This window comes from Dickeya dadantii NCPPB 898 (assembly GCF_000406145.1).
Classification (GTDB): domain Bacteria; phylum Pseudomonadota; class Gammaproteobacteria; order Enterobacterales; family Enterobacteriaceae; genus Dickeya; species Dickeya dadantii.
Genome location: NZ_CM001976.1, coordinates 3,967,472 through 4,025,142, shown reverse-complemented (window position 1 = coordinate 4,025,142; position 57,671 = coordinate 3,967,472). Strand labels below are relative to the sequence as shown.

The following is a 57,671-nucleotide window of genomic DNA, read 5'->3' as shown; positions in this document are numbered from 1 at the left end:
GAGGGCGGTGAAGAGGACGTGCTGGAGGGGTATCGCGAGATGAACCAGATACTGGCGGCAGGTAAGTTCACGGTGAAAATGGTGGCGATGACTGCGCGCCATTCATGGCAGGTTGGACTGGACGACGATATCCGCCTCGATCTGGGGCGCGATGACCGAAGTCGGCGTCTGGCGCGTTTTCTGGAGATCTATCCGTTGCTGCAGCGGCAGGCCCAGAATGAAAACAAGCGGGTTAACTACGTGGATTTGCGCTATGACACCGGCGCGGCGGTAGGTTGGAGCCCGGCATTTATTGATCAGCAAAAAGACATTGATCAGCAAAAGAACGGTAATCAGCAACAAAATCAGGCACAGGCTAAACAGCAATGATCAAGTCGACGGACAGAAAACTGGTAGTTGGGCTGGAAATCGGTACAGCAAAAGTGGCTGCGCTGGTAGGTGAAGTTCTGCCAGACGGCATGATCAATATCATCGGTGTGGGAAGCTGCCCGTCACGGGGCATGGATAAAGGCGGCGTTAACGATCTGGAATCGGTGGTCAAGTGCGTACAGCGCGCCATCGATCAGGCCGAGCTGATGGCTGATTGCCAGATTTCATCCGTGTATCTGGCGTTGTCCGGTAAGCACATCAGTTGCCAGAACGAGATCGGCATGGTGCCTATCTCTGAAGAAGAAGTGACGCAGGATGATGTGGAAAGCGTGGTGCATACGGCCAAGTCTGTCCGGGTCCGTGACGAGCACCGTATTTTGCATGTGATCCCGCAGGAATACGCCATTGATTATCAGGAAGGGATTAAAAACCCGGTTGGGCTGTCTGGCGTACGGATGCAGGCCAAGGTGCACCTGATCACCTGTCATAACGACATGGCGAAGAACATTGTTAAAGCGGTGGAGCGGTGCGGTCTGAAGGTGGATCAACTGATTTTCGCCGGGTTGGCATCCAGTTATGCGGTGCTGACCGAAGACGAGCGCGAACTGGGCGTGTGCGTAGTGGATATCGGCGGCGGCACCATGGATATGGCGGTGTATACCGGCGGCGCGCTGCGTCACACAAAAGTGATTCCTTATGCTGGTAACGTAGTCACCAGCGATATAGCCTATGCGTTTGGCACGCCGCCCACGGATGCGGAAGCGATCAAGGTGCGTTACGGTTGCGCGCTCGGTTCCATCGTCAGCAAAGATGAAACCGTGGAAGTACCGAGCGTCGGCGGTCGTCCGCCGCGTAGTCTGCAGCGTCAGACATTGGCGGAGGTGATTGAGCCTCGCTATACCGAGTTATTGAATCTGGTGAATGACGAGCTGTTGCAGTTGCAGGAACAACTGCGCCAGCAGGGCGTGAAGCATCATCTGGCGGCCGGCATCGTGCTGACCGGCGGTGCGGCGCAGATTGACGGTCTGGCTGCCTGCGCGCAGCGCGTGTTCCACACGCAGGTGCGCATCGGCCAGCCGTTGAATATCACCGGGTTAACGGATTATGCGCAGGAGCCCTATTACTCGACAGCGGTGGGGCTGCTGCATTACGGCAAAGAGTCTCATCTGAGTGGCGAACACGAGGTTGAGAAACGCGCCTCGGTCAGCAACTGGTTTAAACGCCTGAACAGCTGGCTGAGAAAAGAATTTTGACGGTTATCAAAAGAGATCATTTAGCACGACTTTTTTGATCTTGAAGTACCACAGGCACAAGACGGAGAGAAACTATGTTTGAACCAATGGAGTTAACCAACGACGCGGTGATTAAAGTCATCGGCGTCGGTGGTGGCGGCGGCAACGCCGTCGAACACATGGTGCGTGAACGCATCGAAGGTGTTGAATTCTTTGCGGTTAACACCGATGCTCAGGCACTGCGCAAAACGGCGGTCGGCCAGACCATCCAGATCGGTAGCGGTATTACCAAAGGTTTGGGCGCGGGCGCTAACCCGGAAGTGGGCCGCAATTCCGCCGAGGAAGACCGTGAAGCGCTGCGTTCTGCGCTGGAAGGTGCGGACATGGTGTTCATCGCAGCTGGCATGGGCGGCGGCACCGGTACCGGCGCTGCGCCGGTGGTGGCGGAAGTCGCCAAGGATCTGGGCATCCTCACCGTTGCGGTGGTGACCAAGCCGTTCAATTTTGAAGGCAAAAAACGCATGGCGTTTGCCGAACAGGGTATCGCGGAGCTGTCCAAGCACGTCGATTCGCTGATTACTATCCCCAACGACAAACTGTTGAAAGTGCTGGGGCGCGGCATCTCTCTGCTGGACGCGTTCGGCGCGGCTAACGACGTGTTGAAAGGCGCGGTACAGGGTATTGCCGAGCTGATTACCCGCCCGGGCCTTATGAACGTAGACTTTGCCGACGTGCGCACCGTGATGTCCGAAATGGGGTACGCCATGATGGGCTCCGGCGTGGCTCGCGGTGAAGACCGTGCGGAAGAAGCGGCGGAAATGGCTATCTCCAGTCCGCTGCTGGAAGATATCGACCTTTCCGGCGCGCGCGGCGTGCTGGTTAACATTACGGCCGGTTTCGATCTGCGTCTGGATGAATTTGAGACTGTTGGTAATACCATTCGCGCGTTTGCATCCGATAATGCGACGGTAGTGATTGGTACGTCGCTGGATCCGGATATGAACGACGAACTGCGGGTGACCGTGGTCGCCACCGGCATCGGCATGGACAAACGTCCGGAAATTACGCTGGTTACCAACAAGCAAAGCAGCCAGCCGGTTATGGACCACCGCTATCAGCAACATGGCATGGCGCCGCTGACGCAGGAAAAACCTGCGGCCAAAGTGGTGAACGACCAGAGCGTACAGACCAATAAAGAGCCGGACTATCTCGATATTCCTGCTTTCCTGCGTAAGCAGGCTGACTAAGGTCAGGTTGGAATCTCCGCTCTTTGTGCTAAACTGTGCCGCCGGCCTTAGTGTAAGCTAAGGTCGTAGGTTCAGATGAATGTGAGATAATACGATGATCAAACAACGTACATTAAAACGTATCGTACAGGCGACAGGGGTCGGTCTTCATACCGGCAAGAAAGTCACCCTGACTATGCGTCCTGCACCGGCAAATACCGGGGTCATCTATCGTCGTACTGACTTGAATCCACCGGTTGATTTTCCGGCTGATGCCAAATCCGTGCGTGATACCATGCTCTGTACTTGCCTGGTTAATGAGCATGACGTGCGCATTTCGACGGTGGAGCATCTGAATGCGGCTTTGGCGGGATTAGGCATCGACAACATTGTTGTTGAAGTAGATGCACCTGAAATTCCGATCATGGACGGTAGCGCCAGTCCGTTTGTCTACCTGCTGCTGGATGCTGGTATCGAAGAACTGAACTGTGCCAAGAAGTTTGTTCGTATCAAACAGCCTGTACGCGTAGAAGACGGTGACAAATGGGCAGAATTGAAGCCGTTTAACGGTTTTAGCCTCGATTTCACCATCGACTTCAATCACCCGGTGATTGATGCCGGTTCACAGCGCTTCAAGCTGGATTTCTCCGCTGATGCGTTTGTTCGCCAGATCAGCCGCGCGCGTACCTTTGGTTTTATGCGCGATATCGAGTATCTGCAGTCCCGTGGTTTGTGCCTGGGCGGCAGTCTCGATAGTGCGATCGTGGTGGATGATTACCGTGTGCTGAACGAAGATGGTCTGCGCTTTGACGATGAGTTCGTGCGCCACAAAATGCTGGACGCGATTGGCGACCTGTTCATGTGCGGTCACAACATCATCGGTGCGTTCACGGCGTTCAAATCCGGCCATGCGTTGAACAACAAACTGCTGCAGGCTGTGCTGGCTAAACAGGAAGCGTGGGAATTCGTGACCTTTGAAGATGAAGCGGAAATGCCGCTGGCTTTCAAGGCACCGTCTACCGTTCTGGCCTGAGCCGCCATACATGACATCATGACGACTGGTTTTCGCTGGTATTCTCTCCGGCCAGCGAAGCCAGTCGTTTTAATATTTTCTGCAGTCGTTCCGGACTTTGCTCCGCCAGCCCCTTCAATATTTCCGCACTCTGCGCACTGAGAATTCGTGTGGTTGCCACCGCGGTTTCGTCTGTCGGCACAATGGTATGGGTTTTCTCGTTTTCATGCATTTTTGCGGCCAGCGCTGGATTAATCCTGATGTCGATTGCCGCCAATGATGGTAGTATTTGTGCGCGCAGAGCGGAAAGCAGGGCTGGTTGTTCATAACGTAGCCGCATCAGCCAGTTGGCGCTGGCGGTTTCCAGCACCAGCAGACCATGACGATAGTTGGCCACTCGGCAATACGAACGCAGCGCTGTTGGCAACAGAGCGTGCACCGCACGATTGAGTTTCAGCAGTGCGAGCGCACGTTGTTGAATATCATGCAGCGGGCCTGACCCGGTTTGCGATGCGCCATCGAAAAATGACTCCAGTGATTGTGGACGGTTATCACGCATAACGCAGGCTCCGACGGAAAGAAACTTGTGATTGGTATTTTAAATCGTTGGCGACAATTTGGCAGACGTTATTTCTGGCCTCACCTGCTGCTGGGCATGGTCGCGGCGACGCTCGGCCTGCCCGCCAACTTCACCGAATCACGCGATGCGTCTACCGCACCCAATTCCGCATCGGCGATCAGTCGTCCGAACGTATCTTATTTCAATCTCACCGATCTGGCGGCTTTAAAAGATTCCCGTCGCCGTTCGCTATTCAGTAATGATTTCTGGCATCAGCATGCCATCCGCACGGTGATTCGTCACCTGTCGTTTGCTTTTACTCCACCCGTTACCGTGGTTGAGGCGGCAGAGGCTTCCCGGTTACATCATCAGGTATTGCTGGAAACGCTGAATGCGCTGCTGACGCGCGAGGCGACACCGCACGCTGCTGCCAGCGCCGTTCTGGCGCCGACTCGTTTTTCACCTTCCCATCATGCCGGCCTGTGGCTGGCGCAGGTTCAGGGCATTCGCGCCGGGCCGCGCGCCTGACTTCGATAGTGTGCTGCACTATGGCAAGTAGCCGTAGATTCCTTTTCTGATGTCGTGCCAGCATCGATGGACTGGCATTGTTGAGATTAAAATTACTATGTTAATCAAGTTATTGACCAAAGTTTTCGGTAGCCGTAATGACCGTGCGTTGCGCCGTATGCGCAAAATTGTGGATGTGATCAATCGCCTCGAACCGGACATGGAGACGCTCTCTGATGATGAGCTGAAGGCGAAAACTCAGGTATTTCGTGACCGTATCAAGAAGGGCGAAACCCTCGAATCGTTGCTGCCGGAAGCTTTCGCGGTGGTGCGCGAAGCCAGTAAGCGTGTTTTTGGCATGCGTCACTTCGACGTACAGCTGATCGGCGGTATGGTGCTGAACGAGCGCTGCATCGCGGAAATGCGTACCGGTGAAGGTAAAACCCTGACCGCAACCCTGCCGGCGTACCTCAATGCGCTGACCGGCCGTGGCGTACATGTGGTGACCGTCAACGACTATCTGGCCCAGCGTGACGCCGAAAATAACCGCCCGCTGTTTGAATTCCTGGGGCTGTCCGTCGGCATCAACCTGCCGGGGATGCCGGCGCCGGCCAAACGCGAGGCCTACGCTGCCGATATTACCTACGGTACTAACAACGAATACGGTTTCGACTACCTGCGCGACAACATGGCGTTCAGCCCGGAAGAGCGCGTGCAGCGTGAACTGTATTACGCGCTGGTGGACGAAGTGGACTCCATCCTGATCGATGAAGCGCGTACCCCGCTGATCATCTCTGGTCCGGCAGAAGACAGCTCCGAACTGTATATGCGGGTGAACAAAATCATCCCGCACCTGATCCGTCAGGAGAAAGAGGATTCCGACACTTTCCAAGGCGAAGGCCATTTCTCGGTGGATGAGAAAGCCCGTCAGGTCAACCTGACCGAACGCGGTCTGGTCAAAATCGAAGAGTTGCTGGTGAAAGGCGGCATCATGGAAGAAGGCGAGTCGCTGTATTCGCCGGCCAACATCATGCTGATGCACCACGTGACGGCGGCGCTGCGCGCTCATGTGCTGTTTACCCGCGACGTCGACTACATTGTGAAAGACGACGAAGTCATTATCGTTGACGAACATACCGGCCGTACCATGCAGGGGCGTCGCTGGTCCGATGGCCTGCATCAGGCGGTGGAAGCCAAGGAAAACGTCAAGATCAACAACGAGAACCAGACGCTGGCCTCGATCACTTTCCAGAACTACTTCCGTATTTATGAGAAGCTGGCCGGGATGACCGGTACGGCAGATACCGAAGCGTTCGAATTCAGCTCGATTTATAAGCTGGATACTATCGTCGTGCCGACCAACCGCCCAATGATTCGTAAAGATCTGCCGGATCTGGTGTACATGACCGAGCAGGAAAAAATCGGCGCCATCATTGAAGATATCAAAGAGCGTACCGCCAAGGGGCAGCCGGTGCTGGTGGGGACTATTTCCATCGAAAAATCCGAAGTGGTATCGCACGCGCTGACCAAAGCCGGCATCAAACACAACGTGCTGAATGCCAAATTCCATGCGATGGAAGCGGATATCGTGGCTCAAGCCGGGCGCTCGGGGGCAGTGACTATCGCCACCAACATGGCGGGCCGTGGTACCGATATCGTGCTGGGCGGTAGCTGGCAGGCGGAAGTGGCAGAACAGGAAAATCCGGACGAAGCCCAAATCGCCGCTATTAAAGCTGAATGGCAGCGGCGTCATGATGACGTGCTGGCGGCAGGCGGCCTGCACATCATCGGCACCGAACGTCATGAGTCCCGCCGTATCGACAACCAGTTGCGTGGCCGTTCCGGCCGTCAGGGTGACGCGGGTTCTTCCCGTTTCTACCTGTCGATGGAAGATGCGCTGATGCGTATTTTTGCGTCGGATCGCGTTTCCAACATGATGCGCAAACTGGGGATGAAAGAAGGCGAAGCGATTGAGCACCCGTGGGTGACTAAGGCGATCGCCAATGCGCAACGCAAGGTGGAAAACCGCAACTTCGATATTCGTAAGCAACTGCTTGAGTACGATGATGTGGCTAATGACCAGCGCCGCGCTATCTATACCCAGCGCAACGAACTGCTGGATGCATCTGATATCAGCGAAACCATCAACAGTATTCGTGAAGACGTATTCAAGGTCACCATTGATGCCCATATCCCGCCCCAGTCGCTGGAGGAAATGTGGGATGTTCCGGGGCTGGAGCAGCGCCTGAAAAATGACTTTGATCTCGAACTACCGATCGCCGAATGGCTGGACAAGGAGCCGGATCTGCACGAAGAAACGCTGCGGGAACGTATCTACGCGCAGGCGGTGGAACTGTATGGCCGTAAGGAAGAGGTGGTCGGCAGCGATGTTATGCGCAACTTCGAGAAAGGCGTGATGCTGCAAACGCTGGATTCGCTGTGGAAAGAACATCTGGCGGCGATGGACTATCTGCGTCAGGGGATTCATCTGCGCGGGTATGCTCAGAAAGATCCGAAGCAGGAATACAAGCGTGAGTCGTTCGCAATGTTTGCTGCTATGCTGGAAGGCCTCAAGTATGAAGTGATCAGCACCCTGAGTAAGGTTCAGGTGCGGATGCCGGAAGAGGTCGAAGCGCTGGAACAGCAGCGCCGTGAAGAAGCTGAGCGTCTGGCCCGTCAGCAGCAATTGAGCCATCAGGATGAAGCGGGTTCACCGTATGCCGATCGCAAGATCGGTCGTAACGATCCGTGTCCGTGCGGCTCTGGCAAAAAATACAAGCAGTGCCACGGTCGCCTGCAGAAATAAGGCCGATAACGTAAAGATATATCAAATAAAAGGCGGTCATTGACCGCCTTTTCACTGGTTGAAAGGATAATGATGCAAAAAACTTTATCTGTGGCGGTGGGGATTATCCGGAATCCGCAGCGAGAGTTCTTCATTGCCTGCCGCCCGGCCGGGGTGCATATGGCCGGTAAATGGGAGTTTCCCGGCGGCAAAGTCGAAGAAGGTGAAACGCCGGAACAGGCGCTGGTGCGGGAACTGCACGAAGAAGTGGGGATTGAGGTGATCAATCCAACGCCGTTGGACAGCAAAACGTTTTCGGCGGGCGAACGCCTGATTACGCTGCACTTCTTCCTGGTGGAGCAATGGCGCGGCGAGCCGTATGGCCGTGAAGGCCAACCTTCGCGCTGGCTAACCGCTGATGAACTGGATGAGCAGGAATTTCCGCCCGCCAACGCCGAGATGATTCGCCGCCTGAAAGTGGGCATCGCCTGAATCCCCGCCGAGGATTGCGGTATTGCCGGCGATTCATGCCCTGAAGCCGGCATGAATCGCGATAGCAAATGGCGATAAGCGAATACCGGATTAGTGCTGCGTTTCGCTCCAGGCGTCGCTGTCGGAGACATCTTCCTCGCTGGGAATGCGTTTTTCCTCGTCGGCCCATTCCCCTAAATCGATCAACTGACAACGTTTGCTGCAAAACGGCCGATAAGGGCTATTTTCGCTCCATTCCACCGGTTTGGCGCAGGTAGGGCAATTTACAACGGTCATTTCGTTATCCACGGTACGTTCATCTCCAGAAAACAGGTCTCACTTAGCAACAAGCCAGTTCAAATGCCAGCCGCGCGGGCGTTTGTCCATCACTATCCAGCGGCAGGAAACGGATGGCGTAGCGAGTCTTGTGACCAGATATTTGTGGATAGATCTGGTGTTCAAGGGCAATTCGCAAACGCAGCAGGTCGGTATCGGTTGCATTATCCTGATAGAAACCGTTGAGGCTGATTTGTTCCCTGAAGGCGCCCGCATGGCGGATCAGCTCCAGTATGCTGTCGAGAGACCGCTTCAGTGGCGATACGCTATCCAGCCAGATGCCGATTTGCCGCTGTTTTTGCTCCGGCAACTGGTGCAACCAGATATGCAGCGTGGGCAAGTCGAAACTGCAGCATCCACCCGGCAGGCTCAGACGCTGCCGCACCATGCCGATTAACTTGTCTTCGCGTAATCCTTGCCCCATACGTGGAGCGGTAATCAGTTCACCCGACAGGTTTCGTAGCTTCTGACGCAGTGTGGTTATGCGCTCAATGTCTGCTTCCGGCAATTCGCCCCATTGCGCCAGTTTCTGTTGCTGTCGTTCCAGCTCTTTCAGCAGGTCAGGGCGGGCGTCCCCGCGTTCGAGAATATCCAGCAATTCCGCCACCGCGCGGAAGAAGGTCAGGGCAACGCCAATATCCTTCAACGCATGATTGTCGTACATCTGTTGCAGCAAAAACTCCAGGCGTAGCCAGGTACGCATTTTTTCATTCAGCGGATATTCAAAAAGAACTGTTGAGGAAACGTCACTCATTATGGGTCGTCCTGTCGGTTGCGGATGCGGCCAGCGTCAGATAATGCTGATGCAGCGTGGCAATCCGCGGAGCGAGTACGCTCGGATTGCTATTATTATCGATAATATCATCGGCGCAGGCCAACCGCTGTTCACGGCTGGCCTGCGACGCCAGAATGTTTTGCGCCTGGGCGCGGGAAACGCCATCCCGTGCCATGGTGCGTTGCAATTGGGTCTCCAGAGGGACATCCACCACCAGAATGCGCTGCGCCTGCCCTTGCAGCCGATTCTCTACCAACAAGGGAACCACCCATAACGCATAAGGGGTGGTAACGGCCGCTAACTGACGCCGGGTCTCCTGTTGAATCAACGGATGCAGCAGCGCGTTGAGCCAACGCTTGTCCTCCGGGTTGGAAAAAATGCGTTCTCGCAGGGCGTTTCGGTTCAGCGTGCCGTCTGGCTGTAATATCTCCCGACCAAAATACTCAACAATCGCTGCCAGAGCGGGCTGCCCAGGAGCAACCACCTGACGGGCGATCACGTCCGCGTCGACGATGGTGGCGCCTAGCGCTGCAAAGCCCTGAGCAACCGTACTTTTTCCGCTGCCTATACCGCCTGTCAGCGCGACGATGTATGCCATGGTAATCAACTGGAAATGGCTGGGTAAATTTACCGGATTCTAGCCCAAATCGAGGGAAAATCGCAGTCTTGCCGCCGGATTATTCGGGCGTATGATCATTATGGTTCGACGTGCTATTACCGGTTCTTTCTCTGACTCATCATTCTCACTTCATCAGGTTGTTCACCATGCGTATTGAAGAAGATATCAAGCTGGGTTTTAAAGATGTACTCATCCGTCCCAAGCGTTCTACGTTGAAAAGCCGTGCAGACGTGGAACTGACGCGTGAGTTTACCTTTCTACACGCTGGCTGCGGCTGGTCTGGCGTACCCATTATTGCTGCCAACATGGACACGGTGGGCACGTTCCAGATGGCGCGGGTACTGGCGTCGTTTGAGTTGTTGACTGCGGTGCACAAGCACTATTCAGTGGCCGAGTGGCGACAGTTTGTCGACAGTACACCCGCTGCCGTATTGCGTCATGTGATGGTATCAAGCGGCACGTCTGATGGTGATTTCGAGAACATGCGGCAGATTCTGGCGTTATCGCCGGAGCTGAAGTTTATCTGTATTGATGTGGCTAACGGGTATTCGGAGCATTTCGTCAACTTTGTGCAGAAAGCGCGTGAAGCCTTTCCTGATAAGGTGATTTGTGCCGGCAACGTGGTGACCGGAGAAATGGTGGAAGAGCTGCTATTGTCGGGGGCGGATATTATTAAGGTGGGGATCGGACCCGGCTCGGTTTGCACGACGAGGGTGAAAACCGGCGTTGGTTATCCGCAACTGTCGGCGGTGATCGAATGCGCCGATGCGGCACACGGTCTGGGGGGGCAGATTGTCAGCGACGGCGGCTGTACCGTGCCGGGCGATGTGGCCAAAGCCTTTGGCGGCGGCGCCGATTTCGTGATGCTGGGTGGCTTGCTGGCGGCGCACGAAGAGTGCGGCGGCGATATCATTGAAGAGGACGGCCGGAAAATGATGCTGTTTTACGGCATGAGTTCCACCTCCGCGATGGAACGGCATGTCGGCGGCGTTGCTGAGTACCGTGCGGCGGAAGGCAAGACGGTACGTCTGCCATTGCGCGGTCCGGTAGAACATACCGTGCGCGATATTCTCGGCGGGTTGCGCTCTGCCTGTACTTACGTGGGTGCGTCACGCCTGAAGGAGCTGACCAAGCGCACGACCTTCATTCGGGTCGTCGAGCAGGAAAATCGGGTGTTTAACGGCTGACCCCCCTGCTGATATATCCCACCTATTCGCGTTGCAGGACAGCCAACGCGCCGGCAACGTGAAGTGTATGACGTGAACTTGAGGTGTGACGTGGATATGTACTGGCGAGCTCAGGCGCCTGCCAGTACATTCCCTAACTGGAAAATCGGCAGATACATGGCGATGACCAGTGTTCCCACCAGCCCGCCGACAATAACCAGTAACAGCGGTTCCAGCGTTTGCGTCAGTGTGTCCGCAAATTGCCGGGTATGATTCTCATACCAGCCTGCCAGCCGGGCAAACAACTGATCCAGCGCGCCGGTTTCTTCCCCGACACTCACGAGTTGATGGCAAGGGGCAGGATAGAGCAACGGATCATCATGGATAGCTTGTCCGAGCGGAATGCCCTGTTCAAGCCGGCTTTTGATCTCAGCGAGCGATTGCCGATAAACCGGGTTATTCAGCGTTGCGGCGGCGCTCAGACCGGAAGGCAGCGTCAATCCCGCCTGCTGCGTCATCGCCAGAGTATGAAAGATTTGGCTCAGGCAATGGCCTCGTACCAGAGTAGATAGCAGCGGTAGCTTCAGCAGTAGCCGTTGCTCCCGTTTTTGCCATTCCACTTTTTGCCGGCGTATTTGCCGGTAGCCCAGTAATATCACCACGGGAAGGGTGACGAGCAGCACACCGTGACGACTCAGCGCATCCGATAATCTCAGCATCATACGGGTCAGCCAGGGGAGCGGCGCATCAAATGAGGCGTACAACCCGGCGAATTCCGGTAATACCAGCGTTAACATCAGCAGGGCGACCAGTAGCCCCACTGTAATTACAAAGGCCGGATAGCGCAGGGCCTTGATCACCTTCCCGGTCAACTGGCGCTGGTTTTCCTGATAGTTTGCCAGTCGGGCGCAGCAGTCATCCAGTTTCCCGGTCAGTTCGCCGACAGACACCAGCGAACTGCACATCATCGGAAAGGCGGCGGGATAATCGGCCAATACTTCCGATAACGCGCGCCCCTGTGCGACCTGCTGGCGGATTTCCTGCAACAGGCAGCGCCAGCCCGCTTTTTCGTGCTGGCGGCCAAGCAGGTCCAGCGCATCCAGTAACGGCAATCCGGCCTGCAGCAATGTCGCCAGTTGCCGGATGATGACCGAGAGCTGAGGGCCTCGCCAGTAACGCGGCGTCAGGTATTGCCCGGTTTTGAGGCGCAAAGGCTGGTAGCCGAGTTCCAGCAGATACTGGTAAATCTCATTCCGGCTAGTCCCGATGCGTTCACCGGCGCAGAATTCGCCATCGCTGCGAAGCGCTTGCCAGTAATAGAGTTTCTGTACGGCCATCATTTGCCCTTATTCAATGCTCTCACCCACCACCCGATAGACTTCCTCCAGCGAGGTGATGCCTTCGTGAACCAATGACAGCCCGGCGGATAGCAGCCCGGTTTCCCGTTGCAGGGATAGTGGCTGGTTGCTGTCGGACCATGATGCGGAGCCGGACAATACGGAACCAGATAATGCGGAACCAGACAGCGTCTGCTGAAGCGCTGGCGTGACTGGCAGCAGTTCATAAAGCGCCGACCGGCCGTAATATCCGGAAAAACAGTGTTCGCACCCTGTCGCCCGCCATTGCCGTAACGGGCCTTGCCACAGCTTGTCAGGCAAGGCTGTCGTCTCTTCGCTCAACTGGCGGCAATGCGGGCATAATCGTCTGACCAGCCGCTGGGCGATCACCAGCTTGAGGGCGGCGGCCAGCAGATAACCGGGAATTCCCAAATGCCCCAGACGGACCAGCGTGTCGGCAGCGGAGTTGGTATGCAGGGTAGAGAGCACCAGATGGCCAGTTTGCGCTGCTTTGACGGCAATCTCTGCCGTCTCGGCATCGCGGATTTCGCCAATCATAATCACGTCCGGATCCTGACGCAGCAGGGCGCGCAGTACCCGAGCGAAATCCAGCTGACTTTGGGTATGAATTGCGGTCTGATTGATGCCGGCCAGCGGAATCTCAACGGGGTCCTCCACACTGCAAATATTGCGGCTGACGTCATTTAGCCAGCGGATGGCGCTGTACAGTGTGAACGTCTTACCGCTGCCGGTGGGGCCGGTAACCAGAATCAACCCTTGAGGCAAACTCAGCGTCCGTTTGAATTGCTGCAACGCGTGGGCGGGCAGGCCCAGCGCATCCAGTTCCAGAGCCTGCTGTTGTGTCTGCAGGACTCTTAGCACCACTTTCTCGCCGCCCTGAACCGGCAACGTGGCGATGCGCAGCGAGTAAGCATGTTGATCCAGCCGCAGGCTGAACTGACCGTCCTGCGGCAAACGTCGCTCGGCGATATTGAGTTTTCCCATGATTTTGAGCCGGGCAATCAGTCGCCCGGCCAGTGAATCCGGTGCGGACGGGATTTCATGCAACACCCCGTCAATACGCAATCTGACACGGTAACCGGCAGGCAACGGCTCGAAATGGATGTCAGACGCGCGCCGCTGGATCGCCAGTTTCAGCGTCTGATTGATGAACTGGACCACCGGCGCGTCATCGGGTTCGTCTAATGTTGGTGCGGTAGTCTGATAAGGCACGATGGTTTCTTCGGCCTGCGGCGAGGTAAGCTGTTGTTCCAGCCGCGCGGCGGGCCATTGCTCGACCAGAACTCGTCGGTGGCTGGCGAAACGCAGCGCGGCAACCAGCTCTTCTGCTACCAGACCGGCCACGGCGATGGAAACCACCTGCTCATCCATATCCAGCAGCAGGGCGTGATAGCGTCGACAAAGTAATTGCAACTCATGTTGTAACGCGTTGTGAGTCATGATCATCACCCACCTGTAGCGTCAAAACGAAAGACGTCTTCACATGCCTGACGCAGGTTATCTGCGTTGGCGCCGGTCTGGCAGGCCCTCGTCCAGCGGGAAGCGCCGTTCTGAGTATCCAGCGAGGGCGTCATGACGACGCTCAGCCCTTGCAGTGTCGACTGGCCGGTCAGGGTAATGATGCCCTGATTGACCGTGATCGCACTGACATAACGCGATGTGGTTGGCGTTGGAATCCCCTGGCTGCCCGCGCTGCACCCGTCCAGCCCCGCGTTACTGAGGCTGCAGAGATCCACAGCGGTTTTATAGGCGCTCATGGTTTGCAGCATGTCGGTCATGGCGGCTTTTTGCAGATAGCCCTGATACGCCGGGATCCCCAGCGCGCTCAGGATGGCGATGATGACGATGACCACCATCAGTTCAATAAGTGAAAATCCTTGTTGTGTCATGTTATTGGTTCCCTGGTGTGGCTGGTGGCGGCAGGATAACGACAAGAGGCGTGGCTGGCGACGGCCAGGTTTTCAATCAGGAATCCGCTACGAAAACCAGGAGTGCAACGATTGGAGGTTGCAGAAAACAGGCGCGCTCGCTCGCAGAATGATGGGGTAAAGCGAAAAAGACGTTAGCGAAAAGGCAAGGAAGGCAGCAGGATAACCACCAACCCGGAGACGCCGGGCTGATGGAGTAGAACCGTGATGGAACGCGAAGAGCTAACTAAAACGCATCGACAGATCGAGCGCCTGCACATGTTTGGTCAGCGCGCCGACCGAGATATAGTCAACGCCGGTGGCGGCGTAATCCGGCAGCGTTTGCAGCGTCACGTTGCCGGAAACTTCCAGCAGCGCACGGCCATTCGTCAGTGTTACCGCTTCGCGGATGCCTTCCAGCGTGAAGTTATCCAGCATGATGATATCCGCGCCGGCGCTCAGCGCTTGTTGCAGTTCATCCAGCGTCTCCACCTCGACTTCCACCGGCACATCACCGCGCAGCTGGAAGGCTTGCTCGACAGCCTGTTTGATGGAACCGGCGGCGATAATGTGGTTTTCCTTGATCAGAAACGCATCCGACAGGCCGAGACGGTGGTTGCTGCCGCCGCCGCACAGTACCGCGTATTTAAGTGCGGTGCGCAGACCGGGCAACGTTTTGCGTGTGTCCAGCAATCGGGTGTGAGTACCCGCCAGCTGCGCCACATAGCGGCTGACTTCAGTTGCCACGCCGGACAGCGTTTGCAGGAAATTCAGTGCGGTGCGTTCACCGGTGAGCAGTACGCGGGACGGGCCGCGCAGCCGGCACAGCGGCTGATTTTCCGTCAGAACATCACCGTCGCGGACCAGCCAGTCGATGGCGATGTGACCGCCCAACTGACGAAACACTTCGTCCAGCCAGCGCTGCCCGCAGAAAACGCCGGCTTCGCGGGTAATGATCACCGCGTTGGCCTGCGTTTCCGCCGGCAACAGTTGCGCGGTGATATCGCGCTCCGCGCTGACATCGCCACCGAGGTCTTCACGTAATGCCAGGCTTACGCCGACGGGGATATCCTGCTCAATGCGGCTGAAAAGTTCAGCCTGACGCTGTTCCTGACTATAACGACGTGTTGTCATCATTTTGCTCCGACTTGCTCCGACGGAAATCCTGAATTCGTGCCGCCCCGGTTAGTAGGCGGCGGTTACATTAAATATTTATATCATTCAACGTATTGTTTGAGTTTATTTGGTATCCCGGCTATGACCGGGATACGCAATGGTGGAGGATTAGAAGTTGTAACCGGCCACCAGGTAATAGCCCCATCCAGTGGAGCGGACATTGAACGGGCCACGGCCGAAATCCAGCTCGGTGCCATCGGCCCACTGACCGCCATTATGGAAGTAACGGGCGACGACCGAGTAGTGCCAGTGATCATAATTCAACGCCAGAATATGGCTGGAGGCAATCGCATTGCTGGTGCGGGACGGACCGGCGTTATTAGCCAGGTCGGAGCCGAAGTCGAAGTTGGTGAAGCCGATATAGGTCAGCTTGCCGCCCCACAATGAGGTAATCGGGTAAAAGTATTTGATTTTGAAACGGTAGCCATCCCACCGATCTTCATTCGGCGCGCCGTAGTTCTGCCCCTGATACTTGGCATAGATATTGGCGGACAGGGACAGGTCGGTTCCGGTATCGATATCGGTTCCCAGACCTACGTACCAGGTGCTCTGGCGCGAGTCGTTATTTTGGCCTTGATCGTAGATGATGTTGTTGGCGACGTACCACTCTTTGAATGGCCCGAAGCCCAGTTGGGTATTGGTCAGTTTATCAATGGAAAAACGCGGTTCGATCTCCATGAACAGCGGAGAGCCTTTGTCCCAGATGCCGCGATCTGGCGTGTTGCCGGCGCCAAAGACTTTCGGCACGTCGACATAGCCATAGAAGTCAAACCAGTCTTTATGGGCGAAAGCTTCATATTCCAGATACAAATCATTGTTTAACTGAGGTCCGAAACGAGTGTGATAGCTGCCCACCACATTGATGCTCTGGTGCCACCAGTCGGAGAGGTATTGCGGGGAATTCCCGTCGGCAAGGGTAGGTAAACTGTACGACAGTGTACTGATTGCACAGGCGGCAAGGATTTTTTTCATGGCGATTCTCTGTATTGCCAGAACCGTTGTCAGCCGCCTGGCGTGTACAGCCTGACCAGCGGATAGCGATTCGGAGCGTGATAACAAAACTGTAATAACAAACATAAGTGCTGAGAAACTTTCCGGCGATGCGCAGTGACGAAAACGTTTGCCTGCGGTGGCGCGCGCGTCGGGTGCCTGTCGGAAAGAAGGGGCGCAGCATACCAGAAGAAGAGAAGAACATCATGGTTTGTGTGCGTATCCAGGCGTGGTCCTGGCGGATAAGTCGGAATGCTTTTTTTAACACGTCAGGAACATGATGGATGCGGTAAGATGGTCGGCATGATGAGTGCGATCAGTCGGTTAGACGGTGTAACGCCTTGCCCGGATTGAGCATGATATAAACAGGTCGGGTGGGCGACGATCGTTTGCTGAATGGCATGTCAGAGAAAAGGAGCGTTGATGAAAGTGGAGCATGGCTGGCTGACAGACGTCAGACACGTTCTGTCGCCGCATCAGGATGACCGCCCGGGAGGCGAGTTGCCTTCTCTGCTGGTGATTCACAACATCAGCCTGCCTCCGGGCGAATTCGGCGGGCCTTATATCGATCAACTGTTTACCGGTACGCTGGATGGGGGAGCGCATCCCTATTTTGCCTCAATATGCCACCTGCGGGTGTCGGCGCACTGCCTGATTCGCCGCGACGGCGAAATCGTAGAGTATGTGGCGTTCGATCAGCGGGCCTGGCATGCCGGAGTGTCACAGTTTGACGGGCGAGAGCGCTGTAACGATTTCGCCATCGGCATTGAACTGGAAGGCACCGATACGCTGCCGTTTACCACAGAGCAGTATGCGCGGCTGGCGGAAGTGACCCGGCTGCTGAGCGCGACCTATGGCATTACGCCAGCTCGTATTACCGGGCATAGCGATATCGCGCCGGGACGCAAGACCGACCCCGGTCCCATGTTCGACTGGGCGCGGTATCAACGGTTATGGCAGACACAGCCGGAACAAGGGGAGTAACCACTGATGACGTTGTTTAGCCTATTGCTGGTTCTGGGGTGGGAGCGGTTGTTTAAACGTGGCGATCATTGGCAACTGGATCACCATCTGGAACGGGTGTTCCGTCATCTTTCCGCACCATCGCTGGTACAGACTTTGCTGCTGGCTATCGCCGGAATGGTGACGGTGCTGGCGGCGCAGTGGCTGCTTAGCGGATGGCTATTCGGCTTGCCGCTGTTGTTATTATGGATTGTGGTTGGGCTGCTGTGCATCGGCGCCGGGGAAACGCGGCAGCACTATCATCGCTATATTCAGGCCGCCCAGCGTGGCGAGGCGGATGCCTGCCGGGAAATGGCCGAGGAGCTGGCGCTGATTCACGGCCTGCCGTTGGATGCCAGCGAACGTGAACGGCTAAAAGAATTGCAGAACGCGTTGCTGTGGCTGAATTTCCGTTTTTATCTGGCGCCATTGTTCTGGTTTGTGGCTGCCGGCCCTTACGGCCCGGTGGCGCTGGTCGGTTACTCGGTGCTGCGCGCACGGCAATGCTGCCTGGCCCGTCATCACACGCCGCTGGAGCGGGCGAATTCCGGCGTCGATACTTTACTGCACTGGCTGGACTGGATCCCGGTGCGGCTGGCTGGCGCGGCCTATGCGCTGCTGGGGCATGGCGAGAAGGCGCTGCCGGCCTGGTTTGCCGCCATGATGGACGTGCGTTCTTCCCAATACTGGGTATTGACGCAACTGGCGCAATTTTCACTGGAGCGAGAGACGCATAGCGATCCGATTTCCACCCCGAGGGCGGCGGTGTCGCTGGCGAAGAAGGTAACGCTGGTGCTGGTTGTCGTCGTGGCGCTGCTGACTATTTACGGTACGCTGGTATAACGCAGGGGTGGAATAACGCAGGCGCGGGGTGAAAACATCATGGCCGCCGACGCGGCCATGATAGAAGTGTTAAGGTTTAGCGACGCTTTTTGAAGCGATAACCGATGCCCAGCACCGCCAGCCAGACCGGGATCAGTAAGACAGAGATCTGAATTCCCGGCGTCAGATACATGATCACCAGAATACCGGCCATAAATGCCAGACACAGATAGTTGCCGAACGGGAACCACAGCGCTTTAAACCGGGTCTGAACCCCTTCGCGCTCTTTACTGGCGCGGAATTTCAGGTGCGCCAGACTGATCATCGCCCAGTTGATGACCAGTGCGGACACCACCAGCGCCATCAGCAGCTCAAACGCTTTGCCGGGCAATACATAGTTGATCAGCACGCACAGCGCGGTTGCCAGCGCAGAAACGCCAATCGCCACTACCGGCACGCCGCGACGGTCTACTTTCAGCAGCGATTGCGGGCCGTTCCCCTGCTTGGCCAGGCCGTACAGCATGCGGCTGTTGCAGTAGACACAGCTGTTGTATACCGACAGCGCCGCCGTCAGTACCACGATATTCAGGATATTGGCGACCAGCTCACTGTTCAGCGCGTGGAAAATCATCACGAACGGGCTACCGCCTTCGACCACTTTACCCCACGGATAGAGCGACAGCAGAACGGTCAGCGAACCGATATAGAAAATCAGGATGCGATAAATCACCTGATTGGTGGCGCGGGGAATGCTTTCTTCCGGTTTGTCTGCTTCTGCGGCGGTAATCCCCACCAGCTCCAGCCCGCCAAAAGAGAACATGATCACCGCCATCGCCATAACCAAACCGACGACGCCGTTGGGGAAGAAGCCGCCTTGCGCCCAGAGGTTGGTGACGGTGGCTTCCGGTCCGCCGTGACCGCTCAGCAGCAGCCAGCCGCCGAACGCGATCATGCCGACAATCGCCACGACCTTGATAATCGCGAACCAGAATTCCAGTTCGCCGTACATTTTTACGTTGGCAAGATTAATGGCGTTAATCAGCACGAAGAACACCGCGGCGGAAACCCAGGTGGGAATGTCCGGCCACCAGTACTGAACGTAGATGCCGACGGCGCTCAGCTCCGCCATCGCCACCAACACGTAGAGCACCCAGTAGTTCCAGCCGGAGGCGAAACCAGCAAAGTTGCCCCAGTATTTATAGGCGAAGTGGCTAAACGAACCGGCCACCGGTTCTTCCACTACCATTTCGCCCAACTGGCGCATGATGAAAAACGCGATCAGACCGCCGATCGCATAACCCAGCAGGACGGACGGCCCGGCCATTTTGATTGTTTGCGCGATCCCAAGAAACAGCCCGGTACCAACCGCACCCCCCAGAGCAATCAACTGTATATGACGGTTTTTCAGGCCGCGCTGCAGCGTACCGTCTTGTTGATCTTGCATACTTTTACCCTCTGCCGATGAAAAGACAAACCGTTCACCGACGGTGTGGCGCGGGCTGGCGTTTGTCTTTTTACGTATGTGTAATTTTATATTTACGACGCTGACAAACCTAAATCGCCGCCAACGCTATCGCGCGTCAGAGAATAGTGATAAGCGCAGATAATTGCACTGATTTCTTGCGAGGCACGACATAAAAGTGTGATGTCATGATCACCGTCATCTGTACGGTATGGGGGCGCTATTTTATCGTGGCGTGGACAGGAAGCGGTGTGGTTGCCTTATCCATGTCATACAGCTGCGATATGTTAGAAATATTGCTGAATAAGACGATGGCGAGTTACATTCATTTTGAATTCTTATGCTTTTATTTTGAATTTAAATGCTAATTGTTGCGGGTTGAACGGTTCAGCTTTGCCTGATTAGGGTTTCAAAAAAGTTAAAACGCCCGGGCTTCAAGAATGGTCATACCACTGACCGATTCGTGCTTTTGCCACAAGATTGTGGGCATTTGTTAAAAAGTGAGGTGATTGGTGATTTCGCACAACGTCCGTATGGACAGAAGGTGAATACTTTGTTACTTTGTGCGTCACGTTTTTAAAATTGGTATTACCAATTGACTCCGCGCTTTTTCGCCGGGAAGAATCCACATGGCCTACAGCAAGATCCGTCAGCCCAAACTGTCAGATGTGATTGAACAGCAACTGGAGTTTCTGATCCTTGAGGGAACCTTGCGCCCCGGAGAGAAACTGCCGCCGGAACGCGAACTGGCAAAACAGTTTGATGTTTCCCGTCCCTCGCTGCGCGAGGCGATTCAACGGCTGGAAGCCAAAGGTTTGCTGTTGCGCCGTCAGGGCGGCGGCACCTTTGTGCAGAATAACCTCTGGCAGAGCGTTAGCGATCCGCTGGCGGAACTGTTGAGTAATCACCCCGAAGCTCAGTTCGACCTCCTCGAAACCCGTCATGCCCTTGAAGGCATCGCCGCTTATTACGCCGCCTTACGCGGCACTGAAGAAGATCTGCAGCGCATCCGCGATTGCCATGCCCAGATTGAAACCGCGCGCGAAGCCAGTGACCTGGAAGGGGAGTCCGAGGCCGTCATGCACTATCAAGTGGCGGTGACCGAGGCCGCGCATAACGTAGTGCTGTTGCACCTGTTACGCTGTATGGGACCGATGCTCGAACAGAACGTCAGACAGAATTTTGAGTTGCTTTATCTGAGTCGTGAAGTTCTGACGCAGGTGAGTAGCCATCGTGCCAGGATTTTTGAGGCGATTGTCGCCCGTGAGCCGGAAAAGGCGCGCGAAGCATCACATCGTCACCTGGCATTTATCGAGGAAGTATTGCTGGAACTTAACCGGGAACATAGTCGGCGGGAACGTTCGTTGCGCCGGCTCCAGCAACGCAAGGATTAGGCCGCCATCTGGCGGCCGTGTGCGGCAACAAGACGAAGGGCCTGTCTTCCTGCGCTTTCTCCGGCAGGAACAGAACGCAGGAAGACAGGCTCCAGACAAATCCACTGATTAGAAACAGATAAGGAATACACCATGTCAGAACGTTTGAACAATGACGTGGATCCGATCGAAACGCGTGACTGGCTGCAGGCGATCGAATCGGTTATCCGTGAAGAGGGTGTTGAGCGCGCTCAGTTCCTGATTGATCAGGTACTGTCCGAAGCACGCAAAGGTGGTGTGAAAGTGGCTGCGGGCAGCGCTGGCAGCAACTATGTTAACACCATCGCGGTTGAAGATGAGCCCGCATATCCGGGTAACCTTGATCTGGAAAGCCGTATTCGTTCCACCATCCGTTGGAACGCGATCATGACAGTACTGCGTGCGTCTAAAAAGGATCTGGAGCTGGGCGGTCACATGGCTTCCTTCCAGTCGGCCGCGACCTTCTACGAAGTGTGCTTTAACCACTTCTTCCGTGCCCGTAACGCACAGGATGGCGGCGATCTGGTGTATTTCCAGGGCCATATTTCCCCAGGGGTTTATGCGCGTGCATTCGTGGAAGGTCGTCTGACCGAAGAGCAGATGAACAACTTCCGTCAGGAAGTGGATGGTAAGGGCCTGTCTTCCTACCCGCATCCGAAACTGATGCCGACTTTCTGGCAGTTCCCGACCGTTTCCATGGGTCTGGGCCCGATTGGCGCCATCTACCAGGCTAAATTCCTGAAATATCTGGAAAACCGTGGCCTGAAAGACACCTCTAAGCAAACCGTTTACGCTTTCCTGGGCGACGGCGAGATGGACGAGCCGGAATCTAAAGGCGCCATCACCATCGCGACCCGCGAAAAACTGGACAACCTGGTGTTCGTCATTAACTGTAACCTGCAGCGTCTGGACGGCCCGGTCACCGGTAACGGCAAGATCATCAACGAGCTGGAAGGCATCTTCGGTGGCGCTGGCTGGGAAGTGATCAAGGTGATGTGGGGTAATCGTTGGGATGAACTGCTGCGTAAAGACACCAGCGGCAAACTGATCCAACTGATGAACGAAACCGTTGACGGCGACTACCAGACCTTCAAATCCAAAAACGGCGCCTACGTGCGCGAGCACTTCTTCGGTAAATACCCGGAAACCGCCGCACTGGTTGCAGACTGGACCGACGATCAAATTTGGTCGCTTAACCGTGGCGGCCACGATCCGAAGAAAGTCTACGCTGCACTGAAAAAAGCGCAGGACACCAAAGGCAAACCGATCGTTATTCTGGCGCACACCATCAAAGGTTACGGGATGGGCGACGCGGCGGAAGGCAAGAACATTGCTCACCAGGTTAAGAAAGTTAACATGGACGGCGTGCGCTACTTCCGCGATCGTTTCAATGTGCCGGTGTCTGACGCCGACATCGAGAAACTGCCGTTCATCACCTTCGATAAAGATTCCGAAGAGTATAAATACCTGCACGAACGTCGTCAGGCGCTGGGCGGCTACCTGCCGAGCCGTCAGCCGACGTTTGATGAGAAGCTGGAACTGCCGACGCTGGAAGATTTCGCTCCTCTGCTGGAAGAGCAGACCAAAGAAATCTCCACCACTATCGCGTTTGTGCGTGCTCTGAACGTGATGCTGAAGAACCCGTCGATCAAAGACCGCTTGGTTCCGATCATCGCCGATGAAGCGCGTACCTTCGGTATGGAAGGCTTGTTCCGCCAGATCGGTATCTACAGCCCGAACGGCCAGCAGTACACCCCGCAGGACCGCGAACTGGTTGCCTACTACAAGGAAGACCTGAAAGGTCAGATCCTGCAGGAAGGCATCAACGAACTGGGCGCAGGCGCTTCCTGGCTGGCGGCGGCAACGTCTTACAGCACCAACAACCTGCCGATGATCCCGTTCTACATTTACTACTCCATGTTCGGGTTCCAGCGTATCGGCGACCTGTGCTGGGCAGCGGGCGACCAGCAAGCGCGCGGCTTCCTGATCGGCGGTACCTCCGGTCGTACCACGCTGAACGGTGAAGGTCTGCAGCATGAAGACGGTCACAGCCACATCCAGTCGCTGACTATCCCGAACTGTATTTCTTACGACCCGGCTTTCGCTTACGAAGTTGCGGTAATCATGCATGACGGTCTGGTCCGCATGTATGGCGACGCGCAGGAAAACGTTTACTACTACATCACCACGCTGAACGAAAACTACCACATGCCGGCTATGCCGCAGGGCGCCGAAGAAGGCATCCGCAAAGGTATCTACAAGCTGGAAACCGTGGCGGGCAGCAAAGGTAAAGTTCAGTTGCTGGGTTCCGGTTCTATCCTGCGTCACGTGCGCGAAGCTTCGCAGATTCTGGCGAAGGATTACGGTATCGGTTCCGACGTGTACAGCGTTACCTCCTTCACGGAACTGGCCCGCGATGGTCAGGACTGCGAGCGTTGGAACATGCTGCACCCGACCGAAGCGCCGCGCGTACCGTATATCGCTCAGGTGATGAACGATGCACCGGCAGTCGCGTCTACCGACTATATGAAACTGTTTGCCGAGCAGGTTCGTACCTACGTTCCGGCCAGCGATTATCGCGTACTGGGCACCGATGGCTTCGGTCGTTCCGACAGCCGTGAAAACCTGCGTCACCACTTTGAAGTGGACGCGTCCTACGTGGTCGTGGCTGCGCTGGGCGAACTGGCTAAACGCGGTGAAGTTGAAAAGTCCGTGGTGGCTGAAGCCATCAAGAAATTCAACATCGACCCTGAAAAAGTTAACCCGCGCGTAGCATAAGAGGGAAAGAGTAATGGCTATCGAAATCAACGTACCGGATATCGGTGCAGATGAAGTTGAAGTCACCGAAGTGCTGGTCAAAGTGGGTGACAAAGTGGAAGCCGAGCAGTCGCTGATTACCGTTGAAGGCGACAAGGCGTCCATGGAAGTGCCCTCACCGCAAGCCGGTGTGGTCAAAGAGATTAAAGTGGCGGTGGGCGACAAGGTCGCAACCGGCAAACTGATCATGGTCTTTGAAGCTGAAGGTGCGGCGGCTGCTGCGCCGGCGGCTGCTGCGCCGGCGCCTGCCGCGGCTCCGGCCGCCGCCAGCGCGGTCAAAGAAGTCGCAGTGCCGGACATCGGCGGCGACGAAGTCGAAGTCACCGAAGTCATGGTGAAAGTGGGCGACAGCGTGAGCGCTGAGCAGTCACTGATCACTGTGGAAGGCGACAAGGCTTCTATGGAAGTCCCGGCGCCGTTCGCAGGCGTGGTGAAAGAGATCAAGATCAACACCGGTGACAAAGTGAAAACCGGCTCGCTGATCATGGTGTTTGAAGTCGCTGGTGTCGCTGGCGCTGCGGCTCCGGCCCAGCAAGCGGCCCCGGCTGCGGCACCCGCCGCTGCGGCGTCTGGTCCGAAAGACGTTAACGTACCGGATATCGGTGGCGACGAAGTTGAAGTCACTGAAGTCATGGTCAAAGTGGGCGACAAAATTGCCGCTGAACAATCTCTGATCACCGTAGAAGGCGATAAAGCCTCTATGGAAGTTCCGGCACCGTTCGCGGGCACCGTGAAAGAGATCAAGATCAGCACCGGCGATAAAGTGAAAACCGGCTCGCTGATCATGGTCTTCGAAGTGGAAGGTGCCGCGCCGACAGCGGCTGCAGCTCCAGCCGCTGCGACAGCAGCTCCGGTCTCCAGCGCGCCTGCGGCAGCGCCGGCGCCGGCTGCGGCGAAAGCCGACAGCAAGGGCGAGTTCACCGAGAACGACGCTTACATTCACGCTACCCCGGTTATCCGTCGTTTGGCGCGTGAGTTTGGCGTCAACCTGGCGAAAGTCAAAGGCACAGGCCGTAAAGGTCGTATCCTGCGCGAAGACGTTCAGGCTTACGTGAAAGACGCGGTGAAACGCGCTGAGTCCGCGCCTGCCGCTGCTGCTGGCGGCGGTCTGCCGGGCATGCTGCCGTGGCCGAAAGTCGACTTCAGCAAGTTCGGCGAAGTCGAAGAAGTGGAACTGGGCCGCATCCAGAAGATCTCTGGCGCGAACCTGAGCCGTAACTGGGTGATGATCCCGCACGTTACGCACTTCGACAAAACCGACATCACCGATCTGGAAGCGTTCCGTAAACAGCAGAACGTGGAAGCAGAGAAGCGCAAACTGGACGTGAAGATCACCCCGGTTGTGTTCATCATGAAAGCCGTTGCCGCTGCGCTTGAGCAGATGCCGCGTTTCAACAGTTCGCTGTCTGAAGATGCCCAACGTCTGACGCTGAAGAAATACATCAACATCGGTGTAGCGGTTGATACCCCGAATGGTTTGGTGGTTCCGGTGTTCAAAGATGTTAACAAGAAAGGCATCATCGAGCTGTCTCGTGAACTGATGACTATCTCTAAGAAAGCCCGTGACGGTAAGTTGACCGCCGGCGAAATGCAGGGCGGATGCTTCACTATCTCCAGCATCGGCGGCCTCGGTACCACTCACTTCGCGCCGATTGTCAACGCGCCGGAAGTGGCTATCCTGGGTGTGTCTAAGTCCGCTATGGAACCGGTCTGGAATGGTAAAGAGTTTACTCCGCGTCTGATGATGCCGATCTCTCTGTCCTTCGACCACCGTGTCATTGACGGTGCTGATGGTGCGCGCTTCATTACCATCATCAACAACACGTTGTCTGACATTCGCCGTCTGGTGATGTAATCGAAAAGCCGGCCTGACGGCCGGCTTTTTTCTGATAAGCTGTTCTTTGTTGCAGCTATCAGTGATTAAGGACAAATCGTTAGTCGCTTGTTGTTTCAAAATTGTTAACGATTTTGTAAACTACCGCGGCAAAGACACGTCCCGGTGGAAGAGGGCGTTAAGACTCAACAACAATGACGTCACAGACCCGCCGGAAATTAATTAAGAGGTCATGATGAGTACTGAAATTAAAGCTCAGGTGGTGGTACTTGGCGCGGGCCCCGCAGGTTACTCCGCGGCGTTCCGTTGTGCAGACTTGGGTCTGGACACCGTGCTGGTCGAGCGCTATTCCACGCTGGGCGGCGTATGTCTGAACGTAGGCTGTATCCCCTCCAAAGCACTGCTGCACGTGGCGAAAGTTATCGAAGAAGCCAAAGCGCTGGCTGAGCACGGCATCGTGTTTGGCGAACCGCAGACCGATATCGATAAGATTCGTACCTGGAAAGAAAAAGTTATCAATCAGCTGACCGGCGGTCTGGCTGGTATGGCTAAAGGCCGTAAAGTTAAAGTGGTCAATGGCTTCGGTAAATTTACCGGCCCGAACACCCTGGTGGTGGAAGGCGAAAACGGCAGCACCACGGTGAACTTCGACAACGCTATCATCGCGGCCGGTTCTCGTCCGATTCAGCTGCCGTTCATTCCGCATGAAGACCCGCGCGTATGGGATTCCACCGATGCGCTGGAACTGAAGAGCGTCCCTGGACGCCTGCTGGTAATGGGCGGCGGTATCATCGGTCTGGAAATGGGCACCGTGTACCATGCGCTGGGTTCGCAGATCGACGTGGTTGAAATGTTCGATCAGGTCATCCCGGCTGCCGACAAAGACATCGTTAAAGTCTTCACCAAGCGCATCAGCAAGAAATTCAACCTGATGCTGGAAACCAAAGTGACCGCGGTAGAAGCCAAAGAAGACGGCATCTACGTATCGATGGAAGGCAAGAAAGCGCCGGCGGAACCGCAGCGTTATGACGCGGTGCTGGTGGCTATCGGCCGTGTACCGAACGGCAAACTGCTGGATGCAGGTCAGGCTGGCGTGGAAGTTGACGATCGCGGTTTCATCCGCGTCGACAAACAGATGCGCACCAACGTACCGCACATCTATGCCATCGGCGACATCGTCGGTCAGCCGATGCTGGCGCACAAAGGCGTGCATGAAGGCCACGTGGCGGCCGAAGTCATCTCGGGCAAGAAACACTACTTCGATCCGAAGGTGATCCCGTCCATCGCTTACACCGAGCCGGAAGTGGCTTGGGTCGGCCTGACCGAGAAAGAAGCGAAGGAAAAAGGCATCAGCTACGAAACCGCGGTATTCCCGTGGGCCGCGTCCGGCCGTGCGATTGCATCCGACTGCTCCGACGGTATGACCAAGCTGATTTTCGACAAAGAAACGCACCGTGTGATCGGTGGCGCGATTGTCGGCACCAACGGCGGCGAGCTGCTGGGTGAAATTGGCCTGGCGATCGAGATGGGTTGCGATGCGGAAGATATCGCGCTGACTATCCACGCCCACCCAACCCTGCACGAATCTGTAGGTCTGGCCGCTGAAGTGTTCGAAGGTAGCATTACCGACCTGCCGAATCCGAAAGCGAAGAAGAAATAATCCGTTTCCCCGTCGCCAGCGCGGCGGGGCGCGATACTTCTTGCTGTTTCAATGTCTATCCGGCACTTGTTGCCGGATTTTTTTTACCTGCCTCCCAGAATTCCGATCTCGTCATGCCAGCGTTATCTGCTTCACTTACAATCCAAATCACCGAAAAGGAACGATGTTTTATTTTTGGAGCGTAATAATGAAAAAATGCGGATTACGTCGTACCCTCTGTGTTCTGATGTGCTGTCTGGCGAGCGGCCCGCTTATGGCAAATGATCATTCTTATACAACGACGTCGGTAACGGATGACGCGTTGCCCACGTTCTACCCGCAACTAAAACAGCAACTGACCTATCCCGACTCGTGGTTGTCCGGGCGTTATGCCCACTTCGGCGAATGGCGGCAACATGCCCGTGAGGTGGTGCGCTCGCTGCTGCTGACGCCGGATTCCCACCGTGCTTTTGAACCACAGGTTGTCGACAGTCAGGATCGTGATAGTTATGTGGCCGAGAAGGTCGCCTTCAACCTTACCGATGAAAGCCGGGTGCCGGGGTTGCTGCTGACGCCGAAGACGCCGGGGCCGCATCCGGCGGTGTTGCTGCTACATGACCACGGCGCGAAATTCGATATCGGCAAAGAGAAAATGATCCGACCGTGGGGCGATGACACGCGTTTAGCTTCCGCTAACGCCTGGGCCGACCGTTACTTCACCGGTCGGTTTGTCGGTGATGAACTGGCGAAGCGGGGTTATGTGGTACTGGCGGTGGATGCGCTGGGGTGGGGCGATCGTGGGCCGCTCAAGTACGAACAGCAGCAGGCGCTGGCCAGCAATTTCTTCAATCTGGGGCGTTCGCTGGCGGGAACGCTAGCGTATGAAGACGTACGTTCACTGGATTTTCTGGCCTCGCTGCGTTCGGTCGACCCGAAACGGGTCGGGGTGGTGGGGTTCTCCATGGGCGCTTACCGCGCCTGGCAACTGGCGGCATTGTCGGATAAGGTCGCCGCAACGGCGGCCATTTCCTGGATCGGTACTTATGATGGGTTGATGGTGCCGGGCAACAATGTGTTGCGCGGTCAGTCCTCCTTTTACATGCTGCATCCGGGGCTGCCCGCCCGTCTTGATTTCCCCGATGTCGCCAGTATTGCCGCGCCGCGGCCGATGCTGTTCTTCAATGGCGGCAAAGACAGTTTGTTCCCGCAACAGGCGGTGCAGGCGGCATATGACCGCATGCATCAGGTATGGCAGTCACAGCATGCCGACGAGCGGCTGGAAACCCGTATCTGGCCGGAGCTGGGGCATGTGTTTTATCAGGAACAGCAAGAAGCCGTGTTTCAGTGGCTGGATCGTTGGATGGCATCGTCGCCGGAGCGGCGGTGAGTAACGGGCGCCAACCAAACGGGCGCCCAGATGAAGAATAGCGATGGAATGTCGCCGCCGGTTATGACAGCAGCCGAACCAGCGCCGCCAGAGAGCCGGGCGTACGCAACTGACAATCGCTGAGCACCTTGTCAGCCGGCAATTGCGGCAGCAGGCTCAGCGTCTGGCGCAGTTTGGCGGCGACATCGGTTTTGGCCGCTGCGGTTTGCCGCCAGGTGACGCTGGCGTCAAGGCGCGAGCCGTCTTTCAACCACAGACTGACGTCATGAAAACGGGCGTCAGGGTTCTGCTCATCCGGCGGGGCGTTGGGGTCTGCCTGACGCGATACCCTGTCTGCCAGCGCGGCAATGCGAGGGTCGACCGGGCCTTCGGTAAAACGCTCCAACCGCAACTCGCCTTCCAGCAACGCGGCGGCAATCACGTATTCGAGGCTGAATCGCCCTTCAACACCGGTTGCGGCCTGCCGGATAAACGGCGCGGCATCGCCGCCCGGCGGGAACGTCACCGTGATGCGGTCGACGGCGTCGGGCAAGCCGTCCAGCGACTGGTCGAAACGTTGCAGATACTGTTCACGCAGGATAAACGCCGCTTCCGCCGCGCTGTGGGTGCCGCCGCAGGTGGGATAACGCTTGAAGGTCAGCCCGGGAGAAACAAGGCGCCACGGGTTACCCCAATCGGTTATCAATGCGTCGCTATGATGCTGACCGTCGCCGTGGGCCGCGAGAAACGCATCCAGTACGGTGTCGTGGTTGCCGTGGAATCCTGCCAGTGCCAGTTGGGCAGCGCTTAACCCGGCTCGCGCCGCCAGTCCGGCATGCAGCGGTTTCATGGCGGAGCCGAATTGCGCGCGCAGCCCGGCGGCTTGTGAGGCGGCCAGCCCCAGCGCATTGGCGGTCTGGTCAGCCGTGGCGCCAGTCAGACGACAGGCCGCGGCGGCGGCGGCGATGGTACCCAGCGTGGCGGTGTTGTGATAACCCTGGCTGTAATGGCGCGGGCCGGCGGCCAGCCCCAGCCGACCGGCGGTTTCCACGCCGATGGCATAGGCAACGAGAAACTGTTCTTCCGTGATTGCCGGTTGCTCACCAGCCAGCGCCAGCAGAGCCGGCAGGATAACCGTGCCGGGATGGCCGCGAAACCCGGAGTGGAAATCGTCAAAATCCAGTGCGTGGCCGGCGTAGCCCAGCAGCAGGCTGCGGGTCTGGCTATCGTGGCCGGGATAGACCGATTTCAGCGGTGCAAGCCCGCTGTCCGCCACCGCGCCATGCCAGACCGGCAGCGCACAGGCGATAAAATCCGTCACCCCGTCGCGGGCGAGGTCGATGACGGCGGTATCCGGTTGGGAGGCGACGATCAGGCGCGCCAGTTGGTTAGTGATGCTGGAATGGGCGGGCATGGCGATATCTGTACTGTGGCTTAAATGTGAAGAAAGACAATGCCGCGAATGACGTACGAAGCATAGCGATTTTTTCTGCCAGTCGGTTAGACGCGGTTTTTCAACTGCCCCGGCGTTAGCCCGTAGACGCGACGCAGGGCGGTGGCGAAATTGGCCGGGCTGGTGTAACCGGCAAGGCTGGCGGCCTGAGCGATGCCGACGCCTTCCCGCTGCATTGCCAGCACGGCGCGTTGCAGGCGGCAGTTGCGCAGGTATTCAAACACCGTCATGTCAAAGGTCTGACGGAAGTAGCGCTGTAGCGAGCTTTCGCTCATATTGACGCTTTTGGCGATATCGGCGATGGCAAGATGGTCGGCGGCGCCGCTTTCCAGCATCTCTTTCACCTGCTGCATCCGTTGGCGGTGGCGCAGGGGCAACCCCGGTGCGGGTTTATCCGCCGACGCCTGCTTGGTGAGCGAACTGAATGCTTCGATAATCAGCGTCATGCACTGGGTTTCCAGGTACAGGCGTTGCAGCGGCGTCTGGCAGGCGCCGGCGTTAAGGATCTGCCAGGCGGCGGCCAGCGCCTGACGCGACGGCATCCAGCGATGGGTGGCCAGGTGGGTCTGGGTGAAATCATAGATGGCCTGCCAGTCGTTGACGCTGTCCATCAGGTTGCCGTACAGCCATTCCCGGCTAAAGGTCAGAGAAACGGTGCGCTCATAGTCGTCACGCTTGCCGTAGCGGCTAAAGAGCGTGGGTTCGGTCAGCGAAACCAGCGAGGCCGGTTGGCGTTCGCCCACATGCAGCCGCCGGTCGCCATAGCTGATATGCGCGTTGCCGTTGACGACAACCGCCAGCTTCAGCGCGCCGTTCAGCGTGGTTTGGGTTTGCATGCTGTGCAGGTTGATAACGTCGGCGGTATGCAGAATCAAATCGCGGTGCAGCGGCGTGACGTTGAAATGGCCGAACAGCAGCGGCGTTTCATCGATCACCTGAGGGCCGAGGAAACGGTAATGGTTGGAGACCAGGCTGGACATCTGCATAATCTGGTTCTTATAAATGGATGCTGATGACGGAACATGATTACGCATGATTTCCCCTCGCTCTGTCTGGTTATTTCAGGCCATTTTGCCGCTTTTGCAAAGTAATTTGCGGTTTATACAAACCCCATCCCGAATAACAAATGCAACAATGATCGCGCCTGCATGATAATGCAAATACTTCTCAGTAGCACCTTTCGTTGCTGACTTTACTTTATACAGGGCGACTTTGATGATAACACTACGACCACGCCACTATCTGGCGACGCTGATCGGGTTAAGTTGCGCGACTTTCCCGAGCCTGAACTGGGCGGCGGACACCGTAACCACCGCGACAACAGCGACCAATAAAACCGCGGCCAATACGGCATCAGCGACTACTACATCTGGCACATCTACTACATCTGGCACATCTACTACATCTACTACATCTACTACATCTACTACATCCAGCACATCGGCCGGCGACGCTGGTCAGACGCAGAGCGATACGATGGTGGTGACGGCGGCGGAGCAAACCCGCCAGGCGCCGGGGGTATCGGTGATTACCGCCGAGGATATCGCTAAACGTCCTCCCGCCAATGATCTGTCCGACATCATCCGTACCCAACCGGGGGTGAACCTGACCGGTAACTCCAGCAGCGGGCAGCGCGGTAACAACCGTCAGATCGATATTCGCGGCATGGGGCCGGAGAATACCCTGATTCTGGTGGACGGTAAGCCGGTGTCCAGCCGTAATGCCGTGCGCTATGGCTGGCGCGGCGAGCGTGACAGTCGCGGCGATACCAACTGGGTGCCGTCCGACATGGTGGAACGCATCGAAGTGCTGCGCGGCCCGGCGGCGGCGCGCTATGGTTCCGGCGCGATGGGTGGGGTGATCAACATTATCACCAAACAACCGGGCCAGGAGTGGCACGGTAGCTGGAATACCTATTTCAACGCGCCGGTGCATAAGGCGGAAGGCGCCACCAAACGTACCGATTTCAGCCTGTCCGGCGGCTTGAGCGACAATCTGAGCCTGCGGTTGTACGGCAACCTCAACAAGACGCAGGCAGACGCCGCCGACATAAACGAGCCTTATAAATCGGCGCGAACCGGCAGCTACGCCAGCTCGGTGCCGTCTGGCCGCGAAGGGGTGCGCAACAAAGATATCAACGGCGTACTGCGTTGGGATATCACCAAACAGCAGTCGCTGGAGTTTGAAGTCGGCTCCAGCCGTCAGGGTAATATCTATGCCGGCGATACCCAAAACACCAACACTAACAACTATGTCGCCAGCAACTACGGCAAAGAGACTAACCGCATGTACCGGCAGACCTATGCCGTGACGCATCGCGGCTTCTGGGACAGCGGCGTCAGCTCCACGTCTTATCTGCAATACGAGCGCACCCATAACACCCGTATCAGCGAAGGGCTGGCGGGCGGCACCGAGGGGATTTTCTCTTCCCCCGACGATTACACCACCGTCAAGCTGGATACCCTGACCGCCCACAGCGAAGTGAATATCCCGTTTGAGGCATACTTTAGCCAGACCGCCACTCTGGGTATCGAGGCGTCTGATCAACGGATGACAGACCCTGGCTCTACCTCGTATGACATGTCGTCCACCGGCGTGATTGCGGGTTATAACAGCACTAATCGTAGCGGCGATATCAAGGCCCATACCTTCTCGCTGTTCGCTGAAGATAACGTTGAGCTGACGCAAAGCACCATGCTGACCCCGGCGCTGCGTTTTGACTACCACTCGCTGGCAGGCAGCAAGGTCAGCCCCGGTCTGAATCTGTCGCAGGGGCTGGGCGATGATTTCACCCTGAAAATGGGCATTGCGCAGGCTTACAAAGCGCCCAACCTGTATCAGGTCAATCCCAATTATCTGCTCTATAGCCGGGGGCAGGGCTGCTATTTGATCAACGGCGCCAGCAATAACTGTTATCTGATCGGCAACGAGGAACTGAAGGCGGAAACCAGCGTCAACAAGGAGATCGGTCTTGAATTCAAGCGCAATGGCTATCAGGCAGGTGTAACGTACTTCCGCAACGATTACCGCAACAAGATTGAATCCGGGCTGACGCCGGTGGGTACCACCACCAACGGTAAAACCAATGTCTACCGCTGGGAGAACATTCCCCGTGCGGTGGTCGAGGGGCTGGAGGGTACATTGAATGTACCGGTGTCGGAAAGCATCAAGTGGAACAACAATATCACCTGGATGCTACGTTCGAAGAACAAGAGCACCGGCGATATTCTGTCGGTAACGCCGGAATTCACGCTGAACTCCACGTTAAGCTGGCAGGCGACGGACGATCTGTCGTTGCAATCGACGCTGACCTGGTATGGCCGTCAGAAGCCGAAGAAATACAACTATCGCGGCATGGCCGCTTCGGGTGATGAACTGAACGAACTCAGCCCGTACGCGGTGGTGGGAACCAGCGCCACCTATGCCATCACCAAGAACGTCAGCGTGACCGGCGGAATCAGCAACCTGTTCGACAAACGCCAGTTCCGCCGCGGCAATGCCTCAGCCGGTTGTACCGTTGCGTCCGACGGCAGTTGCAGCGTCATTAACATCGCCGGCGCCGGGGCGGCGACCTACAATGAGTCCGGCAGAACCTTCTACATGAGCGTCAATACCCACTTCTAGCAATAAGCGGTGAAACGGCCGGTGCGTTGACGCCGGCCGATACCGTAAGCAATCAGTGAGAATGTCGATATGTACCAGTTGTCCAACACCCAGGTTGAGACGTTTGCGTCGGCGGCGTGCGGTCACTACCGCCTGTTGATCGCCTGGCCTGATGGCCCGGCGCCCGAGCAGGGCTGGCCGGTGATGTACCTGCTGGACGGCGAGCGCTATTTTGCCTCGGCGGTATCGCAGCTGGCGGCGATGCGTGAGCCGCGCTGCGGCATGATGCCGGGCGTTATGGTGGCGATTGATTACGACGGCCCGACCCGGCGCGACCGGGACTACCGTCCGGCGGTGGAGCGGTTGATTCCAGAGTCCGACCCGGCGGGCGGGCTCCGTTCCCCCGGTGAGCAGGGGGATGCCGCCGGCTTTCGCCGTTTTTTACTGGAAGAACTCAAACCGTTCATCCAGCAGCGTTACAACATCGACAGCCAGCGTCAGGCGCTGTTCGGCCATTCCTACGGCGGGTTATTCACCGTGGATACGCTGTTTGAACAGCCGGACAGCTTTCAGCATTTTTATGCCTCCAGCCCGTCGGTGTGGTGGAACGGCGGCTACCTGTCCCGGCAGGCCGAGGCGTTTATCGCGCGCGTGGATGTGCGACCGTTGCATACGCCGGTGCGTCTGGCGTTGTCGGTCGGCGAACACGAGCAATCGCTGGAAGCGTGGGAGCGGCGGTTGCCTGAAGCGCGGCAATGCTGGCTGCGCCAGCACCGTGGTCAGCGACGTATGGTGGATGGCATTCGGGAACTGGCGACGCAACTGCGCCTTAAAACGCCGTTGCTTGAGGTCACCTTGCAGGTCCACGCCGAACAGTCTCATATGTCGGCGTCGTTTCCCGCGCTGCTGCACGCGTTGCGCCATCACTTCCAGCCGTCGTAATGGCGTCAGAAGCCGGATGTGCGATAACGCGTCCGGCACCCGCGACGCACGCGCGTTTTTCTTTCTTCTCCTTGTCGTTTCTGCGGGGTAACCGGTGGTTGATTTTGCCGCTAACTGCTATGCTGGCCTGAGGTCAAGACGCCCGGATTGATGCTTCTGAACGCTGTCATACCTCTGAAAGGGTAGCGTATTTATAAAATGTTGCCTTTATGTAAACGAATTAACAATCAATTCAAACTCTGATATGCTCAACGGGCTGGACCGGGCACTCTGACCTTACCTATCCATACGCTGATAATCAGCCTAAACCTGGAAATGAGCGCCGGGCATAATTAGACAATGAGAGCGAGGAGAACGTCGTGCTAGAAGATTATCGCAAGCACGTAGCCGAGCGGGCTGCACAAGGGATCGTACCCAAACCGCTAGAGGCTTCGCAAATGGCGGCACTGGTGGAGTTGTTGAAAAATCCCCCCGCCGGAGAAGAAGAGTTTTTAGTCGATCTGTTAGTCAATCGTGTGCCGCCGGGTGTTGATGAAGCGGCCTACGTCAAAGCCGGTTTCCTGGCTGCCATCACCAAAGGCGAGACTGTTTCTCCCCTCATTACCCCGGAAAAAGCCGTTGAGCTGTTGGGCACCATGCAAGGCGGCTACAACATTCAGCCGCTGATCGAAGCGCTGGATAGTCCCGCCCTGGCCCCGGTCGCCGCCAACGCGTTATCTCATACCCTGCTGATGTTCGACAATTTCTACGATGTGGAAGAAAAAGCCAAAGCCGGCAATACCCACGCGCAGCAGGTGGTCAAATCCTGGTCTGAAGCCGAATGGTTCCTGTCTCGTCCGGAACTGGCGGAAAAGATTACCGTCACCGTGTTCAAGGTGACCGGCGAAACCAATACCGATGACCTATCCCCGGCGCAGGACGCCTGGTCGCGTCCGGATATTCCGCTGCACGCGCTGGCGATGCTGAAAAATGCCCGCGAAGGCATCGAGCCGGATCAGCCCGGCGTCGTCGGCCCGATCAAACAGATTGAAGCGCTGAACCAGAAAGGGTTCCCGCTGGCCTACGTCGGCGACGTGGTCGGCACCGGCTCGTCCCGTAAATCCGCCACCAACTCGGTGCTGTGGTTCATGGGCGACGATATCCCGAACGTGCCGAACAAGCGCGGCGGCGGCGTGGTGCTGGGCGGCAAGATCGCGCCGATTTTCTTCAACACCATGGAAGATGCCGGTGCGCTGCCGATCGAGGTGGATGTCGCCAGACTGAACATGGGCGACGTGATTGATATCTACCCGTACAAAGGTGAAGTACGTCACCACGACAGCAATGAACTGCTGGCCAGTTTCGAACTGAAAACCGACGTGCTGCTGGATGAAGTGCGTGCCGGTGGTCGTATCCCGCTGATTATCGGCCGTGGCCTGACCTCCAAAGCGCGCGAGTCGCTTGGCCTGCCGCACAGCGAGGTGTTCCGTCACGCCAAAGACGTGGCGCCGAGCAGCCGCGGTTTCTCGCTGGCGCAGAAGATGGTCGGCCGTGCCTGCGGCGTCACCGGCATTCGTCCCGGCGCCTACTGCGAGCCGAAGATGACCTCGGTCGGTTCTCAGGACACCACCGGCCCGATGACCCGTGATGAACTGAAAGACCTGGCCTGTCTGGGCTTCTCCGCCGATCTGGTGATGCAGTCTTTCTGCCACACCGCCGCCTATCCGAAGCCGGTGGACGTGAATACCCATCACACCCTGCCGGACTTCATCATGAACCGCGGCGGCGTGTCGCTGCGTCCGGGCGACGGCGTGATCCACTCCTGGCTGAACCGCATGCTGTTGCCGGATACCGTCGGCACCGGCGGCGACTCCCATACCCGTTTCCCGATCGGCATTTCTTTCCCGGCCGGCTCCGGTCTGGTGGCGTTTGCCGCCGCCACCGGCGTGATGCCGCTGGATATGCCGGAATCGGTACTGGTGCGCTTTAAAGGTCAGATGCAGCCGGGGATCACGCTGCGCGATCTGGTGCATGCGATTCCGTATTACGCTATCCAGCAAGGTCTGCTGACCGTGGAGAAGAAAGGTAAGAAAAACATCTTCTCCGGCCGCATCCTGGAAATCGAAGGGTTGCCGGACCTGAAAGTGGAGCAGGCGTTCGAACTGACCGACGCCTCGGCGGAGCGCTCCGCGGCGGGCTGTACCATCAAGCTCAACAAAGAGCCGATCGTCGAGTACCTGAACTCCAACATCATTCTGCTCAAGTGGATGATTGCCGAAGGCTATGGCGATCGCCGTACGCTGGAGCGTCGTGTGCAGGGGATGGAAAAATGGCTGGCGGACCCGCAACTGCTGGAAGCCGACGCCGATGCGGAATATGCCGCGGTGATCGACATCGATCTGGCAGACATCAAAGAGCCGATCCTGTGCGCGCCGAACGACCCGGACGATGCGCGTCTGCTGTCCACGGTGCAGGGCGATAAAATCGATGAAGTGTTCATCGGTTCCTGTATGACCAACATCGGTCACTTCCGCGCCGCCGGTAAGCTGCTGGATCAACATAAAGGGCAATTGCCGACCCGCCTGTGGGTGGCGCCGCCGACCCGGATGGACGCCGCGCAGCTAACCGAGGAAGGCTACTACAGCGTATTCGGCAAGAGCGGCGCACGGGTCGAAATCCCCGGCTGTTCGCTGTGCATGGGTAACCAGGCGCGCGTGGCGGATGGCTCGACCGTGGTGTCGACGTCGACCCGTAACTTCCCGAACCGTCTGGGTGCGGGGGCCAATGTGTATCTGGCATCGGCCGAGCTGGCGGCGGTAGCCTCGCTGCTGGGGCGTCTGCCGACGCCGGACGAATACCAGCAGTATATGGCGCAGGTGGACAAGACCGCGGATGACACGTACCGCTATCTGAACTTTGACCAGTTGCAGCAGTACACTGACAAAGCGGATAAGGTGATCTTCCAGACCGCCGTGTAAACCGCTATAGTTCGGAGCGATTGACAGGAAGGGAGGCCGACAGGCCTCCCTTTTTTTACTGTTGTGGCGCTCGATAGTGAATCAGGCAGAGGAGAACGATCATGGACTATGAGTTTTTGCGTGATGTGACCGGGCAGGTGGTGGTCCGGATGTCGATGGGCCATGAAGCGGTAGGGCACTGGCTGAATGAAGAGGTTAAAGGTCAGCAGGCGGTGCTGGATGAAGTGGAAGCAGCGGTTCGTGACCTGGCTGGCAGCGAGCGCCAGTGGGAACGCTCCGGCCACGAATACACGCTGCTGCTGGACAGCGAAGAAGTGATGGTGCGTGCCAATCAGCTGGCGTTTGAAACCGACGAGCTGGAGGAAGGCATGAGTTATTACGATGAAGAAAGCCTGTCGTTGTGCGGGCTGGAAGACTTTCTGGAATTGCTGGAGAAATACCGGGCGTTTGTGGATAAAGGGTGATGCATTTCCATACCCTATCCAACAGCGCTCGTGCTGCGGGCAATCGACGGGTGAGCTGCTGCCGCCGTAAACTGGTGAGGCCCATGGAAGGGCTGGGGTAATAAAACGAATCAATTTGTAAACTGAAGTATGGCCGATATATAGCAATTGTCTCCAATTGTATTAATAGCGTGAGTTGATGCTCTGCGCTATCGATTATGATGCCAATTTGACTTAGTATGAACTGAAAATACGGTAATTATTAAAACACACAGTAAGCAGCTAAGTTGGCATCGGGGGATACATGAACAATACAATGACAGTAAAAAGACAAATTGTAGTCGGTTTTATTATTCCTATATTAGTAAGTGTTTTATTAGGTGTTTTAGGTCTGATAACAATTCGCTATATCAGTAATATATTAACCGAAGTTAATGATGAAAATAGTGTTAAGCAATTTTATGCGGTGAATTTACGGGGTAGCGTTCATGATCGGTCAATTGCGGTACGAGATTTATTGATTGCCGATAAACAGGAGTTGTCTGCAATAATAAATAATATCAATGAATTGGCGATGGTTTATCAGCAATCGGATGCCCGGCTTGATACGATGTTGCGCCAATTCAAGACATCTGATCAGGAAAAGGAATTATATCAAAACATACAGCGCTCGAATAATAAAACCAGCGCAATTATTTCCCGGTTGATTGCTTTGCAAAATGAAGGAAAGACTGAGGCATCCCGTAATATATTGTTGAGTGAAGGTCGTGGTGCATTTGTACAATGGCTGGCGGATGTGAATGCATTTATTAATTATGAAGCCGCGCAGAATAATCAGTTGACGCACACGGCAAGAGAAACGGCGAGGTATTTTACCGTGGTTATGCCGATTGTTTTAATCGTCGCTATATTACTGGGTGCGCTGGCGATGTTTACGACTCGTCGCCGAATTTTTCAGGCATTGGGAGCGGAGCCAACGGTATTATTGACCATGACCCGTGCGATAGCATCCGGTAATTTGGCGGAGAAAACTGTCATTAATGATAAGCAGCAACACAGTGTAATGGCAGCCATTGAAACCATGCGCCAGTCATTAATAGCGATTGTCGCTAATGTGTTGAAGCATGCTGATGGTGTGACGGTCGCCAGCGAGAATATCAGTAAAAGCAGTGTGGCGCTGTCGCATCGCACCGATATGCAGGTCTCTGCGTTGCAGCAAACTGCGGCGGCGATGGGGCAGGTGTCGGAATCGGTGAAAGATAACGCCGCCAACGCCAGGCAGGCGAGCCAGTTATCGGAAAATGCAGCGAGTGAAACGCATCAGGGTTACCAACTGGTGAGCAAAATCGTGAATACGATGGAAAACATCAAACAGCATTCAGACAGTATTTCGTCGATCACTAAAGTTATTGAGGATATCGCCTTCCAGACCAACATTCTGGCGATTAACGCGGCTGTTGAGGCGGCGCGAGCGGGGGAAGTGGGGCGTGGGTTCTCGGTTGTCGCTGCTGAAATCCGTACCCTGTCGCAGAAAACTACCGCGTCAGCGCATCAGATAAAAAACTTAATCGATGCGTCATCAGAGAAAATTGGCGAAGGATACAATGAAATCAGCCAGGCATCCGAAGTGATGCAGAAAATCAATCAGGTAGTCGATCTGTCCAGCGAGTTTATCAGGAAGATCGCGGATACGTCGGCGGAGCAGTCCGTCGCCACGCAGGAGATTGCCCGGTCGCTTGCTGACATGGAGCGTACAACTCAACAGAATGCCGCGATGGTAGAACAAACCGCGACGGATACGACCTATCTGGAAACCCACTCGCTGGAACTGAAACAATCCGTCAGTCGGTTTACTATTGCTGATTCGATGGCTGCCGACTCAATGGTGACCAATACAATGTTGACCAATCAAGCGCCGCGGCTGGCGTTGAGTGTCGCCAGCCGTTGAGCATACGGCCGTGCAGGATGATGGCGTTATAACGAGGCGCCGCCGCAGATCACCAGTTGTTGCCCGGTGATGGCCGCCGCTGAGGGCGACAGCAGATACGCCACCAGATCCGCCACCTCCTGCGGCTGGATAAACCGGCCGATCGGCGGCAGTTTCGGCGGCGAGCTTTGCCGTCCCGGCTGATTCAGCATCGGCGTTTCGGTGGCGCCCGGCGCGACGATATTGACGGTGATGCCGCGTGGCGCCAGCTCCGCCGCCCAGCTTCTCACCATGCCAATCATCGCCGACTTGGTGGCGACGTACTGGCTACGTCCGGCGGCGCCGCTGGAGGTCCGGCTGCCCAGCAGCACGATGCGGCCGCCCTGCGGCAGTTTGTCCACCAGTCGGTCGGCCAGCACTTCGGCCACCTGAATATGCAGTTTCCACAGCTGTTCGCTGTCGGCGTACGACAGCGAACCCAGCGTTGCGGCTTTCATCACCCCGGCGGCGTGAATCACCGCATCGACGGCGGGCAGGCTGTCCAGCAGCGCGATAAGCGCCGGCGTATCGGTGATGTCCAGCGGGTGATGCGTGAAATTCGGGTGCTGGTGCGCGCCCGGCTGACGCGATAGCCCGATAACCTTCCAGCCCGCCGCCAGCAGGGTGGCGGTAATGGCGGCGCCGATGCCGGAGCTGCTGCCGGTGATTACCACCTGTTTTTGTCCTGACATTCGGCGTTACCTCTGTGCGTTCAGTAGTTCGACCGGCACTTTGAACACCGCTTTTTTCACCGGGGCCGGCTGGTCGTTGATCGCGCACAGCGCCTGATGCGGCTCGCCCGGATAGAAGGTGACGAAATCCCCGGCGGCCAGCCGGATGGCGTGCGGCACCTGCGGTTGTTCCAGAATGAACAGGTCCGGTTTGCGCTCGGTAGCAGGGCGATCGCCAGCGTCATTCAGGTCGTAACCGATGATCTCTTCACCGACGAGGATCAGCTGAATATCAAGAAAACGGCGGTGGAATTCGGTATGACGTTCGGCTTTCGGGGCGGTGGAGACGGTACCGATGGAGTAGAACCAGTCGACGTTGTCCGGCTGGTACTTGCCTTCCGGCAGGGCGTTCAACTGGTCGAGCGTGAAACCGGACAGAATGCGCCACAGCGGCTCGGGTAACGTCGCCAGCGGCAGATAATTCAGATTGCCTGCGATCATGGATGACTCCTTAACTGAAGGAGGCGACGATAGCCTCCCTGAAGGCAATGGATGTGGCAGCCCACCGGGCGGCGCCGTGCGTCGGCAAGTGGGGAATTTGTGTGGTCCCTCCCCCTGAGCGGGGGAGGGCGAGCGAGGTCTTAACCCTTGACCCACTCTTCGCTGACGCAGACGTACTTGATGGCCTGCCGGAAGTAGGTAAAGGCGATGTGCAGCTTGCCGTCCGGCCCCTGCTTGATGCTGGGGTAGGAAAACTCGCGGTTAAGTTTCTCGGTCGAGTTGTTGGTCATGCAGTAACCGTCGCCCACTTCCAGATTGCGCTGCCACGGCCAGGTTTTCCCGCCGTCTTCGGAAATCGCCAGCGTCATCGGCGCACGCGGCGCGCCCCAGAAGGCGCTGCGTCCGGACGAGACTTCCGGCATTTTGGCGTCGGTTTCTTCTTCGTCCTCGATTTCGTCATACAGCGACAGACGGCGCTCGGTGGCCCCTTCGGCGCTCATGGCGTTGAACACCAGCGCCAGATGGCCGTTGTCCAGCGTGGTCACCTGAATAGACGAGTTGTTGTTGGGCAGCACGGTCGGCACCGGTTCGGACCAGGTTTCGCCGCCGTCGGTGGAGTGACTGCGGTAGATACAATCGGCCCAGCGGCTGCGGAACAGCGCCAGCAGAGAACCTTCTTTGAGCGGCGTAATGTTCATGTGTACGCAGCCGGTGCTGTTCGGCACCACCGATTCACGCCAGGTTTTACCCTGATCGCTGGAGATTTTCACCGCGCTGATGTCGTCGTTGCCGACCCATTTTTCACCCGGCTGGGTGCGGCAGTAGAACACCGGCAGCAGCCAGTCGCCGTTGGGCAGCACGGTAATCGGCTGGCGGATGAAGGTGCCGGGCTGCTCCAGCAGCGTGCCGATGTCGCCCCAGGTATAGCCCTGATCCAGCGACTGACGGTAACGCACGATGGCGGTGTCCTGATTGCCGGATTTCTGCGCGGTGTACAGCAACCACAGCACGCCGTCCGGCGCCAGGAACAGCACCGGGTTCTGCTCGGAACGGGTCGGGTCGTCGGAGAGCTTGACGGCGGGCGTCCATTGCCCGCTCCCTTTCACCAGCCGCGACAGATAAATCGATATGTCCGACACCCCTTCCTGGGTGCCGCCGAACCAGACGCACAGCACATCGCCGTTCGGCAGATGCAGCAGGTTGGCGGCGTGATTCTGCGGGCGCTCCGACGGGATGTAAGCGTCGATGCGCTGACTGTCGTTGTCTGCCGGGTGAACCAGGCCGCTGCGTTCGATGGTAATGGTTTCGGTCGTCATGACTATTTATGCTCCAGAATGAGGTGCGGAGGGTTCGGTTTGCTGTTTGGTCTTGGCCGCCTTGTTGGGGATCAGACGGTCGATAGCCATCACCACTGCCGGGGTCAACAGCGCAATGTACATATTGTCGATGCCGAACGGGTTACCCATTATGTACCAGATGGACGTGACCACGCAGGACAGGATCAGACCGGTGTTGACGCCACGGGAACTACTGAAGAACGGCAGGTAGAAGGCGACCATCGCCACCACGGAAATCGACAGGCGAATAGCGCGGGTGAAGAACGACAGTTTCAGCACTTCCGGCACCAGCAGCACGAACACCAGCGGCAGGAAACCGATGATCAGCGAGAACACGCGGGTCATCTTGAACTCTTTTTCCGGCGTCGGTTTGCAGTAAGGCACGTAGAAATCTTTTACGATCAGCGAGGCGATCGCCAGCGCAACGGTACTCACGCTGATGAAGATGGACGCTACCAGCGAAGTGGTCACCACGCCAGCCAGCCAGGGGTTCATGTCCTGCAGGAAGATCGGCAGGGCGTACAGGCTTTTGATTTCCGGGTGCACGAACTTGGCGGCAACGCCGATAATCGCAATCGCCAGCGCGATCGGCATACAGAACAGGAACGCAATCCAGGTGGCGCGTTTAGCGGATTTCTCATCCTTGGTGGAAGCGATAGCCTGAATCACGAACTGGGTGCAGAAAATGGAGCCGATGGTGCCGATAAGCCACGCACCGATGGTGCTGGCGCCGATGTTGCCGTCCCAGGTCCAGTAGAATTCCGGCATCTTCTCGACCATCGGCGTGATGCCGCCAGTCATTTTCAACGCCACGAACAGAATGACCATCACCCCGATGTATTTCATGCCGCTGTGGATCAGCGTCACGTACGCCACGCCTTTGATGCCGCCGAAGTAGAAGTAGAAGGTACTGACGATGGCGGTAATCAGCGCCGCGACCGGCAGGCTCACTTTCAGTACGGTGGAGATGGCGGCGGCGCCGCTGACGTAGTTACCCACGTTTACCAGCAACAGCGCGTAGATCATGATGATGGAGATGATGTTCTTGGTGGTATTGCCGTAACGTTCGGCGATAGCGCCAGAAATAGTGATTTTCCCGGTGTTGTAGATCTTTTTCACCAGAATCATCCCGAACAGCAGGAAGCCGATGGCGGCGCCGATCACCGACCAGGAAGCGGCGATGCCGCTTTCAAAGGCTGCCTGTGAAGTACCGACCGTGGATTTGGCGCCGATAAATTCGGTCATCAGCAGCACGCCGACGATAAACGCCGGCAGCGCGCGTGAGCCTTCCATAAACTCCGAGTTGGAGTTACTGCGCAACCGCAGGGTCAGCAAGGATGTAAGGGCGATGTAGACGACAATTATCCCGACGATGATAAGTGTGTCTGTCAGATCAAAATGGTTCATGGTTTTCGATCCTGTAGGAGTAAGGGTAAGTTCTCATTCAGTGCGAGAACGGTTTGATAATGGCGCGAATCGTGTCTTCGTCTTGTGGTGAGAACTGAATCGGGTAGCGGCTGACGCCCACATCCTGCCCCATCAACGTCAGCGCTTTTTTTACTACGGCCGGCGAGAACGCCACGGCGTACAGCGTCTTACGCAGTTCGCTCACCTGCTCCTGCGCCTGGCGGGAACCTTCGATGTCGCCAGCGTGGAAGCGGTGCCAGATCTGGCTGATGGCTTCCGGCGCCACGTTGGCGAGGCCGGAAATACAGGCGGAACAGCCGTCGACAAAGCCCTGATGAATCAGCGAGTCCGGCCCGTTGAGCACGTCGCAGTTCGGCATATCTTTCACTGCCTGCAGGAAGCCGCTCAGGCTTTCGTAGCTGCCGGCGCTGTCCTTGATACCGATGATGTTGGGATGCTCCGCCAGCACCCGCACCGTTTCCGGTTGCAGGGTGTTGCCGGTGCGGGCCGGAATGTTGTACAGAAATATCGGTACCGGCAGCGCGTCCGCCACTTCACGGTAGTGGGCGATCAGTTCGCTTTGTTTGAGCGGCACGAAGTAAGGGGTGATCACCGACACCGCATCCACCCCCAGCGCGGCGATGCGTTTGCCGAGCTTGATGGTTTCGCGGGTGGAGATTTCCCCGATGTGCGCCACTACCGGCACCTTGCCGGCGACTTCATCAACGCAGGTTTCGGTGACGGCCACCTTTTCATCGGTGTGCAGTACAAAGAACTCGCCGTTGGTGCCGTTACAGAAAATGCCGTTGCCGTAGCGCATCTGGCGTTGAACCTGCTGGCGCATGGCGGCGGGGCTGAATTCCCCCTGATGGTCAAAAGGCGTGACGATCGCCGTCAGTACGCCCGTAATCGGTCTAGTCATCGTTATTGTTCCTCGGTATTTTCATCATCCAGAGCGACGTTGCTAAAATGCGCGACTAAAACGGGCGCTTAAAACAACGTTGAATAAATGGCGTGAACGTCTTCCGCCGTAACGGCGGTCGGGACATTTTTCATCAGCCGCTGCACTTGCAGTGCGGATTCCACCAGATACGGCAGGTGGTCCGGGCTGATCCCCAGTTGTTGCAGCGAAGACGGCAGATTCAGCCGTTTCACCAGTACAGTGAAGTAATCCACCAGCGCCTGGGCTTTTTGTTCGGTGCTCAGCGACAGGTCGGCATCCGGCAGCAGGTCGTAGGCCTGTGCGAATTTTTCCGCCGCCGCGTGCTGAACGAAGCGCATGCAGGGCGCCAGCAGAATGGCGTTCGCCACCCCGTGCGGGATGTGGTACTTGCCGCCTAGCGGGTAAGACATGGCGTGCACCAGATGGGTGCCGGAGTGCGCGATGGAAGCGCCGCCATAGTAGGAGGCCCACAGCATATTCAGGCGAGCTTCCAGATTGTCCGGCTCGTTCACCGCGGTTTCGATGTTGGCGAACAGTTTCTTCATACCGATCAGCGCGTAGTTGTCGGCTACCGGGTTGGCGATGGTGGCGGTGAAGCATTCGATCAGGTGGCACAGCGCATCAATGCCGGTCGACGCGGCGATATGCGCCGGCATGCTGGTGGTCAGTTCCGGCACCAGCGCCACGTAATCCGGCAGCATCACCGGGGTGATGATGCCGACTTTGGTTTCTTTCTCCGGGATCGCCAGAATGGCGTTCGGCGTGGCTTCAGAGCCGGTGCCGGCGGTGGTCGGGATCAACAGGGAGGTGGTGCGGCGCGTCGGCTTGCGGCCTTCCAGCAGGCTGTCGAGCGTGATGCCCTCTTCACCGGCGCACAGCAGCGACAGCAGTTTCGCCACGTCCAGCACGCTGCCGCCGCCCACGCCGACCACCAGGTCCGGCTGCGTGGCCGGCAGCTGTTGCAGTACGGCCGCCACATCATGCTGGCTGGGTTCGGCCGGCACATTATCAATCAGGGAAAGTTGCGGTACGCCCGCTTTCAGTTGCGCGATCAGGGCCTGTACCCCGGCCAGCCCCACGATATTCTTGTCCGTCACCAGCAGTACGTGCTGCCTGCCGCGCAGGAGGTAGCCCAAATCCTGGAGTGCCTGATAACCGCTGATGAGGGTGCTGTTGATATTCATACTGGTACCTTGTCTTTTCGCTGTGACTTCAGCTGGATAAGTCTGATTTTTTTCAATCACATTTCTTTTATGTGACAGAAAAAAATCGTTTTGCTCGCATTGTGTGGATAATTTATAGGTTAAATTGGTTTTGAATAATTTGACGTTGCTCACATATAATCAAACGTGATTCAATATAATCAATTTCAGGTAATCGAACTGACATCGAACTGACGGAGAGCGGCTATGCCGGACGGGCGTGAACTTACCCGGATATTGGTGGTGGCGGATGACTTCACCGGTGCCAACGATGCGGGCGTCGGACTGGCGCTGCAGGGTGCGCGGGTGAATGTGATGTTTGACGCCGCGGCGATCCGTGCCGGGCAGCCGGACGACGCGCTGGTGGTCAACACCGACAGCCGCGCGGTCGCGGCCTCGCTGGCGGCGGAACGTACCGCGCAGGCGGTGGGAATGTGGCGCAAGAGCGGCGCGCACGGCTGGATTGTCAAAAAGGTGGACTCTACGCTGCGCGGCAATCCGGGCGCGGAAATCGAAGCCGCGCTAAACGCCGCCGACTTGTCGCTGGCGCTGATAGCGCCCGCGGCGCCGGCGTTAGGCCGCATCACCCGCGACGGGCAGGTCTGGGTGCACGGTAAATTGCTGACCGACACCGAGTTCGCCAGCGACCCGAAAACGCCGGTGCTTTCGGCGTCAATCGGCGAGCGGCTGGCGGAACAGACCGGCCTGGCGCAGGCGGTGCTGTCCCTGAACGAGGTTCGCGACGGCGATCTGGCGGCGCGGCTGCAACAGTTGCAGCACAGCGGGATACGGCTGGTGGTGCTGGACGCTGAACATCAGCAGGACCTCGACCGGATTATTGCGGCGGCGGCTCAACTGGCGGAAAAACCGTTGCTGGTCGGTTCCGCCGGGCTGAGCGAGGCGCTGGCGCAGCATCTGGCGTATCCGACGCACTGCCGCGCGTTGCTGGCGGTGATTGGTTCGATGAGTGAAATCGCTCAATTGCAGATCAAGGCGGTCAGCCAGCGTCCGGACGTCACGCTGATTGACCTGGATATCGCCGGGCTGCTGGCGACCGGCGACGATACGCTGGCGCAAACGTGTCGGCAGGCGGCGGATACGCTGGCGGCGGGCCGTCACTGCGTGATTCGTACCTGCCACGACGATAACCAGCGATTTGAGGTGGACCGTCTGTGCCAGCGCTACGGCATGAGTCGTCAGCAACTGGGAGACACGATCAGTCGCCGGCTGGGCGAGCTAACGCGGCACATTGTGCAGCGTCAGCGGCCGGGCGGGCTCTATTTATCCGGCGGGGATATCGCCATTGCCGCGGCAACCGCATTGCAGGCCAGTGGGTTCCGCATCAATGGGCAGATTGCTTCCTGCGTACCCTGGGGACGTCTGCTGGACAGTCTGGTAGGCGATATTCCCGTGATGACGAAAGCGGGCGGGTTTGGCGATGAAGCTACCCTGCTGAATGTATTGCGTTTTATTGAGGAGAGCGTGTGTGAGTAAAATTATTGCGGTAACCATGGGCGACCCGGCGGGTATCGGCCCGGAAATCATCATCAAATCGTTGGCCGAAGGTGAACTGTCCGGCGCGCCGGCGGTGGTGGTGGGCTGCGTGCAGACGCTGCGCCGCATTCTGGCGTTAGGCGTTGTACCGCAGGTAGAACTCAATGAGATTGCGCGTCCTGCCGACGCGCGTTTCGCTCCCGGCGTTATCAACGTGATCGACGAACCGCTGGCCGATCCGCAGGGCCTGAAAAAAGGGGTAGTGCAGGCGCAGGCCGGCGATCTGGCGTATCGCTGCGTGAAGCGCGCCACCGAACTGGCGATGGCGGGCGAGGTACATGCAATCGCCACCGCGCCGCTCAATAAGGAAGCGCTGCACTCCGCCGGACATCTCTACCCGGGGCACACCGAACTGCTGGCGAAGCTGACCAACAGCCGCGACTATGCGATGGTGCTGTATACCGACAAACTGAAGGTGATCCACGTCACCACCCATATTGCGCTGCGCAAGTTCCTGGATACGCTTAACCGTGAGCGAGTGGAAACCGTGATTGCGATGGCGGATACCTTCCTGAAACGCGTGGGTTATCAGGCGCCGCGCATCGCCGTGGCCGGGGTGAACCCGCACGCGGGCGAGAACGGCCTGTTCGGCGACGAAGAGATCACCATCGTCGGCCCGTCCATCGAGGCGATGAAAGCCAAAGGCATCGACGCCTACGGCCCGTGCCCGCCGGATACCGTCTACCTGCAGGCGTACGAGGGGCAATACGACATGGTGGTGGCGATGTACCACGATCAGGGGCACATCCCGCTCAAGCTGCTGGGCTTTTATGACGGCGTGAATATCACCGCCGGGCTGCCGTTTATCCGCACCTCCGCGGACCACGGCACCGCGTTTGATATCGCCTGGACAGGTAAAGCGAAGTCTGAGAGCATGGCGATCTCTATCAAATTAGCGATGCAACTGGCCTGATAGAATCGCCGAGTATAGAACCGTTGAATACGTCGTGGGGCACACACATTGACTGATACGTTGCGTGTAAATGGAGAACGAGTGAAAGGACAAAGCCGTCTCGATCAGATTCTGGATTATCTGAAAAGCCATAATCTGGTGACGGTGGATGAACTTGTGACGGTCATTGATGCGTCCCCGGCGACGATTCGCCGCGATTTGATCAAACTGGACGAGCAGGGCGTCATCAGCCGTAGTCACGGCGGGGTGACGCTCAACCGCTTTATCCCTTCCCAGCCGACGACCAATGAAAAGCTGCAGCGTAATCTGTCGGAAAAACAGGCTATTGCGCGGTATGCGGCGTCGCTGGTGCAGCCCGGCAACGCGGTGGTGCTCGACGCCGGCACCACCATGATGGAACTGGCGCGCAACCTGACCCACCTGCCGCTGCGGGTGATCACCGCCGACTTGCAGATCGCGCTGTTTCTCTCCGAGTTCAAGCAGATCGAGGTGACGATCATCGGCGGGCGCATCGACGACAGCAGCCAGTCCTGCATCGGCGAACACGGTCGTCGTCTGCTGCGCAGCGTCTACCCGGACATCGCCTTCATCAGCTGTAACTCCTGGAGCCTGGAGAAAGGCATTACTACGCCCACCGAGGAAAAAGCCGGCATCAAGCAGGATCTGGGCATGAACGCCAGCCGCCGGGTGCTGCTGGCAGACAGCAGCAAATACGGCGCTTACTCGCTGTTCTGCGTGTCGCCGTTGTCTGAACTGACCGATATCATCACCGACAGCAGTTTGCCGCCGGAGGTGGAGCGTCAACTGCGGGCGCAGCCGTTCAATCTGCAACTGGTGAGTGCAGGCCGCTGATCGGCGGCTTTCCCTTCACGCTATTTTTTCCTTCACGCTATTTTTCTTTCACGTTTTCTTTCACGCGCTTTTTCCCTTCGTTCTCTTTCCTGTTTCGATGGCCACCGGTTCATGCGTGCGGCGACTTTGGTTGCCGGAAATCGGCATATGTCCGGCGGTCGTTGTGTGTCAGGATGGCAGCTTACGCCATTAGGCCACCAGGAGATGACTATGGGGATTACCCGACTGAATCACGCGGTGCTGTATGTGTCCGACGTGGAGAAAAGCACCACATTCTACCGTGATACTTTAGGGTTTCGCCCCAAACCGGGCGGCAGTCAGGCCGTGTTTACCCAGGCGGCGGAATCGGATAACGATCACGATCTGGCGCTGTTCGCCAAGAATCTCGGTCAGCAGCGGGCCGGCGTGTTTCGCGCCCGTGGCGAACAGCCCGGCGAACATGAACCGCCGGCGGGGCTGTACCATCTGGCGTGGGAGGTGGATACGTTGCAGGAACTAAAACGGATTCGTGATCGGCTGGCGCAAGACGGGCGGCTGGGGCTGGAGGAAGACCACGGCGTACACAAGAGCGTGTACGGCCACGACCCGGACGGCCTGCTGTTTGAGGTAACCTGGTTTATTCCCGCCGACCAACTGACGGACGCGGACCGCGACCGTCAGGGCATTCAACCGCTGGATTTCGACCGGGAACTGGCGCGTTTCGGTTGATGAAGCATGGCGCTGGGGCGGCAACCGCCTCAGCGTATGACGCCGGTTATTTATCCCACTTGGCTTTGGGCGGCTGGTAGGACAATGCCTTGTCCAGCACCGTTTCGGGGCTATCCGACACGATCAGCATGTCGAGGTACTCTTTTTTCATGAAGCCTTCGTTGACTACCTTGTTCACGAAGGTGATGTATTCGTCGTAGTAGCCGTTCACGTTGAACAGAATGCAGGGCTTGTGATGAATACCCAACTGCGCCCAGGTCCACTGTTCGATGATCTCTTCGAGCGTACCGGCGCCGCCGGGCAGCGCGATGAAGACATCCGACAGCTCGGCCATTTTCGCTTTTCGTTCATGCATGTCCGCGGTGACGACCAGCTCCGTCAGTTTCGGGTGGGCAATCTCTTTTTCCACCAGCTGTACGGGCATCACGCCGGTGACGGAACCGCCATGCTGCAACGCGGTATCCGCCACCAGCCCCATCAGGCCCACTTTCCCGCCGCCGTAAACAATACCCGCCTCTTTCTCGACCAGATAGCGAATAAGTTTTTCGGTTTCCTGCTGATAAATAGTGTTATTGCCAAGAGCGGAACCACAGAATACGCAGAAATTTAACATATATTTCCTTTTAGTCAGTCGGTGCCAGCAATGAAATAAACCTAACGTCTGGCGCTGCGGCAAATATACCGGAAAGCAATGAGGGTACTGGAAGTATCTGGGGGGATCAAGCGATGTTATTCGACGGGAAATAACCGGTAATAATAAAATTGTCGGACTATCAGACAGGCGTAATACAGGTAGGCGTAATAAATGATAAGCGAAATAATAATCCACTGATTTTAAAATAAACCCTAACGGGTTTCGTTAAATCTCGCTCGGATCGGCTGGCGTCAGATTATGTGGGGAAATGACCGCCGGCAGCGGTCACGTGTTATCGGTATCAGCACGGTGTTACTGAATAGCCCGGTGTTACTGAATAGCTCGGTGTTACTGATTGTAGCGCGACAGGTAGGTTTCCATCCGGCGAACCTGCCCGGCGAGCTGGGGGCGTTGACGCATCACCTGCAGGATATCCGCGATGGTGGTCAGCGCGGACACGCGGAAGGTGTTTTCCTGCCGTACGCTTTCCAGCGCATAGCGCCCGCTGTCGTCCGTTTCCTGCCGATCGATAGCCACGATATAGTCGGTAATGATGCCCCGTTGCCCCTGCACCTGCTCGCGTGTTTCCGCCACGGTCTTGCCGGAAGTCATGACGTCGTCCAGTACGATCAGCGGCTGGCCGGCGATGTCGGCGCCGATGGTCATACCGCCGTCGCCGTATTGTTTCATTTCCTTGCGATTGAAGACGTAGCTGATGCCCGGTTTACGCTCGGATAACGCCAGCGCGGTGGCGATCGCCAATGGAATGCCTTTATAGGCCGGGCCGTAAATAATATTCGCGGAAATATTCTCCCGCAAAATATATTCAGCGTAGAAATTCGCCAGCGTAGTGAGTTTTTCTGCCGAAGAGAAACGGCTGAAATTGAAAAAGTAAGGGCTCTGTCGTTTGGATTTTAGCGTGAAGTCACCAAAAATAATAATCTCGGCATCGACAATAAACGTGGCCACGCGTGTTGATAAATCACTCATAATAACTTCCTTTTATTGAAGATAAATGACGAATACCTTGCTGGTCCATGATTTCCCGCAGTTGCCACAGCATGGTGTAAATAATGCCGGGGCCGTGATAGACGAACGACGTTAATATTTGCACCAGATCGGCGCCGCGAATAATACGGTCGTAAATATCCTGTCCAGTGAACAGGCCGCCGGAGGCGATAATCGCCAGTCTGTTTTTGGCGAGCGGGTAGACGCGTTCCAGCATCTGTTCCGACAGGTTTTTCAGCGCCAGACCGGACAAACCGCCGGCAAGTGCGCGGGCGTGTGGGTGGTCGATGCTCTCCCTTTGCGTGGTGGTGTTGCTGACGATAATTCCATCCACCTGCTGTTCGATGAGCAATTCAATCAGGTCATGAACGGCGTTGTGTTCCATGTCGGGCGAGAGCTTGAACCAGATTCTGGCCGGCGCTGGCGACGCCTGCCGGATGGACTGGACCGCCGCCAGCACCGGGCGCAGGTGCTTTTCGTCGACCAGATTGCGCAGGCCCGGCGTATTGGGCGACGAGAAGTTAAGGGTAATGAAATCCACCTGTTCCATCAGCCGCGATGCGCAGGCCGCATAGTCCTGCCGCGGATCGTCGCTGTGCTTGTTTTTGCCGATATTGATCCCCACCGGCGTGTCGCGTCGCACCCGAGCCAGCTTTGCGGCGACGTAATCCAGCCCCCGGGAGTTGAAGCCATACTGGTTGATCAGGCTTTGCTGCTGGGGAAACCGAAACAGCCTCGGTTTGGGGTTGCCCGGCTGCGGCAGGGGCGTTACCGCGCCCGCTTCGACGAAGGAAAAACCCAGCGCCGCCAGCGAATCGACGGCTTCCGCGTCTTTGTCAAAACCGGCCGCCAGCCCAATCGGGTGCGAAAAATGCATACCCAGCAACTGTTGCGACATGCCGGCCGTCAGTTCGGCCGACAGCGTTCCGGCGCGAAAGTGCGGCGCATAGCGCAGCCCGTTGATGGCGCAACGGTGGGCGAATTCCGGCGGCAGGCGGCGCAGTACGCGGGTAATCCAGCGGTGAATGTGCTCAGTCATAATCGTACGGGTTGAAATGGGTGATGTGATGCTGCAGCGCCTGTCGGTCGAGCAGCGTGACGCCTTTACGCTGTAGCCAGTCGCGATCGTACAGGCTATCCAGATAGTTGACGCCGGTGTCCGGCGCGACCACGACCACGCTGTTGATATCGCGGCGTTGCAGCGCAACCAGACCGGCGAACAGCACCAGGCCCGCCGACCCGCCCAGCAGCAGCCCGCGGCTGGCGGCCATGTCGTGACACATCGAAATCGCCAGTTGGTCCGGCACTTTCATGGTTTCGTCGAATTGCTCCAGCGCCGTATTGTCCGAACGCCAGGCCAGACCGATGCCGTTGAGCAGATAAGGCCGAAACTGGCCGCCCAGCACGGCGGAGCCGACGACATCGCAGGCCAGCACTTTTTTGCCCGGATCGCGCGCCTTGATGCCTTTGGCGATGCCGGAAAGATGGCCGCCGGTGCTGACGCAGCCCACCAGCATGTCGAACGCCAGATCGTCAAATTCGCAGGTGGTATGGGCTTCGTGATAGGCGGGGTTGTCAGGGTTGTCGTACTGATTCGGCCAATAGGCGTTCGGAATCCGGCTCAGTAGCTCTTTGACTTTGTCGATCCGCCGCGATTGGTAACCGCCGCTGGCGTCCGGCTCGGTCACGCAAATCACCTCGGCGCCGTAGGCTTTGAACCAGTTAAGCGTGGTTTGCGAAATTTTCGGATCGACGACCACCATAACCTTGATGCCCAGCGAAGCGCCGAGCATCGCCAGCGACTTGCCCAGATTGCCCGAGGTGGATTCGACGATGACGCCGTCCCGTTTCAGCCGCCCGTCCGCCAACGCCTGACTGATCAGTCCCCAGGCGGTGCGGTCCTTGATGCTCAGATTAGGGTTGAACTGTTCCAGTTTGATATAGCAGGATTTTCCCGCCGGTACGAAATCGTGCTGAAGCCGATAGACCGGGGTGTGACCGATCAATTCGTGGGTATGGTTGACGATCCGGGTGCGGTTGACGACCTGGGTATGATTTTCGCTCATAGTGACATTCCTTTAATGACAGTCCATTCAGGCGCCCATTCGCGGGTCAGGCAAATATTGTTCTGGCGGGTAACCAGCAGCGGAGATTCAAGGTGCAGCGCCCCGGTGCCAAACTGGTAGTAGGGCGTTTCGACAGACAGGACCATGCCTTCTTCAATCGGCGTTTTGTCATTGGGGCCCAGCAGCGGCAACTCATACGGCTCCAGCCCGATGCCGTGCCCGACATGATGGCGGCGGTAGTGAAACAGGTCGCAGCGATTGATCTTGTCCATCACCAGATGAAATACCTCCTGCCCCGTCATGCCGGGTTCAATCTGTTGCAGCGCGATGTCCATGCCTTGCTTCAACGCACCGTACTTTTCCCGGTACTCCTGGTTGTCGTGATCGAATATCACGGTACGGGCGATATCGGACCAGAACCCCTGATAACTGGCGTCGGCGTCGAACCAGAGCACGTCGCCGCGTCGCAGGCGGTTCTCCGCGCGCGGCAGGCGTTGCCCGCCGACCGCATGCCGACCGATTTTCAACATGGTGAGGGTGGGAATGCTGCCGTCGCCCGCCAGCGACATATTGAATCGCCGGACGATTTCGGTCTCCTGCATGCCGGCGTGCAGGTGCTCGCAGACGTGGCGCACGGCGTTTTCGTTGTTGATGGCGGAGGTAGACAACTGCTCGATTTCAAACGGGGTTTTGACCTGCCGGGTGCGGCGCAGCTGGGCGGAAAACGGCACAAAGCGGATCGCCGGGAACGCGCGCTGCAGCGCGAGAAACGTCATAGCGTGCAGGCCGTCTTCGTCGATGCCGACGCGGCGCGTTTCGGGGGAAATCAGCGCGGCGACAGCCTGCAGCAATGCCGTTTCCGCATCGGCGAAGGCGGTGTTCAGGTCGGAATAAGATTGCAGACGGCGTTCCTCATCGGTGAGCGTGACCTCATCGTTCGGTTCGCGGAAAAACGTGCCGTAGGTATGCACCAACCCGATGTCGCTCGGGCTATCCAGTACCTGATCGATTTCGCCGATCGCATGCACCAGGTGAATTTGTCTAACGTTGCCGGCGGTAATCATGACGTAGCATTCGCCCTGATAAGGCCGTAGCGTTTTTACTACAGGCATAAAACCGGAAAAATATTTGATGTTCTGCGCCGTGGCGGCGATAACCATCTCAACATCATGCTCTTGCATGATGTTTTTTAGACGACTTGAATGATAAATCATGTTGTTACCTGATAAATGCGGTCACCAGTGGAGCCACCTCGACATCGCCGGAAGCAATATATTTCACCTGTTCAATTTCATTATCCGGCCGAATATCCAGTGACGCCGACGTGGTAAAACAATGCAGCAACGTATCGTCGGAATAATCATGCGACGGGCCGATAACGCTGCGCAGATAAGTCATCTCTTCTTCGCGTAACTGGATATTCAATTCTTCCTGCAATTCCCGAATTAATGCCGCGCGAATATTCTCCCCGTCATTAATTTTTCCGCCAGGGAGATACCAGACATCCTTATTTCGGGGCTTTACCACCAGCAATTGATCATTCAGATAATGAACCAGGCAGGCGCATCTAATCATGATGTCTCTCCTGGTAGGATGAATGCAGCAGTTGATCGAGCGCCGCGAGCAGATCCCGTTTGTCATATTCCTGATGATGTCTGGCGGCAATACGCAGCGGGTCGCCGGCATGGTAGATTTCATACACCATTTGCCGCTGGCCGAAGCCGTCGCCGGTCAGGTCCCATCCCAGATTCAGCAGCGCGGTCCGGTACGGGTCGAACAATTCATCCTGCTGCTGTGGCGGCAGAACGCCCAGCGTGACGGCATCGGGGATCGACAACATCGAACCCGCGCATAATGACTGAATGGTTTGCTGCATATCCTTGTACCATAAAGGAAAATGGTAGCGGATCGCCTGAATGGCGCTGATGTCGGGGTTGCAGACGCCGTAGTCGTCGATGGTCGCCGCGTTTTCGGCAAGCTGGATTGCGCCTTTGAGCAGCTCAAGGCTGGTGGTCATGCGCCCCAGCTTCTCCTGCACGTGCAGGAACCGGTCCAGGCCCAGCGTTTGCGCGATACGGGTGGCGACGCCGGTCAGCAGCTCTGCTTTGGCTTGCCCGCGGATGATGCCCTGATGGCCGGTGTGATTGCGGGCCTTGGTGCTGTCGTAGAACGCGTTGGATTTCTCCACGTCGCGGAAAATCAGCACCCGTTCCCAGGGCACCTGAACGTTATCCAGCAGCAGCAAACAGTCGATTTCATCAAACAGATTGGCGATGGGGTGGTCGAGCGTTGTGTGCTCGGGATAGGTCAACGTTTTCCGGCACAGCATCCGGAGATTAGGGTCGGTGACGTCAAGGGTAAACGCGATGGCGAAGTCTTTGTCGTTCTCGGTCAGGCCGGGCATGTTGAAGATCAGCACTTCGTCGGAAACCGGCGTCAGCGTGGCGATCATCTTGGCGCCGCTGACGGTGATGCCGTTGCTGTCGTAATGGGTCACCCTGACGCCGGCGGACGGGCTGCGCAGTTCGGACAGCGCGCGGCTGCGGTCCACCTGCGGGTTGATGGCCGCGTGCGAGACGTACAGGTTATTCTCCCGGCAGTAGTCGTAATAGCGGCGGGCGTTATTTGCGTAATCGCAATACTGGTCGCGGCCCAGCGCTTCCGCGTGGCTGGCGATGGCCGCAATCGCGCTGTTGATGAAGTCCGGCGTTCTGCCCAGCATGCCGTAGGAGGTGTCCGCCACCGCTTTGTAGGAGCGGCCTTTCTGTCTCAGGTCTTCGATGGATCGGGGAATCAACAGGCTGGCGGCGTACTCGTGATTAACCAGATGCACGGCCGGATCCTGCTGCTGTAATTCATAATAGCGATTGATGAACCGAATAGCGCCGCAGAACATGGGATGCCGGGAGAGATGGCGGACCGGTTCGCCATTGACATAAATATTCCGGGGTTTTTGCATCCTCTGTAGATAATCAGACATAAATCCTCTGTTAAATTCCGTTTCGGTTAAACCGTGAGTAGGGACGATAGCGGCCCTCATTTTCAACAATGAATAATTGTCTCTTTCTTTGAATGTATACCCTAAATAATTCGAGTTGCAGTAAGGCGGCAAGAGAGCGAGTCCCGATGAGCTTACTCAGGTAAGTGATTCGGGTGAAAAAACGCAGCCAACACACCTGCAACTTGAAGTATGACGGGTATATAAAACGTAATATATAAAGCGCTAATAATCCGCCATGTCTGAATTATCCGGCGTGGCGGCGTGTTTCCGCGCGGTTAAATATACGGTTGATGCAATGTTGCTTTATTGTAACGAAAGGCATACTACGCCTTTTTATTCGGAATGCAAACGGTTGCTTTTTTAAAATTAATTGAATGCTTGAATAAATTAATCGATTAATTAATTCATGTTAAATGCTTATTTAATATTTTTATCGCGGTTGGTTTTTTATTTTATGGATATAATTTTACGTGTTTTTATGGTGTGAAACGGCGTTAGCGCCGGGCGAAATAAGCACATAACAGCCGCTGGAACATTACTGTTTTTGGGAAAAAAGTTATACACCGCCGTCGGCGGTGTCAGACTGCTGACAAACCCTATAAGTGCAAAATGAAGGGTTTTCCCGGCGTTAAAACTGTGCTGAGGTGAGCGACTTCGCCGGGTGAGCC

At 56.9% G+C, this 57,671-nt stretch carries 50 protein-coding genes (1 of these 50 cut by a window edge); 24 read left to right on the top strand and 26 right to left on the bottom strand.

What is annotated here, in order from left to right:
• From ftsQ to lpxC, 4 genes are all read left to right on the top strand, one after another.
• On the top strand, positions 1-369 hold the end of the coding sequence (gene ftsQ, locus DDA898_RS18070) for a cell division protein FtsQ (protein WP_013319462.1). The gene continues 486 nt to the left of window position 1, outside the view; 369 of the gene's 855 nt are visible here — the last part of the coding sequence; its start codon lies beyond the left edge, outside the window; the stop codon is at positions 367-369.
• A complete protein-coding gene (gene ftsA / locus DDA898_RS18065; protein WP_013319461.1) occupies positions 366-1,622 on the top strand; it encodes a cell division protein FtsA in 1,257 nt (418 codons plus the stop codon). The genes ftsQ and ftsA overlap by 4 nt, the downstream gene beginning before the upstream one ends.
• Before the next feature lie 74 nt (positions 1,623-1,696).
• Positions 1,697-2,848, top strand: coding sequence for a cell division protein FtsZ (gene ftsZ, locus DDA898_RS18060; protein ID WP_012886159.1), 1,152 nt, complete (start codon positions 1,697-1,699; stop codon positions 2,846-2,848).
• Positions 2,849-2,942: 94 nt separating this feature from the next.
• A complete protein-coding gene (lpxC, locus tag DDA898_RS18055; RefSeq protein WP_038911955.1) occupies positions 2,943-3,860 on the top strand; it encodes a UDP-3-O-acyl-N-acetylglucosamine deacetylase in 918 nt (305 codons plus the stop codon).
• Between the two features lie 16 nt (positions 3,861-3,876).
• On the opposite strand, the gene DDA898_RS18050 is transcribed toward lpxC, so the two are convergent.
• Complete coding sequence (locus DDA898_RS18050) at positions 3,877-4,398, bottom strand: DUF721 domain-containing protein (protein WP_038911954.1); 522 nt, start codon at positions 4,396-4,398, stop codon at positions 3,877-3,879.
• A gap of 27 nt (positions 4,399-4,425) precedes the next feature.
• Between DDA898_RS18050 and secM the strand changes: the two genes are divergently transcribed.
• The 3 genes from secM (at position 4,426) to mutT (ending at position 8,182) form a co-directional block, all read left to right on the top strand.
• Positions 4,426-4,926 (top strand): secA translation cis-regulator SecM, encoded by a 501-nt coding sequence (gene secM, locus DDA898_RS18045; RefSeq protein ID WP_038902079.1) that lies wholly within the window; start codon positions 4,426-4,428, stop codon positions 4,924-4,926.
• Positions 4,927-5,023: 97 nt separating this feature from the next.
• Complete coding sequence (secA, locus tag DDA898_RS18040; protein ID WP_038911953.1) at positions 5,024-7,711, top strand: preprotein translocase subunit SecA; 2,688 nt, start codon at positions 5,024-5,026, stop codon at positions 7,709-7,711.
• Positions 7,712-7,780: 69 nt separating this feature from the next.
• The gene (mutT, locus tag DDA898_RS18035; RefSeq protein WP_081639263.1) at positions 7,781-8,182 is read left to right on the top strand and encodes an 8-oxo-dGTP diphosphatase MutT; all 402 of its coding nucleotides are present in this window, start codon (positions 7,781-7,783) and stop codon (positions 8,180-8,182) included.
• A 90-nt stretch (positions 8,183-8,272) separates the two neighbouring features.
• On the opposite strand, the gene yacG is transcribed toward mutT, so the two are convergent.
• The 3 genes from yacG to coaE are packed head-to-tail and all read right to left on the bottom strand — an operon-like array spanning position 8,273 to position 9,870.
• A complete protein-coding gene (yacG, locus tag DDA898_RS18030; RefSeq protein WP_071604607.1) occupies positions 8,273-8,458 on the bottom strand; it encodes a DNA gyrase inhibitor YacG in 186 nt (61 codons plus the stop codon).
• 43 nt (positions 8,459-8,501) lie between these two features.
• Positions 8,502-9,251 carry a cell division protein ZapD gene (gene zapD, locus DDA898_RS18025; protein ID WP_038911951.1) on the bottom strand — a complete coding sequence of 250 codons (750 nt, stop codon included), beginning with the start codon at positions 9,249-9,251 and terminating at the stop codon, positions 8,502-8,504.
• A complete protein-coding gene (coaE, locus tag DDA898_RS18020; protein ID WP_038902075.1) occupies positions 9,244-9,870 on the bottom strand; it encodes a dephospho-CoA kinase in 627 nt (208 codons plus the stop codon). The genes zapD and coaE overlap by 8 nt, the downstream gene beginning before the upstream one ends.
• A gap of 167 nt (positions 9,871-10,037) precedes the next feature.
• Between coaE and DDA898_RS18015 the strand changes: the two genes are divergently transcribed.
• Positions 10,038-11,078 carry a GMP reductase gene (locus DDA898_RS18015; protein WP_038911950.1) on the top strand — a complete coding sequence of 347 codons (1,041 nt, stop codon included), beginning with the start codon at positions 10,038-10,040 and terminating at the stop codon, positions 11,076-11,078.
• A gap of 110 nt (positions 11,079-11,188) precedes the next feature.
• On the opposite strand, the gene hofC is transcribed toward DDA898_RS18015, so the two are convergent.
• The 5 genes from hofC to DDA898_RS17990 all read right to left on the bottom strand — a co-directional run bounded on the left by hofC (position 11,189) and on the right by DDA898_RS17990 (position 16,470).
• A complete protein-coding gene (gene hofC / locus DDA898_RS18010; protein WP_038912645.1) occupies positions 11,189-12,394 on the bottom strand; it encodes a protein transport protein HofC in 1,206 nt (401 codons plus the stop codon).
• Between the two features lie 9 nt (positions 12,395-12,403).
• Entirely contained in the window at positions 12,404-13,855 is a 1,452-nt protein-coding gene (gene gspE / locus DDA898_RS18005) for a type II secretion system protein GspE (protein WP_038912644.1), read from the bottom strand.
• Positions 13,856-13,860: 5 nt separating this feature from the next.
• Complete coding sequence (gene ppdD / locus DDA898_RS18000; protein WP_038911948.1) at positions 13,861-14,304, bottom strand: prepilin peptidase-dependent pilin; 444 nt, start codon at positions 14,302-14,304, stop codon at positions 13,861-13,863.
• Positions 14,305-14,565: 261 nt separating this feature from the next.
• The gene (gene nadC, locus DDA898_RS17995) at positions 14,566-15,456 is read right to left on the bottom strand and encodes a carboxylating nicotinate-nucleotide diphosphorylase (protein ID WP_038912643.1); all 891 of its coding nucleotides are present in this window, start codon (positions 15,454-15,456) and stop codon (positions 14,566-14,568) included.
• 150 nt (positions 15,457-15,606) lie between these two features.
• Complete coding sequence (locus DDA898_RS17990) at positions 15,607-16,470, bottom strand: nucleoside-specific channel-forming protein Tsx (RefSeq protein ID WP_013319447.1); 864 nt, start codon at positions 16,468-16,470, stop codon at positions 15,607-15,609.
• A gap of 441 nt (positions 16,471-16,911) precedes the next feature.
• Here DDA898_RS17990 and ampD point away from each other — a divergent pair, with 441 nt between their 5' ends.
• Positions 16,912-17,472: a 1,6-anhydro-N-acetylmuramyl-L-alanine amidase AmpD gene (ampD, locus tag DDA898_RS17985; RefSeq protein ID WP_038911947.1), complete on the top strand. Its 561-nt coding sequence runs from the start codon at positions 16,912-16,914 to the stop codon at positions 17,470-17,472.
• A gap of 6 nt (positions 17,473-17,478) precedes the next feature.
• Positions 17,479-18,333, top strand: a complete 855-nt coding sequence (gene ampE / locus DDA898_RS17980; protein WP_013319445.1) for a beta-lactamase regulator AmpE — start codon at positions 17,479-17,481, stop codon at positions 18,331-18,333.
• A gap of 76 nt (positions 18,334-18,409) precedes the next feature.
• On the opposite strand, the gene DDA898_RS17975 is transcribed toward ampE, so the two are convergent.
• On the bottom strand, positions 18,410-19,756 hold the full coding sequence (locus DDA898_RS17975; protein WP_038911946.1) for an amino acid permease: 1,347 nt from the start codon (positions 19,754-19,756) through the stop codon (positions 18,410-18,412).
• A gap of 647 nt (positions 19,757-20,403) precedes the next feature.
• Between DDA898_RS17975 and pdhR the strand changes: the two genes are divergently transcribed.
• From pdhR to DDA898_RS17950, 5 genes are all read left to right on the top strand, one after another.
• Entirely contained in the window at positions 20,404-21,168 is a 765-nt protein-coding gene (gene pdhR, locus DDA898_RS17970; RefSeq protein ID WP_013319443.1) for a pyruvate dehydrogenase complex transcriptional repressor PdhR, read from the top strand.
• Between the two features lie 132 nt (positions 21,169-21,300).
• The gene (aceE, locus tag DDA898_RS17965) at positions 21,301-23,964 is read left to right on the top strand and encodes a pyruvate dehydrogenase (acetyl-transferring), homodimeric type (protein ID WP_013319442.1); all 2,664 of its coding nucleotides are present in this window, start codon (positions 21,301-21,303) and stop codon (positions 23,962-23,964) included.
• Between the two features lie 13 nt (positions 23,965-23,977).
• Complete coding sequence (gene aceF, locus DDA898_RS17960) at positions 23,978-25,858, top strand: pyruvate dehydrogenase complex dihydrolipoyllysine-residue acetyltransferase (RefSeq protein WP_038911945.1); 1,881 nt, start codon at positions 23,978-23,980, stop codon at positions 25,856-25,858.
• Positions 25,859-26,072: 214 nt separating this feature from the next.
• On the top strand, positions 26,073-27,497 hold the full coding sequence (lpdA, locus tag DDA898_RS17955) for a dihydrolipoyl dehydrogenase (protein ID WP_038912642.1): 1,425 nt from the start codon (positions 26,073-26,075) through the stop codon (positions 27,495-27,497).
• 187 nt (positions 27,498-27,684) lie between these two features.
• Positions 27,685-28,863: a dienelactone hydrolase family protein gene (locus tag DDA898_RS17950; RefSeq protein WP_038911944.1), complete on the top strand. Its 1,179-nt coding sequence runs from the start codon at positions 27,685-27,687 to the stop codon at positions 28,861-28,863.
• A gap of 61 nt (positions 28,864-28,924) precedes the next feature.
• Here DDA898_RS17950 and DDA898_RS17945 read toward each other — a convergent pair whose 3' ends face one another.
• Both DDA898_RS17945 and DDA898_RS17940 read right to left on the bottom strand, forming a co-directional pair.
• Entirely contained in the window at positions 28,925-30,256 is a 1,332-nt protein-coding gene (locus tag DDA898_RS17945) for an MmgE/PrpD family protein (RefSeq protein ID WP_038911942.1), read from the bottom strand.
• Between the two features lie 86 nt (positions 30,257-30,342).
• Positions 30,343-31,329, bottom strand: a complete 987-nt coding sequence (locus tag DDA898_RS17940; RefSeq protein WP_038911941.1) for a helix-turn-helix domain-containing protein — start codon at positions 31,327-31,329, stop codon at positions 30,343-30,345.
• A 181-nt stretch (positions 31,330-31,510) separates the two neighbouring features.
• Here DDA898_RS17940 and DDA898_RS17935 point away from each other — a divergent pair, with 181 nt between their 5' ends.
• The 5 genes from DDA898_RS17935 (at position 31,511) to DDA898_RS17915 (ending at position 40,188) form a co-directional block, all read left to right on the top strand.
• A complete protein-coding gene (locus DDA898_RS17935) occupies positions 31,511-33,919 on the top strand; it encodes a TonB-dependent siderophore receptor (RefSeq protein WP_038911940.1) in 2,409 nt (802 codons plus the stop codon).
• 69 nt (positions 33,920-33,988) lie between these two features.
• Complete coding sequence (locus DDA898_RS17930) at positions 33,989-34,840, top strand: alpha/beta hydrolase (protein ID WP_038911939.1); 852 nt, start codon at positions 33,989-33,991, stop codon at positions 34,838-34,840.
• Positions 34,841-35,199: 359 nt separating this feature from the next.
• On the top strand, positions 35,200-37,797 hold the full coding sequence (acnB, locus tag DDA898_RS17925; protein ID WP_071604564.1) for a bifunctional aconitate hydratase 2/2-methylisocitrate dehydratase: 2,598 nt from the start codon (positions 35,200-35,202) through the stop codon (positions 37,795-37,797).
• Positions 37,798-37,898: 101 nt separating this feature from the next.
• Positions 37,899-38,261, top strand: coding sequence for a protein YacL (gene yacL / locus DDA898_RS17920; protein ID WP_013319432.1), 363 nt, complete (start codon positions 37,899-37,901; stop codon positions 38,259-38,261).
• Positions 38,262-38,544: 283 nt separating this feature from the next.
• On the top strand, positions 38,545-40,188 hold the full coding sequence (locus DDA898_RS17915) for a methyl-accepting chemotaxis protein (protein WP_038911937.1): 1,644 nt from the start codon (positions 38,545-38,547) through the stop codon (positions 40,186-40,188).
• 26 nt (positions 40,189-40,214) lie between these two features.
• Here DDA898_RS17915 and DDA898_RS17910 read toward each other — a convergent pair whose 3' ends face one another.
• From DDA898_RS17910 to DDA898_RS17885, 6 genes are all read right to left on the bottom strand, one after another.
• Complete coding sequence (locus DDA898_RS17910; protein ID WP_013319430.1) at positions 40,215-40,898, bottom strand: SDR family NAD(P)-dependent oxidoreductase; 684 nt, start codon at positions 40,896-40,898, stop codon at positions 40,215-40,217.
• Between the two features lie 6 nt (positions 40,899-40,904).
• Positions 40,905-41,378, bottom strand: coding sequence for a NanQ anomerase/TabA/YiaL family protein (locus tag DDA898_RS17905; RefSeq protein WP_038912641.1), 474 nt, complete (start codon positions 41,376-41,378; stop codon positions 40,905-40,907).
• Between the two features lie 140 nt (positions 41,379-41,518).
• Entirely contained in the window at positions 41,519-42,694 is a 1,176-nt protein-coding gene (locus DDA898_RS17900; RefSeq protein WP_038911936.1) for a sialidase family protein, read from the bottom strand.
• Positions 42,695-42,700: 6 nt separating this feature from the next.
• Positions 42,701-44,122, bottom strand: a complete 1,422-nt coding sequence (locus tag DDA898_RS17895; RefSeq protein WP_038911934.1) for a sodium:solute symporter family protein — start codon at positions 44,120-44,122, stop codon at positions 42,701-42,703.
• Positions 44,123-44,159: 37 nt separating this feature from the next.
• Positions 44,160-45,044 carry a dihydrodipicolinate synthase family protein gene (locus DDA898_RS17890; RefSeq protein ID WP_038911933.1) on the bottom strand — a complete coding sequence of 295 codons (885 nt, stop codon included), beginning with the start codon at positions 45,042-45,044 and terminating at the stop codon, positions 44,160-44,162.
• Positions 45,045-45,112: 68 nt separating this feature from the next.
• Positions 45,113-46,249 carry an iron-containing alcohol dehydrogenase gene (locus DDA898_RS17885; RefSeq protein WP_038912640.1) on the bottom strand — a complete coding sequence of 379 codons (1,137 nt, stop codon included), beginning with the start codon at positions 46,247-46,249 and terminating at the stop codon, positions 45,113-45,115.
• 225 nt (positions 46,250-46,474) lie between these two features.
• Here DDA898_RS17885 and dtnK point away from each other — a divergent pair, with 225 nt between their 5' ends.
• From dtnK to DDA898_RS17865, 4 genes are all read left to right on the top strand, one after another.
• Complete coding sequence (dtnK, locus tag DDA898_RS17880; RefSeq protein WP_038911932.1) at positions 46,475-47,761, top strand: D-threonate kinase; 1,287 nt, start codon at positions 46,475-46,477, stop codon at positions 47,759-47,761.
• Positions 47,754-48,734 carry a D-threonate 4-phosphate dehydrogenase gene (locus DDA898_RS17875; RefSeq protein WP_038902057.1) on the top strand — a complete coding sequence of 327 codons (981 nt, stop codon included), beginning with the start codon at positions 47,754-47,756 and terminating at the stop codon, positions 48,732-48,734. Before dtnK ends, DDA898_RS17875 begins: the two co-directional genes overlap by 8 nt.
• A gap of 27 nt (positions 48,735-48,761) precedes the next feature.
• Positions 48,762-49,586: a DeoR/GlpR family DNA-binding transcription regulator gene (locus DDA898_RS17870; RefSeq protein WP_033112081.1), complete on the top strand. Its 825-nt coding sequence runs from the start codon at positions 48,762-48,764 to the stop codon at positions 49,584-49,586.
• 210 nt (positions 49,587-49,796) lie between these two features.
• Positions 49,797-50,294: a VOC family protein gene (locus tag DDA898_RS17865; RefSeq protein ID WP_038911931.1), complete on the top strand. Its 498-nt coding sequence runs from the start codon at positions 49,797-49,799 to the stop codon at positions 50,292-50,294.
• 46 nt (positions 50,295-50,340) lie between these two features.
• On the opposite strand, the gene DDA898_RS17860 is transcribed toward DDA898_RS17865, so the two are convergent.
• The 8 genes from DDA898_RS17860 to DDA898_RS23750 all read right to left on the bottom strand — a co-directional run.
• Complete coding sequence (locus DDA898_RS17860; RefSeq protein ID WP_038911930.1) at positions 50,341-50,907, bottom strand: LOG family protein; 567 nt, start codon at positions 50,905-50,907, stop codon at positions 50,341-50,343.
• A 369-nt stretch (positions 50,908-51,276) separates the two neighbouring features.
• On the bottom strand, positions 51,277-51,918 hold the full coding sequence (gene pyrE / locus DDA898_RS17855) for an orotate phosphoribosyltransferase (RefSeq protein ID WP_038902054.1): 642 nt from the start codon (positions 51,916-51,918) through the stop codon (positions 51,277-51,279).
• Entirely contained in the window at positions 51,911-52,975 is a 1,065-nt protein-coding gene (locus tag DDA898_RS17850) for a quinone-dependent dihydroorotate dehydrogenase (protein WP_038911929.1), read from the bottom strand. The genes pyrE and DDA898_RS17850 overlap by 8 nt, the downstream gene beginning before the upstream one ends.
• Positions 52,968-54,002: a PLP-dependent cysteine synthase family protein gene (locus DDA898_RS17845; protein WP_050570287.1), complete on the bottom strand. Its 1,035-nt coding sequence runs from the start codon at positions 54,000-54,002 to the stop codon at positions 52,968-52,970. The genes DDA898_RS17850 and DDA898_RS17845 overlap by 8 nt, the downstream gene beginning before the upstream one ends.
• Complete coding sequence (locus tag DDA898_RS17840; protein WP_038911928.1) at positions 53,999-55,216, bottom strand: M24 family metallopeptidase; 1,218 nt, start codon at positions 55,214-55,216, stop codon at positions 53,999-54,001. Before DDA898_RS17840 ends, DDA898_RS17845 begins: the two co-directional genes overlap by 4 nt.
• Positions 55,217-55,220: 4 nt before the next feature.
• Positions 55,221-55,577, bottom strand: a complete 357-nt coding sequence (locus DDA898_RS17835) for an NUDIX hydrolase (RefSeq protein WP_038902051.1) — start codon at positions 55,575-55,577, stop codon at positions 55,221-55,223.
• A complete protein-coding gene (locus tag DDA898_RS17830) occupies positions 55,570-56,982 on the bottom strand; it encodes a 4-hydroxyphenylacetate 3-hydroxylase N-terminal domain-containing protein (RefSeq protein ID WP_038911927.1) in 1,413 nt (470 codons plus the stop codon). The genes DDA898_RS17835 and DDA898_RS17830 overlap by 8 nt, the downstream gene beginning before the upstream one ends.
• A gap of 468 nt (positions 56,983-57,450) precedes the next feature.
• On the bottom strand, positions 57,451-57,671 hold a 221-nt coding region (locus tag DDA898_RS23750), incomplete at its 5' end, for a hypothetical protein (protein ID WP_236616682.1).

Bases quoted from the DNA above. Each gene is read 5' to 3' on its own strand.
- ftsA (WP_013319461.1), top strand. From the start codon at position 366: ATGATCAAGTCGACGGACAGAAAACTGGTAGTTGGGCTGGAAATCGGT.
- ftsZ (WP_012886159.1), top strand. From the start codon at position 1,697: ATGTTTGAACCAATGGAGTTAACCAACGACGCGGTGATTAAAGTCATC.
- lpxC (WP_038911955.1), top strand. From the start codon at position 2,943: ATGATCAAACAACGTACATTAAAACGTATCGTACAGGCGACAGGGGTC.
- DDA898_RS18050 (WP_038911954.1), bottom strand. From the start codon at position 4,398: ATGCGTGATAACCGTCCACAATCACTGGAGTCATTTTTCGATGGCGCA.
- secA (WP_038911953.1), top strand. From the start codon at position 5,024: ATGTTAATCAAGTTATTGACCAAAGTTTTCGGTAGCCGTAATGACCGT.
- mutT (WP_081639263.1), top strand. From the start codon at position 7,781: ATGATGCAAAAAACTTTATCTGTGGCGGTGGGGATTATCCGGAATCCG.
- yacG (WP_071604607.1), bottom strand. From the start codon at position 8,458: ATGACCGTTGTAAATTGCCCTACCTGCGCCAAACCGGTGGAATGGAGC.
- zapD (WP_038911951.1), bottom strand. From the start codon at position 9,251: ATGAGTGACGTTTCCTCAACAGTTCTTTTTGAATATCCGCTGAATGAA.
- coaE (WP_038902075.1), bottom strand. From the start codon at position 9,870: ATGGCATACATCGTCGCGCTGACAGGCGGTATAGGCAGCGGAAAAAGT.
- DDA898_RS18015 (WP_038911950.1), top strand. From the start codon at position 10,038: ATGCGTATTGAAGAAGATATCAAGCTGGGTTTTAAAGATGTACTCATC.
- hofC (WP_038912645.1), bottom strand. From the start codon at position 12,394: ATGGCCGTACAGAAACTCTATTACTGGCAAGCGCTTCGCAGCGATGGC.
- gspE (WP_038912644.1), bottom strand. From the start codon at position 13,855: ATGACTCACAACGCGTTACAACATGAGTTGCAATTACTTTGTCGACGC.
- ppdD (WP_038911948.1), bottom strand. From the start codon at position 14,304: ATGACACAACAAGGATTTTCACTTATTGAACTGATGGTGGTCATCGTC.
- nadC (WP_038912643.1), bottom strand. From the start codon at position 15,456: ATGACAACACGTCGTTATAGTCAGGAACAGCGTCAGGCTGAACTTTTC.
- DDA898_RS17990 (WP_013319447.1), bottom strand. From the start codon at position 16,470: ATGAAAAAAATCCTTGCCGCCTGTGCAATCAGTACACTGTCGTACAGT.
- ampD (WP_038911947.1), top strand. From the start codon at position 16,912: ATGAAAGTGGAGCATGGCTGGCTGACAGACGTCAGACACGTTCTGTCG.
- ampE (WP_013319445.1), top strand. From the start codon at position 17,479: ATGACGTTGTTTAGCCTATTGCTGGTTCTGGGGTGGGAGCGGTTGTTT.
- DDA898_RS17975 (WP_038911946.1), bottom strand. From the start codon at position 19,756: ATGCAAGATCAACAAGACGGTACGCTGCAGCGCGGCCTGAAAAACCGT.
- pdhR (WP_013319443.1), top strand. From the start codon at position 20,404: ATGGCCTACAGCAAGATCCGTCAGCCCAAACTGTCAGATGTGATTGAA.
- aceE (WP_013319442.1), top strand. From the start codon at position 21,301: ATGTCAGAACGTTTGAACAATGACGTGGATCCGATCGAAACGCGTGAC.
- aceF (WP_038911945.1), top strand. From the start codon at position 23,978: ATGGCTATCGAAATCAACGTACCGGATATCGGTGCAGATGAAGTTGAA.
- lpdA (WP_038912642.1), top strand. From the start codon at position 26,073: ATGAGTACTGAAATTAAAGCTCAGGTGGTGGTACTTGGCGCGGGCCCC.
- DDA898_RS17950 (WP_038911944.1), top strand. From the start codon at position 27,685: ATGAAAAAATGCGGATTACGTCGTACCCTCTGTGTTCTGATGTGCTGT.
- DDA898_RS17945 (WP_038911942.1), bottom strand. From the start codon at position 30,256: ATGCCCGCCCATTCCAGCATCACTAACCAACTGGCGCGCCTGATCGTC.
- DDA898_RS17940 (WP_038911941.1), bottom strand. From the start codon at position 31,329: ATGCGTAATCATGTTCCGTCATCAGCATCCATTTATAAGAACCAGATT.
- DDA898_RS17935 (WP_038911940.1), top strand. From the start codon at position 31,511: ATGATAACACTACGACCACGCCACTATCTGGCGACGCTGATCGGGTTA.
- DDA898_RS17930 (WP_038911939.1), top strand. From the start codon at position 33,989: ATGTACCAGTTGTCCAACACCCAGGTTGAGACGTTTGCGTCGGCGGCG.
- yacL (WP_013319432.1), top strand. From the start codon at position 37,899: ATGGACTATGAGTTTTTGCGTGATGTGACCGGGCAGGTGGTGGTCCGG.
- DDA898_RS17915 (WP_038911937.1), top strand. From the start codon at position 38,545: ATGAACAATACAATGACAGTAAAAAGACAAATTGTAGTCGGTTTTATT.
- DDA898_RS17910 (WP_013319430.1), bottom strand. From the start codon at position 40,898: ATGTCAGGACAAAAACAGGTGGTAATCACCGGCAGCAGCTCCGGCATC.
- DDA898_RS17905 (WP_038912641.1), bottom strand. From the start codon at position 41,378: ATGATCGCAGGCAATCTGAATTATCTGCCGCTGGCGACGTTACCCGAG.
- DDA898_RS17900 (WP_038911936.1), bottom strand. From the start codon at position 42,694: ATGACGACCGAAACCATTACCATCGAACGCAGCGGCCTGGTTCACCCG.
- DDA898_RS17895 (WP_038911934.1), bottom strand. From the start codon at position 44,122: ATGAACCATTTTGATCTGACAGACACACTTATCATCGTCGGGATAATT.
- DDA898_RS17890 (WP_038911933.1), bottom strand. From the start codon at position 45,044: ATGACTAGACCGATTACGGGCGTACTGACGGCGATCGTCACGCCTTTT.
- DDA898_RS17885 (WP_038912640.1), bottom strand. From the start codon at position 46,249: ATGAATATCAACAGCACCCTCATCAGCGGTTATCAGGCACTCCAGGAT.
- dtnK (WP_038911932.1), top strand. From the start codon at position 46,475: ATGCCGGACGGGCGTGAACTTACCCGGATATTGGTGGTGGCGGATGAC.
- DDA898_RS17865 (WP_038911931.1), top strand. From the start codon at position 49,797: ATGGGGATTACCCGACTGAATCACGCGGTGCTGTATGTGTCCGACGTG.
- DDA898_RS17860 (WP_038911930.1), bottom strand. From the start codon at position 50,907: ATGTTAAATTTCTGCGTATTCTGTGGTTCCGCTCTTGGCAATAACACT.
- pyrE (WP_038902054.1), bottom strand. From the start codon at position 51,918: ATGAGTGATTTATCAACACGCGTGGCCACGTTTATTGTCGATGCCGAG.
- DDA898_RS17850 (WP_038911929.1), bottom strand. From the start codon at position 52,975: ATGACTGAGCACATTCACCGCTGGATTACCCGCGTACTGCGCCGCCTG.
- DDA898_RS17845 (WP_050570287.1), bottom strand. From the start codon at position 54,002: ATGAGCGAAAATCATACCCAGGTCGTCAACCGCACCCGGATCGTCAAC.
- DDA898_RS17840 (WP_038911928.1), bottom strand. From the start codon at position 55,216: ATGATTTATCATTCAAGTCGTCTAAAAAACATCATGCAAGAGCATGAT.
- DDA898_RS17835 (WP_038902051.1), bottom strand. From the start codon at position 55,577: ATGATTAGATGCGCCTGCCTGGTTCATTATCTGAATGATCAATTGCTG.
- DDA898_RS17830 (WP_038911927.1), bottom strand. From the start codon at position 56,982: ATGTCTGATTATCTACAGAGGATGCAAAAACCCCGGAATATTTATGTC.